Genomic DNA, 57,671 nt, shown 5'->3' with positions numbered 1-57,671 from the left:
CTGCGGGCCTGGACCGAGCCGGGCCCGGGCATCGCCGACGAGCTGCGCGCGGTGGCCGCCGACCTGACCGAGGAGCAGGAGGCCGGCGCGGCCTGGCTGCTGCTCTGGACCAGCTCCGCCCTCGACTGCCCCGAGATCGACCTGTGGCGGCGCTTCACCGGGCTGCACGGCTACGCCAGCGAGGGTTCGGTCGCGAAGGCCAAGTGTCACCAGGACTTCCTGCTCGGCGACTGGGACCGGGCCGAGGACTGCCGGCGCGAGGCGGAGATCGCCGACGAGCTCGGCTACCGCACCAACGCCCTGCTGTTCCGCCAGTACCACGCCGCCTTCCTGGCCGGCCGCGGCGACGAGGCCGGGCTGGAGGCGCTCGACCGGGCCGTGCGGCCCACCGCCACCCGCGCCCGGATGCGCTCCGTGCTCGACCGGATGACCCATCTGCGCGGGCTGGCCGCGCTCGCCCACCAGCGCCACGAGGAGGCGTACACGCACTTCTGCGAGCTCCTCCCGCCGGGCCGTCTGCCCGGCGGCCGGCCCTGGCACCACGCCCTGGTCTTCGACCTGGTCGCCGCCGCCGTGCACACCGGCCGCCGCGACGAGGCGGCGGCCCACCTCGCGGCCGCCCGGGCGGCCCGCTCCGCCGATCTCTCCGGCCGGCACGCCTTCCTGGTCGCGGCCGCCGCCGCGGTGGCCGCCGAGGACGACGACGCCGAGGACGCCTACCGCGCCGCGTTCGAGGTGCCCGGCGCCGAGCGGTGGGCCTTCGACCTCGCCCGGCTGCGGCTCGCCCACGGCTCCTGGCTGCGCCGTCGCCACCGCCCGGGAGCCCGCGAGGCGCTGCGGGTGGCCCACCACGTGTTCCGCCGGCTGCAGGCCGGACCCTGGGCGGCCCAGTGCGAGGCGGAGCTGCGCGCCGCGGGCGACCAGGTGGTCCCGCCGCAGCGCGGTCCGTCCACCGCCCCGTCCGCCCCCGCCCTGCTGACCGGCCAGGAGCTGCGGATCGCCCGGCTCGCCGCGACCGGCCTCACCAACAAGGAGATCGGCCAGCGCCTCCAGCTGTCGCCGCGCACGGTCGCCGCGCACCTCTACAAGATCTTCCCCAAGCTCGGCATCACCTCCCGGGCCGCCCTCGCCCACGCCCTCGCCCAGAGCGCCGCACCGCGCTGACCCGCCCGTCGCCCGGGCCGCCGTCGAGGACGGCAGTCAGATGACCTAACCCGCCGCCTGCCCCTTCGGTCAGGCTGAACGGGCAGGGATTCGAGGAAGGGCGGTCAGATGGGCGTACGGGTGACGACCGCGGTGGTGCCGGACGGCGAGAAGGCGGCCTACCTGGGCGGGGCGGTGTCCCGGACGCTGGTGCCGGTGGAGCTGCGCCCGCTCACCGGGCGGCCGTTCGACGGGCAGCTGGTCTCGCACCGGCTCGGCTACGTGCGGGTCTCCACGCTGGAGGCGGACGCCGCCCGGTTCTCCCGTACGGCGGCGCTGATCGCCCGGGCCCCGCGCGGTGAACCGCAGGTCGGGGTCGGTCTGCAGGTGTCGGGCCGGGCGGTGCTGGAGCAGGACGGGCGCCGGGCGGAGGTGGCGGCCGGCGGGCTCGTGCTGTACGACACCGCCCGCCCGTACGCCTTCGACTACCCCGAGCGCTTCCGCACCCACCTCTTCCACCTGCCCCGCCGGCTGCTGGGCGTGCCGGAGCGCGACCTGCGGCGGGCCTCGGCGACGGCCGTCGGCCCCGCGGACGGCTGCGGGCCGGTCCTGCTGTCCTTCCTCGGCGGTCTCGCCGCCTCGGCGGACTCCTACCCCGCGCAGGTCGGCGACCGGCTGGCCGGCAGCGTCGCCGACCTGCTCAGCGCGCTGGTCGCCCAGCTCACCCTGACCCGCGCGGCGGACGGGCCGGACACCCCGAACGCGCACCTGGTCCGCCGGATCCGGGAGTACATCGAACGGCACCTGGGCGATCCGGCGCTCGCGCCCGAGCCGATCGCGAAGGCCCACCACATCTCGGTGCGGTACCTTCACCGGTTGTTCGAGGGCGAAGGGGTGACGGTGAGCAGGCTGATCCAGCAGCGCCGTCTGGAGGCGTGCGCCCGGGAGCTGACCCGGCGCGGCCCCACGGCGCCGACGGTCTCGGCCGTCGCCCAGCGCTGGGGCTTCGTCAACCCGGCACACTTCAGCCGGGCCTTCCGCGCCGCCTACGGCGTGCCGCCGCGCGAATGGCGGGCGCGGGGGTTAGGAGGAGGGACCGGCCGATGAGCCGGCGCGCACCACCGAACGGAAGCCAGGAGCGAAGAGTGTCCGACCCCACCCCCTTTCCCGACCGCGGACCGGTGCTCGACCGGGCGCTCCGGGAGTTCCTGGCCGCCCGGGCGGCCGACCGCCCGGCGGGGGAGCCGACGGAGCTGCTCGCGCTGCTGGCCGCCGACGGGGAGCCCGACGGCGGGGGCGAGCCGGACCCGGACGACCCCTACGCGACCACCACCGAGTGGCTCGCCCTGCCCTGCGGCCCCACCGGCCGGGTGTCCGTCCAGGTGACCAGACCGGCCGGCGCCGCCGAGCCGTGCCCCGTGGTGCTGTTCCTGCCCGGCCTCGGCTGGTCGCCCGGCGAGGCCGCCGGCTACCGCCGGCTGGTCCGGGAGTTCGCCCTGGGCGCCGACGCCGCCGTGGTGTTCGTCGACTACGCGCGGGCGCCCGCCGCGCGCTACCCGGTGGCGGTCGAGCAGTGCCACGCCGTGGCGCGGTGGATCCAGGCGCACGGCCACGAGGTCGGGCTGGCGGGGGACCGGATGGCCGCCGTCGGCGACTCCGCGGGGGCCAATCTGGTGGCGGCCCTGACCCTGCTGGCCCGCGAGCGCGGGGACGTCCGGCTGGTCCAGCAGGTGCTGGTCTGCCCGGTGACCGACGCGGACTTCGACACCCCGTCCTACCACCGCTTCGCCACCGGGTACTTCCTGCACCGCGACCACATGCGCCGGTACTGGGACGCCTACCTGCCGGACGAGCGGCGGCGCCGGGAGGCCACCGCCGCACCGCTGCGCGCCACCCCGGAGCAGCTCGCCGGGCTGCCCCCGGCGCTGGTGGTCACCGCCGAGGCCGATGTGCTGCGCGACGAGGGCGAGGCCTACGCGGGGCGGCTGCGGGCGGCCGGGGTGCCGGTGGTGGCGACGCGCTACCAGGGCACCGTGCACGGCTTCCTGCTGCTCGACGCGTGCTGCCCGACCGGGACGGCGCGCGCCGCGCTGATCCAGGTCGTCGACACCGTGCACGTCGCCCTGCACCGCCGGGCCTGGTGACGTCGGACGCCCCGGCCCGGGCGCCCGCGTTGGGGCGCCCGCGTCGGGGCGTCCGCGTCGGGGCGTCCGCTCAGGCCGTCGGCGGCGCCCAGGGGGCGTCCGGGGCGGAGAGCCGGCGGGCGGCCAGGGCGGTGACCAGCAGGAGCAGCGTGGCCAGGGCCAGGGCGAGGGCTAGCCGGCCGTGAAGCACCAGGACCGCCCCGGCCAGGCCGCCGAGCAGCATCGCGAGCGCCGACAGGATCCGGCGGCCCGGGCGGGGCCCGGTGCCCCCGGCCGCCGGGGAGTCGGCGGCCAGGCCGGTCAGGGTGAGGGTGAGCACGGTGGTGGTGAGGTCGGGCACGCCGAGCCGGCGGGCCACGGCGTTCTGCAGGCCCATGCCCAGGCCCAGCAGCACGATCAGCGGGTACCGGGCGGCGCCGCCGTCGACGGCCGCGGCGGTGACCGCCGCCGCGGCCGTGAGGACGCTCTGGACGCCGGTGGCCAGGGCCAGCAGCCGCCCGCGGTGGGCCGCCGGGCGGGCCGCCAGCCGTCCGCCGGCGAGCGCGCCGGCCAGGAAGGCCGCCAGCGACACCAGCGAGGCGGTGGCGGACAGGCCCGGGGCGCCCGCGAGGGCGAACCCCAGGAAGACCACGTTGCCGGTCATGTTCGCCACGAACACGTGCCCGAGCGCGAGGTAGCTGACCGCGTCGACCACCCCGGTGGTGACCGTCAGCAGCAGCATCAGCGGCGGCAGCGGTCCGTGCCGGTCGGTGCGCGGCGGGGCCAGCGTCCGCAGGGCGTCAGCCAGCAGCGCGCGCACCGGCCGCCGCTCCCGCCGTGGGATCCTCGCGGTGCAGGACGGCCCGCGTGAGCAGGCCGCTGACCGGCCCGGACGCCACGGCGGCGAGCACCAGCCAGAGCGGCCAGGAGGTCAGTCCGACGGCGTGGTCGACGGACCAGCGGCCCGCGCCGGTGAGCGCGAGCGAGCCGGTGACCACGACCAGCACCAGCGGATACTCGTAGCCGTCGTTCTGCACCCAGAGCCCGTGCGGCACCTTGACGGTGATCGCCACCGTCATCACGCCCATGGCGACCATCGCCGCCAGCGGGGTGAGCGCGCCCAGCGCCAGGAACAGGCCCGAGCCGATCTGCCCGGCGCCCGCGGCGAGCGCGGTGAGCGTCCCGCCCCGGAACCCGTCGTGCCGGAACTCCGCCGTCCCGCCGGCGAGGCCGTTGCCGCCGAGGCGGTGGCTCACCTTCTGCACGCCGTGCCCGGCGATGAGCAGGCCCACCACCACCCGGATGATCAGCAGTCCGGTATCCATTGTGTTCTGTTCCTGTCCCTGGTCGTGGTCGTGGTCATGGTGTCCGTGGCCGGTGCGTGGCCGGCCCGTGGTCGGTCGAAGGCGCCCCGGCCCCGGCCCGCGGTGTGCGGGCCGGGGCCGGCGGGGCGTCAGAGGACGAAGCAGGGGTCGAACGGCAGCTCCCGCTCGACGTCCCGGCCGCGCGAGACGCGCCAGGCGCGGTGCAGCTCGGACTCGGCGACGACCTCGCCGAGCAGCTCCGCCTGGCGGGCGCCGGCGGACTGGTAGCCGCCGAAGCGGGCGACCGGGCTCCACGCGGGGCTGACCGGCGGGAGCTCCTCGTCCAGGCCCTCGTACTCGGCGGCGGCGTGCACGATCCGGCCGCCGACGACGGTCAGCACGGACTCGATGTCCGGGATCTCCGGCTCGGGCACGGTGAGGAAGTCGGCGGACAGCACCGCGAGGTCGCCGTAGTACCCGGGCCGCAGCACGCCCTTGACGTCCTGCTCGCCGGTGAGGGCGGCGCCCGCCGAGGTGTACATCGCGAGCGCGGTCGCCCGGTCCACCCGGTTCTGCGGCGGGCGCATCGCCAGGCCGCCGACCGTGCGGCCGGAGACCAGCCAGTGCAGGGCGACCCACGGGTTGTAGGAGGAGACCCGGGTGGCGTCGGTGCCGGCGGCGACGTTCAGGCCGCGGTCCAGCATCGCGCGGATCGGCGGCGCCTCGGCGGCGGCGCCGGCGCCGTAGCGGCGGGTGAAGGTCTCGCCCTGGAAAGAGAGGCGGTTCTGCACGGAGAGCGCGCCGCCGAGCCGGGCGATCCGGTCCAGGCTCTCCCCGGAGACGGTCTCGGCGTGGTCGAACAGCCAGCGGTTGCCCTGCGGGAAGAGGCCCTCGGCGGCGAGCTTCTCGAAGACGGCGAGGTCGCGGCGGATCGTCTCGTCGTAGGTGGCGTGCAGCCGGAAGCCCCAGCCGTTCTCCATGAGCAGCCGGACGGCCTTCTCGAACTCGCCCTCGTAGGAGCCGAGTTCGGGGCGCGGCTCGGCGAAGTTCTCGAAGTCCGCGGCGGCCCAGGTGAGGTTCTCGCCGGCGCCGTTGAGCCGCAGCCACGCATCGCCGTCCTCGGGGCGGACCATCTCGATCCAGCGCTTGAGGTCGTCCAGCTCCTGCCCGCCGGTCTGCGGGAACAGGTGGTAGGCGATGCGCAGCGAGAGCAGGCCCTCCCGGGCGAGTTCGGTGACCGTCGCGTAGTTCTCCGGGAAGTTCTGGAACCCGCCGGCGGCGTCGATCGCGGAGGTCAGGCCGAAGCGGTTCAGCTCGCGCAGGAAGTGCCGGGTGGAGGACTTGCGGTCCTCGGGCGGCAGGGCGGGGGCCTTGGCGAGGGTGGAGTAGAGGACCAGGGCGCTGGGGGCGGCCAGCAGCATGCCGTTGGGCTCGCCGTTGCGGCCCCGGACGATCTGGCCGCCCCTGGGGTCGGGGGTGGTGGCGTCGTAGCCGACGGCCTTCAGCGCGGCGCGGTTGAGGATCGCCGACTGGTAGAGGTGGAGGACGAACACCGGGGTGTCCGGCGCGGCCTCGTTCAGTTCGGCGGGCGTCGGCAGCCGGCGCTCGGCGAACTGCTCGGCCGACCAGCCGCCGACCACGCGCACCCACTGGCCCCGGGGCGTGCGGGCGGCCTGTTCGCGCAGCATCGCCAGCGCCTGGCGCAGCGAGCGCACGCCGTCCCAGCGCAGCTCCAGCACGTAGCTGAGGCCGCCCCGGATGACGTGCAGGTGCGCGTCGTTGAGGCCGGGCACCACGCGCCGGCCGAGCGCGTCGACGACGGTGGTGGACGGTCCGACGAACGGGGCGACGTCGGCGTCGTCCCCGACGGCGGTGATCACGCCGTCCCGGATCGCGAGGGCGCCGGCCTGCGGACGGCGGGCGTCCCCGGTGTGGATCTTCGCGTTGCGGACGACGACGTCGGCGGCGTTCGCGGCCGCGTCCTCCCCCGTGCGGGGGACGATCCCGCCGACCGGCATGACAGACACCTCGAAAGCCTCCTGTGCTGGGGTGCGGCCGCCGTCCGGAGCGGGCGGCGGCGGGGTGGGCGGCCGAACGGGCCCGGGGGGCCGGGCCCGCTCCTCCCACCGACTCCCCGACGGTAGGCCGGGCGCCCGGGGCCGAGTTGGCCCACAGCGCACCGTCACCGTCCCGCCAGCGCACCTCCGCCGGTGCGTCTCCCGTCGCCGTCTCCCGCCGCCGCACCCCGGCGGCGCCCGCCCGGGAACGGCGAAGCCCCGCCCTCCTCCGCTCTGGGGGAGACGGAGGAGGGCGGGGCCGCGATCGCCGTGCCGCCGGCCGGGACCGGGCGGGGCACGGCCCGGTCAGCCGGGGCGGACCGGGGTGCGGGGGGCGGGGCGGCGCGGTGCGGGGACGACGGTGACGGCCGGGCGCAGCGGACGCAGGGCGAGGACGGCCCGGGCGATGGCGTCGGAGTCGCCCAGGGTCACCGAGTTGACGCCCGGGCGGATGCCGGCCGCGGTGACCCAGTGCACCGCCTCGGTGGGGACGCCGTAGGCGAAGCGGCGCGGGTGCGCCCGCCCGGCGGCGTCCAGCAGGCGGTAGGGGCGCTCGGTGACCGCCAGCCCGCCCGTCTCGTACCCGGGACCGGTGGCGTCCGGGATCCGGTAGGTGCGGGCCTGTCCGTCGTCCAGCAGCCCGCGCAGCAGACGGTCGCCGGTGCGCCGCAGGTCGGGCTCGGGCAGCCGGGCCTCGACCAGGACGGCGGCGCGCAGCGGCGGTGCGTCGATCGCGGGGGAGTGGGCGGTGAAGGCGGGGCGGCCGCCCCGCGGGTCGAGGGTGATCCGCACATCCGGGCCGAGCAGGTCGACCACCCCGGCCTCGATCAGGGCGCGCAGTTCGTCGATCCGGGAGGCCGGCGGGCCGATGGACAGGAAGGCGTTCAGCGGGGTGTACCAGGACTCCAGGTCGTCGCGGTAGGAGGAGCCCTCGATGCCGCCGTGGTCGACGGCGAGCCGGATCTCGTTGCGCAGGTCGCGCAGCACGTCCAGGGCGGCCTTCAGCGGGCCGTTGACGTTCCCGGCCCGGGCGTCGCGCACGTCGCGCTCCAGGCGCTCGACGATCCACTCCCGGTGCTCGGCGCGCGAGGTGAAGCGCCGGCCCGCGTAGGGGTGGGCGAGCGCGTTCCAGTCCCAGCGCTGTGCGGCGCGGACCCCGTAGCGGTCGAGGAGGCCGGTGGCGCGGCCGGGGCCGGGGGCGGCCAGGTACTCCTCGGCGAGCCGCTCGCCGTCCTCCGGGCGGCCGGCGGCGGCGAGCAGGGCGGCGTAGTAGACGGCCTCGACCTCGCGGGCGACCAGCGGCCACAGGTCGCGGGCGAAGCGCACCGGCTCGCCGGCGGCGGCCCGTTCGCGCAGCCGGGCCGCGTACGACTCGGTGAGCAGCCGGGGGTGGTGGCGGCCGTGCGCGCCCTTCTCGTTCTCGCCGCGTGCGTGGTACGGCACGCCGCGCCGGGAGCCGGCCAGGATCAGCGGCTCCTGCCCGGACGGGTGGTAGACCAGCCGGCCGCCGCGCTCGGCGAACCGGCCGCCGCGGCCGCGGGTGAGCAGGGCGAGGTGGTCGAAGAAGTTGAGGCCGAGGCCGCGGACCAGGACCGGGCGGCCGGGCAGCACGGCGGCGAGGTCGAGGTCGGCCGGGTTGGCGGGCGGCAGGTGGACCAGGCCGTGCGTGGCGGCGCTGCGGGCCAGGGTGCGTTCGGCGGCGGTCGGGCCGGTCGCCAGGTGGCCGAGTGCCAGCACCACCGCGTCCAGGTCGGCGATCCGGCGGCCGTTGGCGAGGACCAGCACCTGGGCGGCGCCGGGCAGCGGGTCGGTGTCGGTCAGCCGCACGGCGCGGGTGCGGTGCTCGACGATCCGGCAGTGGGCCGGGGCAGTGGCGCGCACCCGGCGGTGGACGTCGCGCAGGTAGCGGCCGTAGAAGGCGCGGCTCGGGTAGGTGTCGGGGGTGAGCGCGCGGGCCTCGGCCCGCACCTGCTCGTCGTACTCGCCCGGAGCGCCCTGCGGGACGGCCGACTTGGCCCATTCGTAGAGGCTGGGGCCCTCCTCGACCGGGCCGTCGATGGTGACGCTCGGATCGGTGTAGACGGTGACCTGGGAGGCCACGGTGTTCATCAGCAGCAGCCGGGACTGGTTGGTGCGCCAGACCCGGCCGGCGCCGGGCGGGTAGGGGTCGACGAGGTGGACGGTGAGGGCGGCGGCCGACGGGCGGGAGCGCTCGTTGGCCAGCAGCCGTTCGAGGACGGACAGACCGCGCGGGCCGGCGCCGACCACGGCGATCCGGCGGTGGCGGGCGGTGGTCGGGCCGGGGGAGTGGGGAGCCATGGGTGATGTCCTCCCGTGCTTCGGGCCCCGCGGGCCGTTCGGGCCGTCGGGGCCGTTCGTCGGAGTGACGCCCCGCCGGACGAAGGCGGAGTCCGGCGGGGCGTCGGCCGGGGGGCGTTGCGGGTCGTGGACGGTGCGGGTCGTGGACGCTACGGGTGGCGCAGCAGGATCTTGCCCAGGCTCTGCCGGCCCTCCAGCCGGGCGTGCGCGGCGGGGGCGTCGGCGAAGTCGTAGGTGCGGTCGATCCTGGCCCGCAGGGTGCCGTCGAGCAGTCCGGCGAAGAGCGCGCCGGTGCGGGCGGTGAACTCCTCACGGGTGAGCACGTGGTGGGTGAGGCTGGGCCAGGTGAGCTTCAGCGAGCCCTTCTGGACCAGCGTGAACGGGTCGATCGGGTCGGGCTTGCCGCTGGCACGGCCGTAGACGACCAGGGTGCCGCGCGGGCGCAGCGAATCGAGGCTGTCGGCGAAGGTGTCCTTGCCGACCGAGTCGTAGACGGCGTCGGCGCCCGCGCCGTCGGTGATCCGGCGGACCGCCTCGCGGAAGTTCTCCCGGTCGTAGCGGACGACCGCGTCGGCGCCCAACTCGTGGACCAGCGCGGCCTTCTCGTCGGTGGAGACGGTGCCGATGACGTACGCCCCGGCCCGCTTGGCGAACTGGACCAGGAACTGCCCGACCCCGCCGGCGGCGGCGTGCACCACGACCACCTGGCCCTTGGCGACCGGGTGCGAGTCGTGCGCCAGGTAGTGCGCGGTGAGGCCCTGGAGCATCGCGGCAGCGGCCGTGCCGGAGTCCAGGCCGTCCGGCACGGTGGTCGCCAGCCGCACCGGGACGGTGACGAACTCGGCGTAGGCGCCCGGGAGTTCGCCGTAGGCGACGCGGTCGCCGACGGAGAGTTCGGTGACGCCGGGGCCGACCGCGTCGACCGTGCCGACGGCGTCCATGCCCGGGACGAAGGGCAGGGCGACCGGGAAGACGCCCTGGCGGTGGTAGACGTCGACGTAGTTGACGCCGATGACCTCGGTGCGGATGCGGATCTCGCCCGCGGCGGGTTCGGTCACCGGCACGTCGTCGACCTGGAGCTGCTCGGGGCCGCCGGGGGCGTGGACGCGGATCGCCTTCATGGGGTGGTACCTCGGCTGTTCTGGTAGGCGGGTCGGGTGGGAACGGGCGGCGACGGGGTGCCGCCGCCCGGGTCTTGGGCCGGTGCGGGCGCCGGGGCCGGTGTCGCGGCCGGGGCCGGTGTCGCGGCCGGTGGTGCTGCCGTCGCCGCCGCCGGCGCCGGCCGGTTGGCGAGCAGGCCGCCGCCGATCATCAGTGCCCCGCCCAGCAGTTGCAGCGCCGTCGGCGCGAGGCCGAGCGCCAGCAGGGCGACGAGCACCGTGAAGGCCGGTTCCAGCTGGAGCACGCTCGCGGTCTCCCACGGCCGCAGCCGCTCCAGCGCCAGGTGCAGGGTGACGTAGGCGAGGCAGAAGTTGGTGACGGCGAGCAGGAGTTGGAGGCCGAGGGTGCCGGCCGTCGGGTGCCAGCGCAGCGGGCCGGGCGCCAGCAGCAGGACCGGCAGCAGCACCACCGCCGCCGGGACCAGCCGCCACAGCGCCAGGAGCGGCGCCGGCACCGTGGCCATCAGGGCCTTGGCGGGCAGGAAGGCGAGACCGGCCAGCACCGCGCCCGCCAGCACCAGCGCGTCCCCGCTGCCGACCCCGGTGAAGCCCGCACCGGGGTCGCGCAGCACCACCAGCACCCCGCCGGCCAGGGTCACCGCGAGCCCGGCCGACTGCCGTGCGCGCAGCCGGTCGCCGAGCAGCAGCACCGAGGCCAGCACGGCCGTCGGGCCCTGGAGCTGGATGAGGAAGCCGCCGTTGACCGGGCTGGTCCGGCTCAGCCCGCTGATCACCAGGGCGAGCGAGAGACCGGTGCCGACCACCGAGACGAAGCCCAGCCGCAGCCAGTCCCGCCCGCCGAGCCCGGACGGGACCAGCGGCCGGCGCCGCACCGCAAGCCGTCCGGCCAGCAGCACGGCGCCGATCGACAGGTTGAGCTCGGTGGTCAGCAGCGGGTCGATCTCGCGGGTGACCCGGTTGGCCAGCACGGCGCCGGCGCCGAAGAAGGCGGCGGTCAGCAGCGCGAACGCGTACCCCTGCGTGCGCACGGTGGGCTCAGCGCGCCTTCACGCGGACCGCGTGCCCGCGCTCGACCCCGTACCGGGCGGCGAAGTCGCCCTGGTTGAGGGCGAGTCCGAGCTGGTCGCGGCTGGCGATGTAGGCGAGCGGCTCGCCCTCGCCGGTCTCGCCGAAGGTGCGGCGCAGCGGGGTGGTGAGCCGGGTGCCGCCGATCTCGATCTCCAGCTCGGCGTCGAACGCGATGCCCCGGGCGTCCAGGAATTCCCGGGTGATGCTCGTCCAGACGTTCCCGTAGTTCTTGTCGAGAATCGCCACCTCGCCGATTATCCAGTCGCCCTCGACGACCGGCTGGGCGACGTCGAGAAGGACGATGTCGGCCGCCTCGATTTCCTCACCGATTTCGCTGAAAGGTACTCCGTTGGCGATGTGCGCGGCCGCCGAAATCACGATGTCGCGCCCGTAGAACGTCGGGTCGATGACGGGCCGGCGGACCTTGTCGGCGGTGATCCGGCGGACCTCGGCGACGCCCGCCTCCTTGACGATCCGGGTCAGCAGGCCGTTGTTGGGGGCGAAGTAGGTGTGCCCCTGGGGGGTGCGCAGCCCGATCGCGTTGTCCTGGACGCCGGTGTGCGGGAAGGTGACGCAGGCGAAGACCGCGTCCGCCGGGAAGTAGCGGAACGAGTCGCGGATGTACAGGCCGGCCTCGTAGATGTCGAACGGGGTGACGTCGTGCGTGACGTCGACGATGTTGGCGTGGGGGGCGATGCTGAGCACCATGCCCTTGCAGATGCCGACGGCGTCGTCGACGAGTCCGAAGTCGGTGAGCAGCCCGACGATCGGCCGGGCGGCGAGCAGGCCGGGGCCGGTGGACGGGGCGGGGGTGCTGGCGGAAGCGGACATGCTGAACCCTTTCAGGATTACCGAAACGGGGTGGCGTGCATGACGGTCCGGGATTTTTGCGGCGGTGAATCGCCCGGGTAAAGGACGGTTCAAACGGCCGAGATTGAAGTGAGGCTAGCATCCGGTCGGCCGCGAAGAAAGCGTGTGCTGTTGCGGCTGTATGAAGTCAATTTGAAGAAGTGGAACGATACCGCCCGTTTGTCGGAATGTGCCCGGCGGGCGTGCCGTGCCGGGCCGCGGGCGGAAATGGTCCGGGCATGAACCGTCGGGGGCCGGGGCAGCCATGGGGACACCGACTCCCGTCCGCCCCCGGAGGTCCCGGATGCCACCACGCCCCCGGCGCGCCCTGCTCGCCGTGCTGCTGACCGTCCTCGCCGTCCTCGGCAGCGCCCTGGCGCCGGCCGCGGTGGCCGCCGGCCGCGGCCCCGTGCTGCCCCGCCTGCAGTCGCTGTACGTGCCGATGCCCGACGGCGTCCGGCTCGCCGTCGACGTCTGGCTCCCGGCCGGCACCCGGGCCGGCGACCGGCTGCCCACCGTCCTGGAGACCGAGCGCTACTGGCGCTCCCGGGACCACTCCGGCGGCATCGAGAACGACCCCCGCTACGGCAGCGCCACCGCCTGGAACGAGCACGGCTACGCCCTCGTCCTCGCCGACCTGCGCGGCACCGGCGCCTCCTTCGGCACCCTGCGCGGCGAGTTGGCCGCCGACCTGATCGCCGACAGCGGCGCCCTCGCCGACTGGATCGCCGCCCGCCCCTGGTCCAACGGCCGGATCGGCACCACCGGCGTCTCCTACGGCGGCGACACCGCGATGCTCGCGCTCGGCCTGCGCAACCCCCACATCACCGCCGCGATCCCGCTCTCCTACGACTTCGACCCCTACGAGGACCTGGTCCGCCCCGGCGGCCTGCTCATCGAGCCCCGGCTCGCCCCCTACGCCCAGCTGCTGCGCATCCTCGACGCGGCCGGCGGCACCACCTGCGACACCGACGAGGAGACCCGGGCGCTGTGCGCCGAGGCCGGGCTCACCGGCGCCTCGCCGAAGCCCGTCGACGGCCCCGACGGACCGGCCCTGCTCGCCGCCGCCCGCGCCGAACACGACGCCAACGTCAACCTGGTCGACCAGGGCCGCGCCGGCGTCCACCGCGACTGGACGGACGGCGCGCAGAGCTGGACGGCCGGCAGCGTCGGCGACCACGCCGCCGCGATCTCCGCCGGCGGCGTCCCCGTCCTCACCGAGGCCGGCTGGCTCGACGCGGGCACGGCGAACGGCGTGCTCTCCCAGTTCGCGGGCCTCACCAACACGCAGGACGACTGGATCGGCCCGTGGAGCCACGGCCGCCTCCACCTCGCCGACCCGTTCCTCCCCAGCCGCCCGCTCACCGGCGACGAACGCCGCGAACTCGCCGAGCGCTCCTACGCGTTCTTCGACCGTTACGTCAAACACCCCGGCCGCCCGGACGGCACCCGCCGGCTGCACTACTACACGTTCAACGAGGGCACCTGGCGCACCACCACCCGCTGGCCCGTCCCCGGCACCCGGACCCGGCGCCTCCACCTCGGCCCCGGCGGCACCCTCGCCGCCCGGCCTTCGCCCACCCCCGCCACCGACCTCCTGTCCGCCGACCCCGCCACGGTCCCCGGCACCGGGGCGCTCGACCGCTGGAACACCAACCTGACCGGCGACCCGGTCAGCTACCCCGACCGGGCCGCCGCCGACCGCGCCCTGCTCGGCTACACGGGCGAGCCCGTCACCCGGGACACCCGCATCACCGGCCTCGGCCGCGTCACCCTCGACGTCACCGGCCTGTCCGGCACCGCCGACGGCGCCCTCCACGCCTACCTGGAGCACGTCGCCCCGGACGGCCGCTCCACCTACCTCACCGAGGGCCAACTCGCCCTCACCGACCGCGCCGTCGCCTCCACCGGCCCCGACTGGCGCCGTCTGCGCACCCCCCGCAGCTACGCCGCCCCCGTCGCCACCCCCTTCCCCCGGGACACCCCCCAGCGCCTCACCATCGACCTGCTGCCCACCTCCGTCCTGCTGCGCCCCGGCGACCGGATCCGCCTCACCCTCGCCCCCGCCAACCCGTCCTCCTTCGAAACCCGCCCCGCCACCGGTACCCCCGCCTACCTGATCGCCCACGGCGGCATCAGCGCGTCGTACCTCGACCTCCCCGTGGTCGGCTGAGGGGGCGCCCACGGCGGGCGGGCGCCGACTCTCCGGCGAACACCGAAGGAACGACACGCATATGACAGATCGTCCAGCGCCGCGGCCGGCAAGTTGCGGGTGGGCGCCGCGGCGTGATTGGCTGCGGCCCGATGGTCGGCTTCCGCGCAGGCCGGGAGGCCGGGTTCGCGGACGGCCACCCGCTCGCGGTGGAGGGACGGGCGGCGCCCGCCCGCCTGCGAGCGGGCATGACCAGCGAGCCGGGTGGGGCGGGCGGGTCCGCGCCGGCCGCCCCATTCGGTGGACGACCCCCCGGCGGCACGACCGTTCGCCCGTCGCGCACGCGTGCGGCGGGGCCGTGCGGCCGGAAGGGCGGCGCCGCCGGAAGGTCACCGTTGCGACACCGATCGCCGCAATCGGCCGAAGACGGGGACAACACGCCACCGGGCGGCTACGGTCGGTCGGGCAGTCGGACGACCCGGGGGGTGGGACATGGCCATGAGTATGTCCATGACGGTGAACGCCCGTCCGGACGCCGGAATGCCGGAGCAGGAGCCCTTCGCCCAGCGCCCCCAGAAGGCCTCGCCGGTGGCCGGCGGAGGCAACCCGCACACCGAGCAGCGGACGGTCGTGCTCACCGCCGAGGAGGAAGCGGCCGCCCGGCGCACCGCGGCCCCGGCCGGATCGCACCGCCTCCCGCCCGCCCCGACCGCCGAACTGGTCGGCCGCACCGAAGCGTTGGCGGCGGTCGGCGCCGCACTGGACGGCGGCGGAGGACTCGTCACCCAGGCGACGACCCTGCACGGGCTCGGCGGCGTCGGGAAGACGGCCCTGGCCCTGCACTACGCCTACGCGCACCTGGACGACTACGACCTGGTGTGGTGGATCACCGCCGAGTCGCCCGAGCAGCTCGCCGAGGCCTTCGCCGACCTCGCCGTCCACCTGCACCGGGACTGGGCGCTCGCCGAGTCGCCCAACCGGCAGGTCGCCTGGGCGCTGGCCTGGCTCCGGGCGCACGAGCGGTGGCTGCTGGTGTTCGACAACGTCGAGGACCCGGTCCACCTGACGCCCTATCTGGGAAGGCTGCTCGGACGCGGGCACCACCTGGTCACCAGCCGCCGCGCCGACGGCTGGCACGAGGGCATGCGGCCGATCCGCATCGACGTGCTCGACGCCCCGCTCGCCGTCCGGCTGCTGCACCGGGCCGCCGGGCGCGGCGAGGAGACCGACGGGGCGATCGACGCGTCCGAGTGCGACGAGGCCCGGGCCCTCGCCGACGAACTCGGCCACCTGCCGATCGCGCTCGCCCAGGCCGGCGCCCACATCCGGCAGACCGGAACCACCTTCCGCGCCTTCCGGGAGCTGCTGCGCACCGTGGCGCCGTCGACGTCCGGCGCCATGCCGAGCGCCCTCGACACGGTGTCCCGGCTCTGGCGCACCACGCTGCGCACCGTCCAGGAGAGCGCCCCGTTCGCCGTCGAGCTGCTGCGCACGCTGGCCTGGTACGCGCCCGAGGCGCTGCCGCGCGAGGCGCTGCTGCCGTTCGGCTCCCGGCGCCCGGACGAGGTGGACACCGCCCTGAAGGTGCTGGCCGACTACAGCCTCGTCACCCTCGGCCCGCGCACGGTGGCCGTCCACCGCCTGCTGCGCAGCACCCTGCGGGCCGGCGACGAGGACCGGAGGGTGTGGGCGCGGGCGGAACGCAACCTCGCCGGCGCGGTGGCGCGGCTCTGGCCGCAGGCGGACCAGGCGGTCCGCCGGGCCCTGCTGCCGCACGTGCGGGAGCTGACGACGGCCGGCCGCACCTCGCCGGACCCCACCCCGGAGACGGTCGACCTCTACCGGCTGGCCGCGGCCGAACTCGCCGCGCCGGAGCAGCGGGTCTTCGTGATCCCGCTGGTGACGGCGGTGGTGGAGGGACAGCGCCGGCTGCTCGGCCCGGACCACCTCGACACGCTCGCCTCCCGGGGCCGGCTCGCCGAACTCCACGCCCGGGTGGGCGACCCGGTCAGGGCCGTGGAGCTGTGCGAGGCGGTGGTGGCCGACCGCTCCCGGGTGCAGGGGCCGGACCACCCCGCCGTCCTCGCCGACCGCTTCTCGCTGGCCCACGCCCGCCGCAAGGCCGGCGACCACCGGCGCGCGGTCGAGGAGTTCCGGACCGTGGTGGCGGAGCGGACCCGGGTGCTCGGCGCCGCGCACCGGGAGACCCTGGCCGCGCGCGGCGGCCTGGCGTACGCGCTCCAGCTCGCCGGCCACCACCGCGAGGCGGTGGGCGAGTTCGAGGAGCTGCACGAGTGCCTGGTGCGGGAGCTGGGCGCGGACCACGAGGACACCCTGGCCAACCGCAACAGCCTCGCCTACGCCCAGCTCAGCGCGGGCGAGCACCGGCTCGCCCTGGAGCTCTACGCGCAGGCCGTCGCGGACCGGGCCCGGGTGCTGGGCGCCGACCACCCCGACACGCTCACCAGCCGCGGCTGGCTCGCCGACGCCCACGACGAGGCGGGCGACCACCCGGCGGCGGTCGCCGAGTACGCGGCGGTCGTCCGCGACCGCACCCGGGCCCAGGGCGCGGACCACGTGCAGACCCTGGAGGCCCGGGCCGGGCTGGTGACGGCGCGGATCGCGGCGGGGGACCTCACGGGCCTGGTGGCCGACGTGGCGGCGCTGCTGGCCGACTACACCCGGGTGCTCGGCCCGGACCACCCGGAGACCCTCGATGCCCGTTCCGGGCTTGCCTGGGCCTACGAGACGGTCGGCGAGTACGGCCGGGCGGTGGTCCTCTACGAGGCCGTGGTCCGGGACCGCGTGCGGATCCAGGGGCCGGACCACCTGACCACGCTGGAGGCGCGTTCGGAGCTGGCGCACGCCCGGCAGCTCGCCGGCGCGCCCGAGGAGGAGCTGTCCGACCGCGAGCGGCTCGTCGCGGACCGGCTGCGCGTCCAGGGGCCGCACCACCCGGACACCCTGGCGGAGCGGGAGCGTCTGGTCCGCGCCTGCCAGCGGGCGGGACAGGACGACCGGGCGGTCGGGCTCGTCGAGGTGCTGGTCGCCGACCGGGCGAGGGAGCAGGGGGCGGACCACCCCGACACCCTGGAAGCGCGGTGGACGCTGGCCTGGCTCTGCTCCAACGCCGGTCGGCACGGCCGGGCGACTTCCGTGTTCGAGGTCCTGGTGGCCGATCACACGCGGCTCCAGGGCGCCGACCATCCCATGACGCTCAACACGCGGTGGTGGCTGGCGTGGGCGTGCCGGCGCGCCGGGCAGCACCGCCGGGCGGTCGTCCTCTACGAGGTCCTCTGCGCCGACCGGGTGCGGGTCTCGGGCGCGGACCACCCCGAAACCCTGGCCGCGCGTGCCGGGCTGGCCTGGACCTGCGGTGATGCGGCCGAGTACGGGCGGGCCCTCGAACTGCGGGAGTCCCTGCTGGCCGACCGGGAACGTCTGCACGGCCCGGACCACCCGGGAACGCTGGAGGCCCGCAGCTATGTCGCACAGGCGCTCGCCGGCGTCGGTGACCACGGGCGTGCCGTTGAGGCCCTCCGGACACTCGTCGAGCACCGCACCCGGATCCAGGGGCCGGCCCACCCGGATGTCCTCGGCGCGCGCTGGGTCCTGGCGCTCGCTCTTGAGGACGCCGGCCGGCACCGCGACGCCATCGAGCACTTCGAGGCGCTGACCGCCGACCAGACCCGCCTGCGCGGCGCCGACCACCTGGACACGCTGCACGCCCGGTTCGGACTGGCGTGCGCGTGCGCGACGGCGGGCGACAGCCGCATGGTCGGACTCTTCGAGGACCTCGTGGCCGACCGGACCCGGATCCAGGGGGCGGACCATCCGGCGACGCTGGGTGTCCGGGGATGGCTCGCGTGGGCCTGCCACCTGACCGACCGGCCCGGGCGGGCGGCCGAGCTCTACGACCTGCTGGTGGCGGACCACGTGCGGGTGCAGGGCGCGGACCACCCCGCGACGCTGAGCACCCGTTCGGAGCAGGCCGACGTGGCCCTGGCGTGGGGCGATCACCGGCGCGCCCGGGAGCTCTGCGAGCGACTGCTCGCCGACTGCGCCCGGGTGTGGCCGGCGGACCACCCCAGGACGCTCCAGGCGCGCCGTGCCCTGGCGCGGGCCTGTACGGACGCGGGTGACCACTACCGCTCGGCGGTCCTTCTGGAGGAGGTGGCAGCGGGCTGGGAACGGGCGCGGGGAACCGATCACGAGGAGACGCTGACCGCCCGGTGGAGTCTCGCCCTGGCGTACCGGAAGGCCGGCGCGTACGGCCGGGCGCTGGAGCTCCACCGGGCCGTGGTCGCGGACCGGATCTGGGTGACCGGCGCCGACCGGCCCGAGACCCTCCTCGCGAGGTTCGGGCTGGCCTGGGCCCACCAGGACGCCGGAGAGCCCCGTCGCGCGGCGGAGCTCCACGAGGAACTGCTGCGGGACCGGCTCCGGATCCACGGGCCCGACGACCCGCTGTCCCTGGAGGACCGGTCCGCGCTGTTCCGCGCGCTCGTCCTCGCGGGCCGCTTCCGTGAGGCGCTCGCGGGGTACGCGGCCCTGGTGGAGGACCGGATCCGGATCCAGGGCGCCGATCACGACGACACGCTCGACGAGCGCGCGCACCAGGCCTGGGCCCTGGGCCAGACGGGGAGCCACCGGGAGGCGTGGGAAGCCCATGAGGCGCTGCTGCGTGACCGGCTCCGCGTCCAGGGACCCGACCACCTCGACACCCTCGGGAGCCGGTCCGGCGTGGCGTACAACCTCGGACGCCTCGGCAGGGTCCGCGAGGCGCTCGCCGCGAGGGAGGCTCTGGCCGCGGACCGGGCCCGGATCCAGGGGGCCGAGCACCCCGACACGCTGGACGCGCGCTCCTGGGTGGTGGCCCTCCGCCGGGACTGCGGTGAGCACCGCGCGGCGGCCGGGCTCTACGAGGCCCTGGTCGCGGACCGGGTCCGGATCCAGGGCCCGGACCACCCCGACACGCTCGCCGAACGCCGCAACCGGGGCGTCGGCCACCGCAAGGCGGGCCGGTACCGCAGTGCGGTGCGCGAGCGCGAGCTCCTGGTGGACGACACCACCCGGCTGTGCGGACCGGAACACCCGCACACCCTCACCGACCGGGCCAACCTGGGTCACGCCCTGCGGTGGGGCTGGGACCACGCCGCGGCCGCCGAGGTCTACGAGTCCGTCCGGGCCGACCTCGCCCGGCTGCGCGGGCCGGGCCATCCGGCCACGCTGGACGCCCTGGACAACGTCGCGCTCAACCTGCGCCGGGCCGGGCGGTACCCGGAGGCGGAGGCCCGCTACCGGGAGCTGGTCACCGTGGCGGCGGGCGCCCTCGGCCCGGAGCATCCGGTCGTGCTGCAGGCCCGCTCGGACCTCGCGGTCACCCTGCGGGACGCGGGGGAGCACGGCGCGGCGAGGGACGCGCTGACCGCGCTGCTGGCCGACTGGGAGCGGGTGCTGGGCCCCGGCCACCCCGGACTCTTCCCGGTCGGGCGCCGCCTCGCCCTTGCCCTCCGGCTGGCCGGCGACCCCGCCGCGGCCGTGACCGTGCTGGCTCCGCTGGCCGACCGGGCGGCGCGGATGCTGGGCGCGGCGCACCCGGAGGCGGTGGAGACCCGGGCGGCCCACGCCCTGCTGCTGGCCCTCGGCGAGCGGCCGTTCCGCGCGGTGGTGCTGCTGGGGGTGCTCGTCGAGGAGTGCGTGGAGAGCCGCGGCCCGGGGCACCCGCTGACCCTGCGGGTGCGTCAGGACCTCGCGTTCGCCCGGCACCTGGCGGGTGACCACACCGGGGCGGTGCGGACCTACGACACCGTGGTCGCGGACTCCGGGCTGTGGCCCGAGCCGCCCCTCGCGGGCGCCGCCGCGCTGCTCGCGGCGGGACACCGGACGGGCGACCAGCCGACGGTGGCCGTCGGCAGCCGCCGGACCGGCGACGCCCCGCCGCTGCCCACGCTGATGGCCGGCCTCGCCCGGGCGCTGGCGGCGAGCGGTCGCACCGGAGCGGCGCGGGAGCTGCTGCTCGCCACCTGCGCGGGACGCGACGCGCTGATGGGACCGGAGCACCCGCTCGCGGCCGAGAGCCGGGAGGGGCCGGCGGCCCTGACGGCGGGCAGGCCGCACGCCGGACCGGTCGCCGAACTGCCGCCCGCCCCCGCGGCCCCGGAGCCTCCCCCCGGTACGGCGTGCGCCCCGCGCCCCCGGCCGGAGCGGTCCGCGGTGCCCGTCGCGCCCGCCGTCCCGGTGGCGTGGCGGCCCCGGATCACCCTGCTCGACGAGCCCGAGGTGGGCGTCCCGGCCCGGCTGAGCCTGCGGCTGGAGGCGGCCGGTGACCAGGCCGGGGCCGATCCGGCCCGGCTGCCGGAGCTGCACCTGGTGGCCGCGCCGCTCTCCGACGCGGTGATCGAACCGCCCGTCGCCGACTACCTCCCCTCGGGCGGCCCGGCCGCGTTCGCCCTCACCCCGGCCGTGCCGGGGGCGCACCGGGTCCGGTTCACCCTCTTCGACCGGGGGTTCGGAGTCGCGCTGCAGGACTTGGTGGCCGTCGTCGACGTCGCTGCGGCGGCCGACGGCGAGGAACACGGACAGGAGCAGGAGTAGCCACGTGCCCCGGGACCTCGTCGTCGAGATCCGGCAGAACCCCTCCGCCGACTACACGGTGCTGCCGCGCCAGGGCGGGCCCGTCGACCGGCCCGGCCCGCGGCGGGCGGAGCCGCTGGACCTGAAGGTCTCCCTGCGTCGCCACGGCACCGCCGACCTGCTGCACATGGCGGTCAACCGGGCGGGTGTCCGGGAGCCGCTGACCCGCGGTCACCACGCCTACCTGGACGTCTCCGCGGGCCGGCTGCTCCAGCTGGGCGCGCGGATACGGCGGGCCTGGAAGGAGCAGCTGGTCGAGTACCCGGTGCTGGACGAGGACGGGATGCCGCTGGGCTACCCGTTCGCGTCGGCCGTCGACCTGTCCGAGTGGAGCCCGCTGGCCCGGAGCCGGACCGAGGAGCTCCTGGAGGAAGGGCGGTTCGCCTTCGACGAGATGCTCGCCGGGCCGGGGCGCGATCTCGGCGAGCTGCGGGCGTTCCTCACCGGGACGCTCACCGAGGAGGGGCCGCTGCGGGTCAGCTTCGACTCCGACCTCCATCTGCCCTGGCCGATGATGGCCGTGACGGTCGGCCAGGGGGAGCCGTGGCAGGACTTCCTCGGCTACCGGCACCAGATCGAGCAGACCGGGGCCGCCTACCCCCGGGCCCAGGCGTCCTACCCGCCCCGGACCCGCGCGGTGACCAGCCTCAACACCGACAGCGCCCTGGAGTCGGTCGGCCGGGCGCCGGAGGTGCGCAAGCTGCTGGAGGAGCGGACGGAGCTGACCGTCCGCACCGAGTCGACGCGCTTCCTGGAGGCCTTCTCCGGGGCGGTGCTCGACGAGGACCTCATGTACTTCTGGTGCCACGGCCAGTTCGTCGCCAACGGTTCCTTCTACACCCAGCTGAGCGTGCGGCTCTCGGATCCGCGGGACATCGACGCGGACCTGGTCCGCCGGCTGCGCCGGAACCACCAGGACGTGCCCGAAGCCCTGTTCCGGCCGTTCGTGCTGCTGAACGCCTGCTTCGCCGGGCAGTCGGCCGAGGCCGAGCTGGAACACCTCGGCCGGGCGCTCGTGGAACTCGGGGCCAGCGGCGTGCTCGGGCCCCAGATCGAGATCCCGCAGGTGTTCGGGGCGGAGTACGCCTTCGCCTTCCTCGACCTGTACCTCTCGGGACAGGCCACGGCGGGCGAGATCACCTGGTGGCTGGCCCGCCGCTTCGCCGACGTCCACCGCAATCCGCTCGCCCTCACCTATTCCCTGCACTGCGGGATTGACAGCATGCTGGAGCTGACGCCGTGACCCATGCCGTGGTGGACCTCGACGAGGACGGACGGCTGCTCGTGCCGGGCACCCGCACGCCGGTGCCGGAGGCCCGGGTGGCCGAGCACCTGGCCCGCCATCTGAAGGTGCCGGAGCGGGCGACCGACCTGTACGTGTACGTGCACGGCTGGCAGACCGGCGCGCAGGCGGCCGGGCGGGCGGCGGACGCCCTGATCGCGCGGGCCGTCGACCTGGCGCGGACGGCGCCGGCGGCGTACCCGGGGCTGACGGGGCGCGGGTACCGGCCGTGGTGCGTGGTGGTGCGCTGGCCGTCGTCGAGCCTGCCCTCGCCGGCCGGGTACCGGCGGATCCGGGACCGGGCGCACGCGATGAGCGGGCCCGGGCGCGGGCAGGCGGGGTTCGTGATCGGGCACCTGCTCGGCTACCTGGACGCGACCCGCGGGCGGCCGGACGCCCCGGAGGTGCTGGCGAACCGTTCGGGGCAGTACCTGCACCTGGTGGGGCACTCCTTCGGCGGCCGGTTCCTGTGCGAGGCGGTGCAGTGGGCGGCCGAGCGTCCGGCGGCCGGGCCGCGGGTGCTGGGGTGGAGCGGGCGGACGGATCCGGCGCGGCCGTTCACGGTGGACAGTGCGCTGGTGTTCCAGATGGCCGCGCCGCGGGACGCCTTCGACCGGTTGTTCCCGCAGCTGTTCCGGGCACCGGAGCGGCCGGAGGGACGGCCGGCCCGGCCGGGCGCGCCGTTGCGCGGGCCGCTGGTGCTGACGCACTCGCGCTGGGACCGGGCGACCGGCTTCTGGCACCTGCGGGCCGAGGGGCAGCCGGGGATCGGGCACTCGGGGGTGGGGACGGCGCCGGTCCGGCAGTTCTCGACCACGCTGCTCGCCACGCACACGCCGTACCCGAAGCGGGTGCTGGACCACCCGATCGTCAACGTCGACGCGGGCAGGGTGTTCCGGGGGAGCGCGGCGGGGCGCAGACTGGCACCGGCGGGCGCGCACTCCGACTTCCAGCACCCGGAGTCGGCCCACCTCCTGCTGAGCCTGGCGGCCTACTCCCGGTGAGCCGACGCGCCGTCGGGCCGGCCGTCGGCGCTATCGTCCGATTGCCCGATTCGGCCGCGGTCCTCATCTGATGATCACCTGTCCGCCGGCATCGTGACGCCCCCCGTACGGCGCCGTGCCGTCCAATACCGTCCGTACACAGCCGGTGCCCGCGCCGGTGCAGCCCAGCGTACGGAAGGCAGTCCAGACCCATGGCCCGCACAGACGACCAGGCCTCGCACGACCAGCAGTTCCGGGATGCCGCGACCCGGCTCGGGATAGGCCGCCGCCGCTTCCTGACCGTCACCTCGGCGGCCGCCGCGCTGGCGTTCACCACCAACCTGCCGAACGCGCACGCCGCGGACGCCGAGATCGCGCCCCGCACGCTGACCGAGAACCCGTTCACCCTCGGCGTCGCCTCCGGCGACCCGCTCAGTGACGCGGTCGTGCTCTGGACCCGTCTCGCGCCCCGCCCGCTGGAGCCCGGCAACGGCCTGCCGCCGGCCGGCGTGGTCAAGGTCGACTGGGAGATCGCCCGGGACGAGCACTTCCGCAAGGTCGCCCGGCGCGGCACCGCCAAGGCCCACGCCGAGTTCAACTACACGGTGCACGTGGACGTCGACGGCCTCGACGCGGACCGCGTCCACTGGTACCGCTTCAAGGTCGGCTCCTGGATCAGCCCGGTCGGCCGGACCCGCACCTCCCCGGCGCGCGGCCGCCGGATCGAGGAGGTCCGCTTCGGCCTGGTCTCCTGCCAGGCCTACGAGGACGGCTACTTCACCGCCTACAAGCACCTCGCGAACGAGGACCTCGACGCCGTCTTCCACGTCGGCGACTACATCTACGAGTACGGCATCGACGCCGTCGGCGGCGACCGCAAGTACACCGACCGCACCCTGCCGTCGCTGTTCAACCACGAGACCACCACCCTGGAGGACTACCGGCTGCGGTACGCCCTCTACAAGGCCGACCCCGACCTCCAGGCCGCGCACGCCGCGCACCCCTGGTTCGTCACCTGGGACGACCACGAGGTGGAGAACAACTACGCCGCCGGCATCCCGGAGAAGAACCAGTCGGTGGAGGCCTTCGTCGCCCGCCGCGCCGCCGCCACCCGCGCCTACTGGGAGAACATGCCGCTGCGCATGCCCCGGCCGGACGCCACCGACCTCAAGCTCTACCGCCGTCACCACTACGGCAAGCTGGCCCAGTTCGACATCCTCGACACCCGCCAGTACCGCTCCGACCAGGCCAACGGCGACGGCTGGCAGTTCCCCACCCCGGAGTCGGAGGACCCGACCCGCACGCTGATGGGCGCCACCCAGGAGCGCTGGCTGCTGGAGGGCTTCCGCAAGTCCAAGGCGGTGTGGAACGTCGTGCCGCAGCAGGTGGTCTTCTCCCGGCGGAAGAACACCACCGAGGCGAAGTCCCGGCTCTCCATGGACGCCTGGGACGGCTACCCGGCCGCGCGCGAGCGGCTGCTGGCCGGCGTCGAGGACATCGGCGTGGAGAACCTGGTCGTCCTCACCGGTGACGTGCACGTCGCCTACGCGATGGACGTCAAGCGCGACTTCGACGACCCGGACTCGCGGACCGTCGGCGTCGAGATCGTCGGCACCTCGATCGCCAGCGACGGCGACGGCGCGGAGCACCCGGGCAACTGGGCCACCCTGACGGCCGCCAACCCGCACATGAAGTTCTACGACGGGCGGCGCGGCTACACCGCGATCACCCTGAACGAGGAGCACGCGCGGGCCGACTACCGGGTGATCTCGCACATCACCCGCCCGGGCGGCACGGTCAGCACGGCCGCCTCCTTCGTCAGCGAGGCCTACAACCCGGGCATGCAGCGCGTCTGACGCCCGGCCCCTCCCCGGCCACCGGCCCGGGCGTACCGTCTTCCGACGCGGTACGCCCGGGCCGGTCCCGTGTCCGCCCCCGGCGCCCCGTCCCCCGTCCCCCGTCCCCCCAGCGCCCCGCCCTGCTCCGCCCCGCCCTGCCCCGCCTCCCCTCGCCGCGAGGCAGGGTTCGTGGACGATGCGGAGGTGTCGTGAACCTGCGGTGATCGGCCGTTGATCGGCCGTAGAGCAGGGCCGTGGAGCATCTGCGGGCAGGGGAACCCGGCTCGGCGGTCACCACCGCCCGGCGCCGTCCTCGGCGCACCGCCCCGGCGGCCCGAGCCCCTGGTCCCCGGTAGTTGGCCAACCCACGGAAGGCGGACGGAGCATGGACGGCGTTCACACCCTGCAGTCGGCGGCGGGCTTCGGAGAGCTGCTCAGGATCCGGCGCGAGCGCATCGGCCTGACCCAGCAGGTCCTCGCCGATCACGCGACCCTGAGCGTCCGGGCGATCCGCGACATGGAGAGCGGACGGGTGCAGCGCCCCCGGCAGGAGACGGTCCGGCTGCTGGCCGACGCGCTGCGGCTGGAGGGCCGCAGCCGCTCGGTGTTCGAGGCGGCCGCACGCCGCCAGGCGCTCGCCGAGGAGCCGCGCGACGAGCCGGCCGCCCCGCCGGTGGCCCGCGGCGCGATCGTCGGCCGCGAGCCGGAGACGGACGTGCTGACCGAGGCCCTGGCCGTGCACGGCGACCGGCTGGTCACGGTGACCGGCCTCGGCGGGGTCGGCAAGACCCGGCTGGTGCTGGAGGCGGCGCGCCGGCTGCACCTGTCGGCCCACTGGTCGGTGCGCTGGACGGACTGGGCCCGCCAGCCCGGGATGGGCCCCGAACGCCGGGACGAGCTGGTCCGGGCGATCGGCAGCCGCCCCACCCTGCTGGTCCTGGACGGCGCCGACAGCGGTGTGGAGCCCGCCCTGCTGGACGAGCTGTTCCAGCGCTGCCCCGGCCTGCGGGTGCTGATCACCGCCCGGGTCGCGCAGCCGCTGCCCGGCGGCCAGGTGATCCCGCTCGCACCGCTGCCCACCCCGGGGCCGGAGCTCGACCACGATCCGGCGGCGCTCGCCGAGGTGGGCGCCGTCCGGCTGCTGCTGTCGCACCTGCGCCGGCTGCGCCCCGGCTACCGGCTGGAGCCGGAGGAGGCGCCGGCGGTGGCCGCGCTCTGCCGGCTGCTGGACGGCCTGCCGGGCGCGCTGGAGCTGGCCGCGGCCTGGTCGACCGTGCTCTCGCCGCGCCAGCTGGTGGCCCGGCTGGCCGAGGGACCGTTCCAGCTGGCGCCGCCCCCGGCCGGGTTCGGCGGGAGCGGTGGGGTCGGCGAGGCGCTGGACGCGGCGCTCGACCGGCTGACGCTGGGCCAGCGCGACCTGCTGGCCCGGCTGGCCGCCGAACCGGGCGACTGGTCGGGCGAGGACGCCGTCGAGCTGAGCGGGCGGCCGCCGCAGGAGTCGCTGGCCGCCGTGCACGAACTGCTGGCGAGCGGGCTGATCCGCAGCGTCCCCGCCCGCGACGGCGTGCGCTTCACCGTGCTGAACCTCTGCCGCCGGCTGTTCGGCGCCGCCGGGGCGTACCCGGTGCTGGCGGCCGCGAGCTGACCGCGCCCCCGCCGCGGATACTGCCCGTCACTTGCCGGGCGAGCTGCCGGTCCGCCCGCCGGATCCTCCCTAGCGTTCTGTCCGTCACCCACCGCCCCATCACTGACCGACCCATCACTCACCGACACAGAGGGTTTGCGCCGTGGACCAGTTGGAGCAGCAGCGCGCCGAGGCCGAACCGCCCGGGCTGGAGGTCGTCGTGACGACGATGGCGTCGGATTCGCACACCTGGAACCTGGTCTTCCTGCAACTGCTGCTGGAGGAGCTGGGCCACCGGGTCACCAACCTGGGCGCCTGCGTGCCGGACGAACTGCTGGTCTCCGAGTGCCGCCGGACCGCGCCCGACCTCATCGTGCTGAGCAGCGTCAACGGCCACGGCTACCACGACGGCCTGCGGGTGATCCGCGCCCTGCGCGGCTGCCCCGAGCTCTCCGGCACGCCCACGGTGATCGGCGGGAAGCTCACCATCGCCGGGCCCGGCGATCCGGACCGGCAGCGCTCGCTGCTCGCCGCCGGGTTCGACGGCGTCTTCGAGGAGGGCCGCTCGGTCGCCGACTTCCGTGCCTTCGTGGGCTCGCTGCCCACCGCCGCCCTGCCCGTGGCGAGCGTCTCCCGGGGCCCGCGGTGAGCGCCGTCACCGCCGCGCCGGGCGGCTCCCTCCCCGCCGGAGCGGGCTTCGGCGCCTTCGTCGCCCGGGCCCGCGCCGCCGGCGCCCTGGTCGTCCAGCCCCGGATGGGCATGGCCGACCCGCTGCGGATGCGCGAGGGCCTGCTCGCCACCCGGGACGCCGACGCCGTCACGGTGGGCACCATCACCCTGGACAGCTACACCCGCACCGGCGACCTCGCCGCCGCCCGCCGCGCCCTGGCCGACGGGGTGGGGCTGAACGGCTACCCGATCGCGGGCCACCCGGTGGACGTCACCCGGGCGGTGCTGCGCGGCCTCGCCGGCGCGGGCTTCCCGGTGCAGGTCCGGCACGGCTCGGCGCGGCCCGAGCACATCGTCCGCGCGCTGCTCGCGGTCGGCCTGGACGCCACCGAGGGCGGCCCGGTCTCGTACTGCCTGCCGTACAGCCGCACCCCGCTGCGCGAGGCGGTGGAGAGCTGGCGGCGGAGCTGCGAACTGCTGGCCTCGATCCGGGAGTTCGGCGCCGAACCGCACCTGGAGACGTTCGGCGGCTGTCTGATGGGCCAGCTCTGCCCGCCGAGCCTGCTGATCGCGGTGAGCGTGCTGGAGGCGCTGTTCTTCCGCCAGCACGGGCTGCGCAGCATCTCGCTCAGCTACGCCCAGCAGCCCGACCCGCGGCAGGACGAGGAGGCGCTGACCGCGCTCGGCCGGCTCGCCGGGGAGCTGCTGCCGGACGTCGACCACCACCTCGTGCTCTACGCCTACATGGGCGTCTTCCCGCGCACCCCCGGCGGCGCCCGGCTGCTGCTGGAGGACGCCGCCCGGCTGGCGGTGCGCACCGGGGCGGCCCGGCTGATCGTGAAGACGACGGCCGAGGCGCACCGGATCCCGACCGTCGCCGAGAACGTCAGGGCCCTGGAGGCGGCCGCCGCGGCCGCAGGCGCCGAGCAGCCGCGCCCGCCGCGCGCCGTGCCCGAGACCGGCATCGAGGCGGAGGCGCGGGCGCTGATCGGCGCCGTGCTGGAGCTGGACGCCGACATCGGCCGGGCGCTGGTCCGCGCCTTCGCGGCGGGCTACCTGGACGTGCCCTACTGCCTGCACCCCGACAACGCCGGGCGGGCCCGCAGCTCGCTCGGGCCGGACGGGCGGCTGCACTGGTCCGACGTCGGCGCGATGCCGATCGCCGGCCTGTCCGGCGGCCCGCGCCCGCCGATCCTCGGCTCCGCCGACCTGCTCGGCGCGCTCTCCCACGTCCAGTGGAGCTACGACAGCCGCGCCGCCGGCGCCCCGCACCTCGCCACCCGGCACCTCGACAGCCCGCACCGCGAAACCCCGCACCTCGGCACCCCGCACCTCGACACCCCGGACCTCGCCTTCGACCGCACACCCGCCGCACCACGAGAGTTGGGACTCACCACGCCATGACCACCGACGGGCCCACCCCCGCGACCGCCGCCGCGAAGCTCCCGGACCCCGGCCGCCACCTGACCTCCCCGTCCACCCGCGCCGCGCTGCGGATCCAGCACCACCTGCTCTCCGCCGCCCGCGACCACCTGCGCGGCCGGGGCTTCACCGAACTGCTCCCGCCGATCATCGGCCCGGTCACCGACCCCGGTTCGCGCGGCTCCAAGCAGGTCGACGTCGACTTCTACGGCCACCGCTACAAGCTGATGACCAGCGCGATCCTCTACAAGCAGGCCTCGCTGCTGGCCTTCGACAAGATCTTCTGCATCGCGCCGAACGTCCGGCTGGAGCCGCTGGAGACCGCCGGGACCAGCCGCCACCTGGCCGAGTTCCACCAGCTCGACGTCGAGGTGGCCGGGGCGAGCCGGGACGACGCCGTGCAGCTCGTCGAGGAGCTGGTGGTCCACATGGTCGCCGCCGCGGTGCGCGAGCTGCCCAAGGAGTTCGCCGAACTCGGCCGCGACACCGCGGCGTTCGCCGAGCTGCTGAAGGGCTCCTTCGGCCGGATGCGGCACTCCGAGGCGGTCGCCGAACTCCGGGGCCTGGGCCACCCGCAGAGCCAGGACGCCGAACTCGACTGGGCCGGTGAGGCGTTGCTCTCCGGCCGGCGGGACCGGCCGTTCTTCGTCACCGACTACCCCAAGGGCTCGCGCGGCTTCTACGACCGGGAGAACCCCGAGGACCCGGGCCTGCTGCGGAACTTCGACCTGATCGCGGCCGAGGGCTACGGCGAGCTGTGCAGCGGCAGCCAGCGCACCAACGACTACGCCGAGATCGTCACCCGGATGCGCGAGACCGGGGAGAACCCGCAGAAGTACCGCTGGTACCTGGACCTGGTCCGCGAGGGCGTGCCCGGCAGCGCCGGCTTCGGCATCGGCGTCGAGCGGCTGACCCGCTACGTCGCCGGGCTGGACGCGGTCTGGCAGGCCAGCGCGTTCCCGAAGGTGGCGGGGGTGGTCTCGCCGTGAGCGACCTCAGCGCACCCGGGTTCCCGGAGGAGGAGGTCCGGCAACGGGCCAGGGCCGGGACGGCGGCGGCCTTCCCGCCGCCCGGCAGCTACGGGCAGGTGCTGTTCGGCGCCGAGCGCCCGGCCGGCGGATCCGGCCCGGCGGACGCCCCGGACGCCCTGGACACGCTGCGGATCGTGCCGCCGGTCTTCGTGCCGCAGCGGCTGGCCAAGCTGATCGACCTGGGCCGCGAGCCGGACTACCGGGACGTCGAACTATCCACCACCATCGGCGGGTTCGAGTCGTCCCTGCCGGTCTACGTGTCCGCGACCGGCTCCACCCGGGCGGCCGGCGGGGACCTCGGCCTGGCACTGAGCCGGCAGGCGGGCGCGCTCGGCCTGCCGATGGTGATCGGTGAGAACGTCGTCCCGGTGAACGGCTACGGCCGGCTCGGCGAGGCCGCCGACCGCGCCCTGCTCGGCCGGCTGCGCGCCTACGCCGAGCACCTGCCGGACGGGCTGGGCGGGGTGGCCGTCCAGCAGTCCACCGAGGACGCCGACGCCGAGGTGTGGAACCTGCTGTACAGCGACCCCGCGGCCCTACCGCTGCTCGAATCCGGGCGCCTGGCCTTCGAGTTGAAGGTCGGGCAGGGGGCGAAGCCGGGGCTCGGCGGAATGACCGTCCTGGAGCCGGACGCCGCCGCCCGGCTCGGCGACCGCTACGGCCTGGACCCGGTCTTCGGCGAGGACGGCCGGGTGCTGCGGGCCGGCACCCCGGGCACCTTCACCGCGGAGATCCTGCGCCAGCAGATCCGGCTGATGCGCAACAACTTCCCCCGGGCCCGGGTCTGGGTGAAGCTGCACCCGGGCCGGGACGTCGCCGAGGCCGCCCGGGTGGCCGCCGAGGCGGGCGCCGACGCCGTCACGGTGGACGGCGCGGAGGGCGGCACCGGCTGGGCGCCGGGGGTCTTCCCGGCGCAGGTCGGGCTGCCGCTGGCGGAGTGCCTGCGCCGGCTGGCGGTCGCCGGGCCGCCGCCCTGCCTGCTGGTCTCGGGCCGGATGTGGGAGGGCGGCCGGGCGGTCAAGAGCCTGGCGCTGGGCGCCCGTGCGGTGGGCCTGGGCCGGGCGGCCCTGCTGGCCGCGGCGGAGGACCCGCAGGCGGGACTGACCCGTTTCACCGACTGCCTCGCACTCGAACTGCGGCTGCTGATCAGCGCGCTCGGGAAGTACGCCCCGGCCGCCCTGGACCGGGCCGACGTGTGGTCCCCGGATTTCTCCCGGGATTTCCCCCGGGAATTCTGAGCCGCTTTCCGCGACAACCGAAGACCGTTTTCCCCCGAGCCCGCCGAGGCGCCCCGTGCGCCCCGGCGGGCCGGTCGCGTTTCCTCAAGTCGCCTTACTCAAGCGGCAGTTGAAACTGCCGATGGTCTTCCGGGAGTTCTGCCGATCGGCCCCGGAAAGCCGCCCTAGGGTCGAGACCACTGCCCGCAGCGTCGTCAATTCATCGGGGTTGGATGATGGAATCTCGCGGTTTCCCCTTCATGTCCGTCGCGCACCGGTATCCGGACCGGCCGGCCGTACGGCTCGGCGCCCGGACCCTGCGCTACCGGGAGCTGGACGAGCTGAGCGGCGCCCTCGCCGCCCGGATCGCCCCCGGGCGGACGGTGGCCGTCACCGGCCGCGACCGGCTGGACCACCTGGTCGGCCTGCTCGCCGCCCTCCGGGCCGGGGCCACCTACCTGCCGCTGGACCGGGAGGCCCCCGAGGAGCGCAACCGCTGGATCCGCGAGGACGCCGGCGCCGGTCTCGCCCTCACCGACGGCGAGCTCGTCCGCCTCGCGCCCGCCGACGGGCCCGAGGCCGCGCCCGCCCCCGGCTACCTCATCTACACCTCCGGCACCACCGGCCGCCCCAAGGGCGTGCACGTGCCGCTGGACGCGCTGACCGGGCACCTGACGGCCGCCGTCGACCGCTTCGGCCTCACCGCCGACGACGTCGTGCTGCACCTCGCCCGCCCCACCGTGGACGTCGCCGTCGAGCAGGTGCTCACCACCCTGTCCGCCGGGGCCTGCCTGCTCGTGCCCGAGCAGCACCTGCTCGGCCCGGACGCTCTGCTGGACCTGCTGGACACCGAGGGCGTCACCGTGGCCAACCTCCCGGCCGGCTACTTCCAGGAGGTGGTGACGGCCCTGCGCTCCCGCGCCCGGGCCCCGCGCACCCTGCGCCTGATGATCTCCGGCAGCGACCGGCTCTACCCGGACACCGCGGCCGTCTGGTGGACCGCCACCGGAGTGCCGCTGCTCAACGCCTACGGGCCCACCGAGACCGTGGTCACCGCCACCGTCCACGAGCTGTCCGGCGCCCCGCGCACGGAGCCGGTCCCGATCGGCACCCCGCTGGGCGAGCGCCGCGCCTACGTCCTGGACGACCGGCTGCGCCCGGTCACCGGGCCCGGCGAGAGCGGCGAGCTCTACCTCGGCGGGCCGCTGCTCGCCTCCGGCTACCACGGCCGCCCCGGCCTGACGGCGGGCCGGTTCGTGGCGGACCCGTTCGCGCCCGAGCCGGGCGCCCGGATGTACCGCACCGGCGACGTCGTGCGCCGTGAGGGCCCGGACGCCCCGCTGGAGTTCGTCGGCCGCGCCGACCACCAGCTGAAGATCCGCGGCTTCCGGGTCGAGCCCGGCGAGATCGAGCAGCTGCTCGCCGCCCGCCCCGGCGTCACCGGCGCCGTGGTCGTCGCCCACGAGGGCCGGCTCGCCGGCTACGTCACCGGCGACGCCCCCGACCCCGCCGCGCTCCGCGCCCACCTGGCCGAGCGGCTGCCCGAGCACATGGTCCCGGCCACCGTCACGGTGCTGGACGCCTTCCCGCTGACCGCCGGCGGCAAGACCGACCGCGCCGCGCTGCCCGAGCCGCAGGCCGCCCCGGCCGCGCCGGACGCCTCCCCGGCCGGCCGCCCGCTGCGCACCCCCGCCGAGCAGCTGATCGCCGCCGTCTGGGCGGACGTGCTGGGTGTGCCCGAGGTCGGCGCCGACGACAACTTCTTCCACCTGGGCGGGGATTCGCTCACCGCCGTGCGGGTGGTCGGCCGGGTCTTCGACGTCTTCGGGATGATCTCCCCGTACACCATCTTCGACGCCCCGACCCTCGCCGAGTTCGCCGCCGCCGTCACCGCCGCCGCCGACGGCGAGCGCCCGCCGCTGACCCGCACCGGCGCCGCCCGGGCGCCGCTGTCCCCGAACCAGCGCGGGCTCTGGTTCCTCGACCAGTGGAACCCGGGCGCGCCCACCTACGTCGTGCCCTGGGTGTTCCGCTTCGCCGGCCCGGTCGACGCGCAGCTGCTGCGGCTGGCCCTGGAGGGCGTGGTGGCGCGGCACGAGGCGCTGCGCACCACCTTCGAGCTGGCCGAGGACGGCCCCCGTCAGCTGGTCCACCCCGCCGTGGACGTGCCGTTCGCGGTGACCGACACGGAGGCCGGGCGGGTCGACGCACTGGTCGCCGAGGCCGCGCTGGTCCCCTTCGACCTGGAGAGCGGCCCGCTGCTGCGCGCCCACCTCTACCGCACCGGGGACACCGCCACCCTGCTGCTGCTCTGCCACCACATCGTCTGGGACGAGGGCTCGCTTCCCGTCCTGGAGGGCGAACTCGCCGCCCTGTACGAGGCGCTGGCCGCCGGCCGCCCGGCCGCCCTGCCCGAGCCCGCCGTCCAGTACGCCGACTACAGCGCCTGGCAGTACCGGGACCCGGCCCACGCCGAGCGCCAACTCGCCCACTGGCGCGAGCACCTGGCCGACGCGCCGACCGAGCCCGCGCTGCCCACCGATCACCCCCGGCCCGAGGTCCAGCGCTTCCGCGGCGACTTCCACCGCTTCGCGATGCCGCGCCCGGTCGCCGAGGCGGTCCGCGCGCTGGCCCGCAGCGAGGACGCCACCCCGTTCATGGTCCTGCTGGCCGGTCTGGCGCTCACCCTGCACCGCCGCACCGGACAGCGCGACCTGGTGCTCGGCTCCCCGGTGAGCCTCCGCGGCAGGGCCGAACTCGACGCCCTGGTCGGCTACTTCGTCAACCTGCTGCCGCTGCGGGTGCGGGTCGGCGAGACCATGGACTTCCGTGAACTGGTCCGGCACGTCCGCGAGGTGGCGATCGCCGGCTACCGCCACCAGGAGGCGCCGTTCGACGACATCGCGGCGAGCGTCCTGGAGGACCGCCCGGAGGACCGCGCCGAGAACCGCAACCCGCTCTGCCAGGTGCTGCTGGAACTCCACCCGCTGGACACCCGCCCGCTGACCGTCGGCGGCGTCGAGGTGACCCGCGAGCTGTACTCCAACCCGGTCTCCCGCTTCGACCTGTCGATCTCCGTCGACGACCGGGGCACCGACTTCACCGGCCGCTTCGAGTACGACTCCGACCTGTTCGACGCCGCCACCATGGCCGAGCTCTGCGAGGCCTGGCTCGGCACCCTCGCCGCCGCCGTCGGGACGCCGGTGCACGCCCTGGTCGGGGCCCGGGCCGCCGACGCCCCCGCGGCGACCGCCCTGGTCAGCGGCGAACAGCGCCTCTCCTACGGCGAGCTGGACACCCGGGCGAACCGGCTCGCGCACCACCTGGCCGCCGGCGGGACCGGCCGCGGCGACACCGTCGCCGTGCTGGTCGACCGCGGGCCGGACCTGGTGGTCGCCCTGCTCGCCGTGCTCAGGACCGGCGCCGCCTACACCCTGCTCGACCCGGACTTCCCGGCCGACCGGCTGGCCGGCGCGTTCGCCGACTGCGCGGCCTCGCTGCTGGTCACCCACCACCACGCGAGCCCGCCGTTCCCGGTCGGGCGCCACCTCGACCTGGACGCGCAGGCCGCCGCGATCGCCGCCCGCCCCGCCCACGACCCGGGCGTGCCCGTCACCGGAGACGACCTCGCCTGCGTGATGTTCACCTCCGGCTCCACCGGCCGCCCCAAGGGCGCCGCGGTGCCGCACCGCGCGCTCACCACCACCTACCTCGGCCAGGACTACGCCCGCTTCGGCCCCGACGAGGTCTGGCTGCAGTGCTCCCCGGTCTCCTGGGACGCCTTCGCCCTGGAGCTGTACGGCGCGCTGGCCTTCGGCGGCGTCTGCGTGCTGCAGCCCGGCCAGCGGCCCGACCCGCAGGCCATCGCCGAGCTGACCCGGCGCCACGGCGTCACCCAGCTCCAGCTCTCCGCCAGCCTGTTCAACTTCCTGCTGGAGGAGTTCCCGGAGACCTACGACGACCTCAAGGTGGCCTTCACGGCCGGTGAGCGGGCCTCCGTCACCCATGTCGCGAAGGCGCTCGGCCAGTACCCGGACCTGGTCGTCGCCAACGGCTACGGCCCGGTGGAGAGCCTCGGCCTGACCACCTGCCACCGCGCCACCGCCGAGGACGCCGCCGGGGCCGCCATCCCGATCGGGCACCCGCTGCACGGCAAGGGGATCCACGTCCTGGACGAACGGCTGGAGCCCGTCCCCGACGGCACCACCGGCGAGCTCTACGCGGCCGGCGGCGGCCTCGCCCACGGCTACGTCGGCCGGCCCGCGCTGACCGCCGAGCGCTTCGTCGCCTCGCCGTTCGGCGCCCCCGGCGAGCGGCTCTACCGCACCGGCGACCTCGGCCACCGGCGCCCGGACGGGCTGCTGGAGATCACCGGCCGGATCGACGACCAGGTCAAGGTCCGCGGCTTCCGGGTCGAGCCCGGCGAGATCGAGGACGCGCTGACCCGCCACCCCGCCGTCCGGGAGGCCGCCGTCACCGTCCACGAGCCCGCCCCCGGCGACCACCGGCTCGCCGCCTACGTCACCCTCGACGCGGGTGCGGACCCCGCAGCCCCCGAGGCGCTGCTCGACCACCTGGCCGGGCTGCTGCCCGAGCACATGGTGCCCGCGACCGTCGACGTGCTGGACGCGCTGCCGCTCAACCCCAACGGCAAGGTCGACCGCAAGGCGCTGCCGGCCCCCGCCGGGCGCCGCGCCGCCGCCCCGGCGGACCCGCTCACCCCGCACCAGCGGCTGGTCGCCGACGCCGTGCGCGCCGTCCTGGACCTGCCGGACGACCTCGGGCCGGACACCAACTTCTTCCGCATCGGCGGCAATTCGCTGGCGGCCGTCCGGGTCGCCATGAAGCTCTCCCAGCAGACCGGCACCAAGGTCGCGCCGCACGTGGTGTTCCGCGGCCGCACCGTGGGCGCCATCGCCGAACGGCTGGCCTCGTGATGGCCGGCCACCCCGCCCCCCGTCGCACCGAAGGGAACGAGGCCGTGCGCCCGTCCGACGACGCCCGGGCCGCCGCCCGGGCCCGCACCGCACCCGTGTCCGGCCTCCAGCGCGGCCTCTGGTTCCTCGACCACCTGGACCCGAGGAGCATCACCTACACCACCCCCTGGACCTACGAGGTCACCGGCCCGCTCGACCTCGGCCTGCTGGCCCGCGCCCTGGACGCCGTCACCGCCCGCCAGGAGGCCCTGCGCACCACCTTCGCCCTGCATCCCGACGGCCCCCGCCAGCACGTCCACGACACCCTCGCCGTGCCGCTGGCCGTCACCGACCTGCGGGCCCTTCCCGAGGCCGAACGCGCCGACCGGTCCGAGGAGTTGATCGCCGAACGGGCCGCCGAGCCGTTCGACCTCGCCACCGGCCCGCTGCTGCGCGCCGAGGCGTTCCGGCTCGCCGACGAGCGCACCACCCTGCTGTTCGTCGTCCACCACATCATCTGGGACGGCTGGTCCGCCGAACTCTTCGAGCGCGAACTCGCCGAGCACTACCGGGCGTTCGCCGCACAGCGGACCCCGGACCTGCCGGTCCTCGCCACCGGGTACGCCGACTGGGCCGAGGAGGAGCGGCTCACCTCCTACGAGGAGCACCTCGCCTACTGGAAGGACCGCCTCGACGGCGCGCCCGCCCTGCTCGACCTGCCCGCCGACCGCCCGCGCCCCGCCGAGCGGAGCGAACGCGGCGCCACCGAGCACTTCGGCCTCGCCCCCGGCACCGCCGCCCGGGTCCGGGCCCTCGCCGAACAGGAGGGCGCCACCCCCTTCACCGTGCAGCTCGCCGCCTTCGCCCTGCTGCTGAACCGCTGGACCGGCGCCGACGACCTGCTCGTCGGCACCCCGGTCACCACCCGCAACCGGCCCGAACTCGCCGATCTGCTCGGCTACTTCGTCAACCTCCTGCCGCTGCGGATCAAGCTCGCCCCGGGCGCGACCTTCCGCGGGCTGGTCGCCGACCTCCAGGACGGCGCCTTCGACGCCTTCGGCTACCTCGACGTGCCGTTCGACCAGCTGGTCGACCACCTCGGCACCGCCCGCACCCCGCAGCACCCGCCGCTGGTCCAGGTGGTGTTCGGCGCCCACGGCGAGGACGACACCCCGCTCGCCCTCGGCGCGGCCACCGGCCGGCGCACCGTCCGCTCCAACGGCACCAGCAAGTTCGACCTCACCTGGTCCGTCTTCGAGCCCGCCGGCGAGGGGCCGGACGCCCTGCGCGGCGAGGCCGAGTACAGCACCGACCTCTTCGACGCCGCCACCGTCCGCCGTCTCGCCGCCGACTACGCGACCCTGCTGGACGCCGCCCTCGCCGACCCGGACGCCACCGTGCTCCGGCTCACCGCCGCCCCCGCGGCCGGGCAGCGTCCCCGCCCCGCCCGGCTCGACGAGGGCCACTGCCTGCACCACCTCTTCGAGCGGGCCGCCGACGCGCACGGCGGCCGGCCGGCCGTCGACGACGGGCGGGAGCGCCTCGACTACGCCGAACTCGACCGCCGTGCCAACCGGTTGGCCCACACCCTGCGCGCCCACGGGGTGCGCCCCGGCGACCGGGTCGGCCTGCTGCTGGAACGCACCGTCGCCGTCCCGGTCGCCGTCCTCGCCGTCCTCAAGACCGGCGCCGCCTATGTGCCGGTCGACCTCGCCGCCCCCGCCGACCGGGCCGCCCTGGTCTTCGGCGACACCGCCGTCACCGCCGTCCTCACCGACCGCCCCGACCGCGCCCCCGACGGCCCCTGGCAGACCCTCGACCTCACCGCCCGGGCCGCCGAGATCGCCGCCCGCCCCGACACCCGCCCGCCCGCCGCCGGCAACCCCGGCGACCTCGCCTACCTGATCTTCACCTCGGGCTCCACCGGCCGCCCCAAGGGCGTCGCCGTCGCCCACGAGCACGTCACCCGGCTGCTCGACTCCGGCCGCGAGCACTTCGGCTTCGGCCCCGACACCACCTGGACGCTCTTCCACAGCTACGCCTTCGACTGGACCGTCTGGGAACTGTGGGGCGCGCTGCTGCACGGCGCCCGCCTGCTCGTCGTGCCGTACCTGACCAGCCGCTCGCCCGAGGAGTTCGCCGCGCTCCTCGACGAGCAGGACGTCACCCACCTGTGCCTCACCCCCTCCGCGCTGCGCCAGCTCGAACCGGCCCTGCGCCGCCGCCCCCGGGCGCTGCCCGCGCTGCGCTGGATCATGCTCGGCGGCGAGGCCCTGGACCCGGGCGTCGTCCAGCGCTGGCACGAGCTCGACCCGCTGCCGCCCGCCCGGCTCTGCAACCTCTACGGCATCACCGAGACCACCGTCCACGTCACCGTCCACGACGTCGCCGAGGGCGGCGCCGGCTTCGAACGCAGCCTCATCGGCGAGCCCATGGCCCACCTCACCGCGGCCGTCCTGGACGACTGGCTGCGCCCCTGCCCGCCCGGCGTCCCCGGCGAGCTCTACATCGGCGGCGGCAGCCTCGCCCACGGCTACTGGGGCCGCCCCGGCCTCACCGCCGGCCGCTTCGTCGCCGACCCCGCCGGACCGCCCGGCGCCCGCCTCTACCGCACCGGCGACGTCGCCAGGCGGCTGCCGGACGGCGGCCTGGAGTACGTCGGGCGCGCCGACTTCCAGGTCAAGCTGCGCGGCTTCCGGATCGAGCTCGGCGAGATCGAGAACGCCGTCGCCGCCCACCCGGACGTCGACGCCTGCGTGGTCACCGTGCACGAGGACCGGCTCGCCGCCTACGTCACCGGCCGCGCCCCCGAGGACCTGCGCGGCTTCCTCGGCCGCTCGCTGCCCGCCTACATGGTCCCGGCGAGCGTCACCGTGCTGGACGCCCTGCCGCTCACCGTCAACGGCAAGGTCGACCGCGCCGCACTGCCCGCCCCCGGGCGCGCCGCCCCCGAACGGACCGGGCGGCACGCCGAGCCGCGCACCCCCGAGGAGGAACTGTTCGCCGCCGTGTGGACCGAGGTGCTCGGGGTGCCCGGGATCGGCGTCCACGACGACTTCTTCCACCTCGGCGGCGACTCCATCCGCGCCGTCCAGCTGGCCGGCGCCCTGCACGACCGGGGCTGGCAGCTCTCCCTGCGGGACGTCTTCAACGCGCCCACCGTCGCGGCCCTGCTGCCGCTGGCCCGGCCCGTCGAGGCCGACCCCGACGCCGGCCGGCCGTTCGCGCTGATCGACGAGGACGACCGGGCCGAGCTGCCGCCCGGGATCGTCGACGCCTACCCGATGGTCTCCATGCAGCTCTCGATGGTCTTCCACATGGAGGTCGCCGGCGGCACCGACAGCTACCACAACGTCAACTCCTACCGCTTCGGCGGCGAGCTCGACGAGACCGCGCTGCGCCGCTCCGTCAACGAGGCGATGGCCCGGCACGCCGTGCTGCGCACCGGCCTCGACCTCTCCGGCTACGGCGAACCGCTCCAGCTGGTGCACGGCACGCTGCCCGCCCCGGTCGAGTTCGCCGACCTGCGCGGGCGCAGCGAGCAGGAGCAGGACGCCGCGATCCGGGCCGTCTTCGAGCACCACCGCGACCGGCCGTTCGACCTCACCGCGCCCCCGCTGTTCCGGATCACCGTCCAGCGCCTGGCCGCCGACGCCTTCCAGCTCACCATCTCCGAACACCACGCGATCCTCGACGGCTGGAGCTTCACCTCCCTGCTCACCGAGATCCTCGAACGGCACGCCGCACTCGCCGCCGACCCGGTCTCCGCGCCCGCCCCGCCGCCGCGCACCGCCTTCCGCGACTTCGTGGCCGTCGAACGGGCCGCCGCCGCGGACCGGGACTCGCTCGCCTACTGGCACCGGCGGCTCGACGGCGCCACCGGCCAGCTCTGGCCGGGCAGCGAGGACGTCCACGAGCTGCCGCGCACCGTCGAACGGGTGCTGCCGGACGCGCCCGGGCAGCTGCGGGCCGTCGCCGACGCGCTCGGCGTCCCGGTCAAGTCCGTCGCGCTCGCCGCCCACCTGCACGCCCTCGCCCGCATCACCGGGCGCCGCCGGGTCACCACCGGACTGGCGATGAACGGCCGGCTCGAACGGCTCGGCGGCACCGAGGTCTACGGGCTCTTCCTCAACACCGTCCCGCTGGTCGCCGAACCCGGGGAGGACCTGGCGGCGCTGGTGCGGCACGTGCACCGCGAGGAGCTGGACATGATGCCGCACCGCCGGGTGCCGTTCGCCCGGCTGGCCCGGATGATGGCCGACACCGCGCTCGACAGCCAGTTCGGCTACCTGCGCTTCCACGCCCTCGGCCGGCTCAGCTCGGCCCGCATCGAGGACGGCCGGATCGGCACCGAACCCACCTACCGGCACGAGCCGAACAGCTTCACCTTCGGCGCCTCGCTGATCCAGGACCCGGTCACCCAGCGGGTGCTGCTCGCCGTGGACCACCAGCGGGCGCTGGTCGACGACGCCACGGCGGAGGAGTTCATGGACGCCTACGCGGCGGCCCTGGCCCGCCTGGCCTCCGACGTCTGACCCCGACTCCGGGCAGCACCGCCCACCCCACCCCACCCGTCAGCTCAGCCCAGTGAGGAGCACCCCCGCCATGACCACCTTCGCGGAGCCGGTCACCGTCGCCCCGTCCACCCCCGCCGTCGCCACCGACCTGCTGTCCCGGCTGCGCACCGCCGTCGCCGCCCATCCCGGCCGGCCCGCCGTGCACGCCGCCGACGGCAGCCTCGACTTCGCCGCCCTGGAGCGCCGCACCGCCGCCCTGGCCGCCGCCCTGCGCGCCTCCGGCGTCCGGCGCGGCGACCGGGTCGGCGTCCACCTCGCCCGCACCCTCGACCTGCCGGTCGCGCTGCTCGCCGTCTGGCGGGCCGGCGCCGCCTACGTCCCGCTGGACCCCGCCTACCCGGCCGAGCGGATCGCCTTCATGGCCGCCGACGCCCGGCTGACCGCGGTGGTCAGCGCGCAGGCGGCGCCGCCCGTCCCGGCCGGTGTCGCGGTGCTGCGCCCGGACGCCGCCGCGCCCGCCGCTCCCGGCCCGGCCGACCCCGACGCCCCGCACCCGCTGGACCCCGCCTACGTCATCTACACCTCCGGCTCCACCGGCCGCCCCAAGGGCGTCGAGGTGCCGCACGGCGCCGTCGCCGACCTCGTCGCCGGTCTGGAGGGCATCGGCGCCTACCGCCCCGGGCCGTCCGTCGTCGCCTGGAACGCCAGCGTCTCCTTCGACGCCTCCGTCCAGCAGTGGGCCCGGATCTGCCGCGGCGACACCCTCGTGGTCGTCGACGACGCCCGGCGCGCCGACCCGGCCGCCCTGGCCGCCCTGCTCGACGAGCACGCCGTCACCGACCTCGACCTGACCCCGTCCCACTGGCAGCTGCTGCGCGAGCCGCTGCTCGGCGGCGGCGCACGCGTCCCGCGCCTGTTCATGGGCGGCGAGCCCGTCCCCGGGCGCACCTGGCGCGAGCTGGCCGACGGCGGCGTCGAGGCGTTCAACCTCTACGGGCCCACCGAGTGCACCGTCGACGCGATCGCCGCCCGGATCACCGGCCCCGGCCCGCACCTCGGCGCGCCGCTGCCCGGCGTCCGCGCCCACCTGCTGGACGAGCGGCTGGTGCCGGTCACCGAGCCCGGCGCGGTCGGCGAGCTGTACCTCGGCGGACCCGGCCTGGCCCACGGCTACGCCGGGCAGCCGGGCCTGACCGCCGGCCGGTTCGTCGCCGACCCGTTCGCCCAGGAGCCGGGCGCCCGGATGTACCGCACCGGCGACCAGGCCCGCCGCTCCGCCGACGGCCTGCTGGAGTACGTCGGGCGGGTGGACCGCCAGGTCAAGCTGCGCGGCTTCCGCGTCGAACTCGGCGAGGTCGAGCACGCTGTCGCGGCCCTGGACGGCGTCGGCGCCGCCGCCGTCACCGTGCACGAGCCCGCACCCGGGGACACCCGCCTCGCCGCCTACGTCACCGGCGCCTCCGCCGACCCCGCCGCCCTGGTCGCCGCCCTGCGCCGCACCCTGCCCGCCCACCTGGTGCCGGCCACCGTGACTGTCCTGGACGCCCTGCCGCTCACCCCGAACGGCAAGGTCGACCACCGCGCCCTGCCCGCCCCGGCCGCCCCGGCGGCGCCGGAGGCCGCCGGCGGGGGAGTGGCGGAGCAGGTCGCCGAGGTGTGGCGCACCGTGCTCGGCGTCCCCGAGGTGCTGCCCACCGACGACTTCCTCACCCTCGGCGGCCACTCCCTCGCCGCCCTGCGGGTGGTCCACCTGCTGCGCCGCAAGCTCAACGTCGAGCTCCAGCTGCGCCACCTGCTGGACGCCGCCGACCTCGCCGCCTTCACCGAGGCCGTCCAGCGCGCCGCCACCACCGCCCCGGCCACCGCCCGCCCCACCCTCGCGCCCCGCCGCCCGGCCGTCCGATGAGCACCACCCCCCACCCACACCCCGGCACCCGGCAGCCGGTGCCGCCTGCGGCGGACCTCGCTGCGGTGGCGGTGGCCCCTGTGGCTGCTGGTGGCTCGCAGTCTGGGGCTGGGCGGCTGGTGTCGCCTGCAGTGGACCTCGCTGTGGTGGCGGTGGCCCCTGTGACTGCTGGTGGCTCGCAGTTCGGGGCTGGGCAGCCGGTGTCGCCCGATGCGGACCAGGCCGCGCTTTCGGACGGTCCTGTGGTTGCTGGTGGCTTGCACTTCGGGGCCGGGCAGCCAGTGTCGCCCGATGCGGACCCCGCTGCGCTGGCGGACGGTTCTGTGACTGTTGGCGGTCCGCAGTTCGGGGCCGGGCAGCCGGTGTCGCCCGTGGCGGTCCAGGCCGCGCTGGCGGACGGTTCTGTGGTTGTTGGTGGCTCGCCGTCCGGCGCTCGGCCGCCGGTGACCTTGGGGGCTGGCCGGGCCGCGGTGGCTGAGTGTGGTTCTTCCGCGCGGCTGATGGCCGGCCCGGTCGGGGGAGAGGCCGCTTCCGTGGCGGTCGTCGGTGCGCAGATGGTCGCGGACCTCTCGGCGACCGGGACCTCGGTTCCGGCCGATCCCGCTGAGCCCGGGGCCCTTGCCTCCGCCCGCCCAGCGATCACCCTCAGCTCTCGGCCGGTTCGCTTGATTGCGGATGGCCCTGTGACTGCCCGGCAGCCGGTGACGCCCGAGACGGCCGAACACGGTGCGCGCTCGTGGCCGGTTGGTCCGGTGGCGGATCGCCCTGTGACTGCTGGTGGCCAGCTGTTCGGGGCCCGGCAGCCGGTGCCGCCCGGCGTGGCTGAGTGTGGTTCTTCCGCGCGGCTGATGGCCGGCCCGGTCGGGGGAGAGGCCGCTTCCGTGGCGGTCGTCGGTGCGCAGGTGGTCGCGGACCTCTCGGCGGCCGGGACCTCGGTTCCCGCCGATGCCGCTGAGCCCGGGGCCCTTGCCTCCACCGGTCCGGCGATCACTCCCCGCTCCCGGCCGATCATCGACGCCACGGCACCGGGTGATGCGGCAAAGCACCCGACAGCCATGGCTGGGGCAGCCGATGGCCCACGACTCGGGGCTCGGCGGCCGGTCAGGCCGGCCACCGGACAAGTCGGCGTGGGCGAGCACGGCTCCGTCGCACGGCCCGAACGCCTGGCGGCCGCCGACACGGTACCGGGACCGGTCGTCCCGGTGGCATCCGACGGCGCGCAGCCCGGCGCCCGGCAGCCGGTTGCTTCAGCCGCTGTCCCGGGTGCTGGAGCCGAGGTCCGGTCGACGGTAACTCCTCGGCCCCGTCCGGTGGGTGGCGGCGTGCAGCCGGTGGCTTCGGCAGCCGTCCCGGTCGATGGGGCCGACGTTCGGTCGCTCGCTGCCGCGTCTGCTCGGCCGCCGATCACTCCTCGGCCGCGTCCAGTGGGTGGTGGTGGACAACCTGGCTCGGGGCAGCCGGTTGCTTCGGCCGCCGTCCCGGGCGATGGGGCCGACGTTCGGTCGCTCGCTGCCGCGTCCGCTCGGCCGCCGATCACTCCTCGGCCCCGTCCAGTGGTCGGTGCCGTGCAGCCCGGTGCGGCCCGGTCCCTCGCCTCCGCCGCCCGGCCGCGCCCGGCCCCGGCCGTTCCGGCCACCCGGCCCCGCACCGAGGGGGACTGGTTCCTCCTCCCCGCGCCCCGGCCCGCCGCCCCCGTCAGGCTGTTCTGCTTCCCGCACGCCGGTGGGGACGCCACCGCCTTCACCCCGCTGGCGCGGCACCTCGCCCCCGCCGCCGAGGTGTGGGCGCTGCGCCCGCCGGCACGTGGCGGCCGCAGCCGGGACCCGATGCCCGCCGGCTTCGCCGACCTGGTCGAGGCGGTCGCCGGGGCCCTCGCCCCGCACCTCGGCCCCGGCCACCGGGCCGCCTTCTACGGGCAGAGCTTCGGCGCCCTGCTCGCCTACGAGGTGGCCCGGGCGCTGCCCGCCGACCGCCGGCCCGAGCTGGTGGTGGTGGCCGGGGCGCCCTGCCCCGCCGAGTGGACCGAACGCGAGTCCAAGGACCTCGACGCCGCCGAACTCCTGCGCCTGACCGGCCTGGAGGAACTGGTCCGGGCCGATCCGGAGCTGGTCGAGCTGGCCCTCGGCGGCATCCGCACCGACCTCGCGGTCAGCGCCACCTACCGGTACCGGCCGCATGCCCCGATCGGCTCCGCGCTGTACGCGCTGGCCGGCGCCGACGACCCGATGCTCGCCACCACCGACCTCACCGGCTGGGCCGCCCACACCCGGGGCGCCTTCGGCCACCGCGTCCTGCCCGGCGGGCACCTGCTCGCCACCGTCGACCGGCCCGGCCCGGTCGACCTCCTGAGCACCCTCCTGAGCACCCTCCCCACCACCAAGGAGCAGCCGTCATGGTGACCACCACCTCCGTCGACCTCACCGACCCCGCGCTGTGGGCCCGCCCCGACACCCCGGAGCTGGTCGCCGAACTGCGCGCCCAGGCGCCCGTCCACCGCACCGACACCGTCGACGACGGGCCGATCTGGTCGGTGATGACCTACCGGGAGTCGGCCGACGTGCTGCGCAACGCGGCCGTGTTCAGCTCGGAGTCCGGCTCGCTGCTGGGTGCCGGTGTCGGCAACGTCCCGGTCGGCTCGGGCCGGATGATGGCCCTCACCGACCCGCCCCGGCACCGTGAACTGCGGGCCCCCGCCAATCCGTTCTTCTCCAAGGGCGGAGTGCGCGGCGCCTCCCGCTCGATCGCCGACCGGGCCGCCGAGCTCTTCGACCGGGCCGTCGAGCAGGGCGAGGCGGACCTCGTCGACGTGGTCTCCGCGCTGCCGCTGGCCGTCATGTGCGACCTGCTGGACGTCCCGGAGAAGGACCGCGACATGGTGGTCCGGGTCTGCGACGTGGCGTTCCTCGGCGCCACCCCGGAGGAACGCCGGGCCGGGCACCAGCAGTTGATCCCCTACCTGCTGCACCAGGTGATGCTGCGCCGCAGCGACCCGCGCGACGACCTCATCTCGATGATGGCCACCTACAAGGTGAACGGCCGGCTGCTGCCGGTCGAGGACGTCGTGCTCAACCTGGACAACATCGTGGTCGGCGGCGTCCAGACGGTCCGCCACACCGCCGCGATGGGGCTGCACACCCTGGTCAACCGTCCCGACCTGTGGCGGCAGTTGCAGCGCGGCGAGGTGTCGATGGACTCGGCGGTGGACGAGCTGCTGCGCTGGACCTCCGTCGGGCTGCACACGCTGCGCACCGCCACCCGGGACATCGAGCTGGCCGGGCGGCAGATCCGCCGGGGCGACCGGGTCGCGGTGTGGGTGTGGTCGGCGAACCGGGACCCGGAGGCCTTCGAGGCGCCCGAGGAGATCCGCCTCGACCGCTCGCCCAACAAGCACCTGGCGCTCGGGCTGGGCGCCCACTACTGCATCGGCGCGCCGCTGGCGAAGACCGAGCTGAGCGCGCTGTTCACGGCGGCGCTGGAGAAGGCGTCGTCGATCGAGCCGGCCGGCCCGGCGGAGTTCAACCGCTCGATCATCAACTTCGGCCTGGACCGCTTCCCGGTCCGGCTCACCCCGCGCTGAGGAGCAGGAGCACCCCGCCCGACCCCCGCCCGACCGACCCCCCCGCCCGCCGACCCCCGCCCGACCCCCGGTACACCCCTGCGACGAGGCCCGCGCAGGAGGACGGCAGTCCCGGAACTGCCGCTCTCCTGCCGGGCCTCGTGCCGCTTCCGGACCCGGCGCGCCCCTACCTTCGAATCACCGCACCACGACCACCACCTCACCGAGGAGACCACCGTGAGCAACCCGTTCGAGGACGACAACGCCGGCTACCTCGTCCTGGTCAACGACGAGAACCAGCACTCGCTCTGGCCGGTCTGGATCGACGTGCCGGCCGGCTGGACCACCGTCCACGGCGAGGCCCCCCGCCAGGAGTGCCTGGAGTGGATCGAGGCCAACTGGACCGACATCCGCCCGGCCTCGCTGGTCGCCGGCCTCGACCGCCGGTGAGCGCCGCCATGGTCACCTGGGAACTGAACCCCGGCCGCCCGGCCCTCGCCCACGTGCCGGCCGGCGCCGACCTCGCCGAGGGCTGCGCCTGGCTGCGCGCGCACGAGGCCGAGCTGACCGCCGCGCTGCACCGACACGGCACGATCTTCCTGCGCGGCCTGCCGGTCGCCGCCACCGAGGACGTCGCCGCCGTGCGCGACGTCCTGATCCCCGAGCCCACCCCGTACCGGGAGAAGGCCACCCCGCGCAGCGACTTCGGCAACGGCGTCTTCTCCTCGACCGACCTGCCGCCCGCGCAGCCGATCCGGATGCACAACGAGAACAGCTACACGCTGACCTTCCCCGGCCGGCTGCTGTTCGCCTGCCTGATCGCCCCGGAGGAGGGCGGCGCCACCCCGACGGCGGACGTCCGCAAGGTCCTCGCCGCCCTGCCGGCGCACCTCGCCGAGCGCGGCCGGACCTCCGGCTGGACCCTGAACCGCAGCTACTCCGACTACGTCTCGCTGGGCTGGCGGACCGCCTTCGCCACCGAGGACCGCGCCGAGGTCGAGCGCTACTGCCGGGAGAACGGCATCTCCTGGGAGTGGACGGCGGACGGCAACCTGCGCACCAGCCAGCTGCGCCCGGCCACCATCCACCACCCGCACACCGGCGAGGAGGCCTGGTTCAACCACCTGGCGTTCTGGAGCGAGTGGTCGCTCGACCCGGACATCCGGGAGGCCATGGTCGAGGAGTTCGGCCCGGACGGCCTGCCGTTCAACACCGGCTTCGGCGACGGCGAGCCGCTCACCCGCGAGGACGTCGAGGCGCTGAACGCCGCCTACGAGGCCGCCACCGTCCGGGAGACCTGGCAGGCGGGCGACGTGATGCTGGTCGACAACGTGCTCTGCGCGCACGGCCGCGACCCGTACCGCGGCGACCGGAAGATCGCCGTCGCGATGGGCCGCCCGGTCGACGTCCTCGACTGCCGCCCCTCGGTCCTGCCGACCACCGCCGTCGCCGCGTGACGGCGCCCCCCACCCGCCCGTGACGTGAGCAGAGGAAGCACCGTGATCCCGGTTTCGTACGCACAACAGCGTCTGTGGCTGATCGACCAGATCGAAGGGCCGACCGCGCTCTACAACCTGCCGTTCGCGGTCCGCCTGCGCGGCCCGCTCGACACCGCCGCGCTGCGTGCCGCGACGGCGGACGTGGTCGCCCGGCACGAGGCCCTGCGCACGGTGTTCCCGGTGGACGGGGAGGGCGTGCCGGTGCAGCACATCCTGCCGTCGGCGGAGGCGTCGATCGCCTTCGCGACGGTGGAGTGCGCACCGGCCGGCTACCCGGCCCTGCGGGACGCGGAAGCCGCCCACGCCTTCGACCTGAGCAACGAACTCCCCATCCGGGTCACGGTCTTCTCGCTCACCCCGACCGAAGGAAGCACCCCCGAAGACATCCCCGAAGGCACCCCCGGACGCACCCCCGAACACGTGCTGCTGGTGGTGCTCCACCACATCGCCGGTGACGGCTGGTCGCTCGGTCCGCTGCTGCGCGACCTCGCCGCCGCCTACTCCGCCCGGCTCTCGGACGGCGAGCCGCAGTGGGAGCCGCTGCCGGTGCAGTACGCCGACTACGCCCTGTGGCAGCGCGAGCTGCTCGGCGAGGAGTCCGACCCGTACAGCCTGATGAGTCGTCAACTTTCTTACTGGCGCGAGAGGCTGGCCGGTCTTCCGGAGGAGCTGGAGCTGCCGGCGGACCGCCCCCGCCCGCCCGCGCCGACCGGCGCCGCCGACGCCGTGCCGTTCACCCTCGCGCCCGCCCTGCACGCCGCGCTGGCCGACCTCGCCCGCGGCCACCGCGCCACCCTGTTCGCCGTGCTCCAGGCGGGCCTGGCCGCGCTGTTCACCCGGCTCGGCGCCGGGACCGACATCCCGCTCGGCACCGGTGTGGCCGGCCGCTCCGACGAGGCGCTGAGCGACCTGGTCGGCTTCTTCGTCAACACCCTCGTGCTGCGCACCGACACCTCCGGCGACCCGTCCTTCGCCGAACTGCTGGACCGGGTCCGGGAGGCGCAGCTGGACGCCTTCGCGCACCAGGACGTGCCGTTCGAGCGGCTGGTCGAGGAGGTCAACCCGGCCCGCGCGCTCGGCCGCCACCCGCTGTTCCAGACCCTGCTGGTGCTCCAGAACCACGAGGAGGGCGAACTCGGCCTGCCCGGGCTGGAGTCGGCGCCCGAGCCGCTCGGCCTGCGGGTCGCCAAGTTCGACCTCAACATCGGCATCACCGAGCGGCACGGCCCGGACGGCGCCCCGGCCGGCCTGGAGGGCTCCGCCGAGTACGCCGCCGACCTGTGGGACCGCGCCACCGTCACCGCCCTGTTCGAGCGCTTCGGCCGGCTGCTCGCCGCCGCGGTGGCCGACCCGGAGGCACCGATCGGCAGCCTGGACATCCTCGCCCCCGAGGAGCGCACCCGCCTCGCCGAGGACTGGAACGCCACCGCCGCGCCCGTGCGCACCGGCTCGCTGCCCGCCCTGTTCGAGGCCCGGGCGGCCCGCACCCCGGACGCCGTCGCCCTCGCCCACGACGGCGGCACCGTCAGCTACGCCGAGCTCAACACCCGCGCCAACCGGCTCGCCCACCACCTGCTCGCCGCGGGCGTCGGCCCGGAGTCGCCGGTCGCCCTGCTGATGGAACGCTCGGTGGACCTCGTGGTCGCCACCCTCGCCGTGCTCAAGGCGGGCGGCTGCTACGTGCCGATGCACGCGAGCCTGCCGCCCGAGCGGATGACCGCGCTGCTCGCCGACACCGCCGCGCCGGTCCTGCTCACCGACCGCGCCGAGCCCGGCTTCGCGCACACCGCCACGGTGGTGCGCCCCGGCGACGAGGCGCACCGGCCCGGCCACGACCCCGCGCTGCCCGTCCACCCGGACCGGCTGGCCTACGTGATGTTCACCTCCGGCTCCACCGGCACCCCCAAGGGCGTCGCCGTCCGCCACCGCGACGTCGTCGACCTCGCCGACGACCGCCGCTGGCGCGACGGGCGGCACGAGCGGATTCTGCTGCACTCCCCGCACGCCTTCGACGCCGCCACCTACGAGCTGTGGGCGCCGCTGCTGCACGGCGGCACCGTCGTCGTCGCCCCGCCCGGCACCCTGGACGCCGCCGCCCTGCACGCCCTCGCCGTCCGGCACGGCGTCACCGCGGTCTTCCTCACCAAGGCCCTGTTCGACCTGGTCGCCGAGCAGGCCCCGGAGACCTTCCGCGCCCTGCGCACCGTCTGCACCGGCGGCGAGGCCGCGTCCGGCACCCTGATGCGCCGCGTCCTGGACCACTGCCCGGACCTGCTGCTCGCCCACGTCTACGGGCCCACCGAGGCCACCACCTTCGCCACCCACCACCACCTGCGGCCCGCCGACCTGGACGGCGCCCGGGCGCCGATCGGCCTGCCGCTGGACAACATGCGCGCCCACGTCCTGGACGCCCGGCTGCGCCCGGTGCCGCCCGGGGTGCCCGGCGAGCTGTACGTCGCGGGGGCGGGCCTGGCCCGCGGCTACTGGCGCCGGGCGGCGCTGACCGCCGAACGCTTCGTCGCCGACCCCTACGACCGGGGCGGCCGGATGTACCGCACCGGCGACCTGGTGCGCCGCCGCTCCGACGGCGCCATCGAGTTCCTCGGCCGGATCGACGGCCAGGTCAAGCTGCGCGGCTTCCGGATCGAGCTCGGCGAGATCGAGGCCGCGCTCTCCCGCCACCCCGCCGTCCGCCAGGTCATCGTCGTCCCCCGCGAGGACCGCCCCGGCGACACCCGGCTGGTCGGCTACTGCGCCGCCGACGGAGGCGCCGCCGACGGCGCCGGAACGAACGGCGCCGGGACGAACGGCGCCGGGGCGGACGGCACCGGGACGAACGGCACCGGGGCGGACAGCACCGGGACCGACGCCGACCTCGCCGCCGAGCTCAAGCGGTTCGCCGCCGAGTCGCTGCCCGGCTACATGGTGCCCTCCGCCGTGGTGGTGCTGCCCGCCCTGCCGCTGAACGCCAACGGCAAGGTCGACCGGCGCGCCCTGCCCGCCCCCGACCTCACCGCCGACACCGCCGGCCGCGCCCCGCGCGACGAGCGCGAACAGGCCCTGTGCACGCTGTTCGGCGAGATCCTCGGCCTCGACGGCATCACCGTCGACGACGACTTCTTCGCCCTCGGCGGCCACTCCCTGCTCGCCACCCGCCTGGTCGGGCGGGTGCGCACCGAGCTCGGCCTCGAACTCGCCATCGGCGACCTCTTCCAGGCCCCGACCGTCGCCGCCCTCGCCGCCCGGATCGCCGGCGCCCCGGCCCGCCCCGCCCTGCGCCCGGAGCCGCGCCCCGAGCACCTGCCGCTCTCCTTCGCCCAGCGCCGCCTCTGGTTCCTCGGCAAGGCCGAGGGCCCCGCCGCCACCTACAACGTCACCCTCGCCCTGCGGCTGACCGGCCCGCTGGACACCGCCGCCCTGGAGGCCGCTCTCGGTGACGTCGCCGCCCGCCACGAGAGCCTGCGCACCGTCTTCACCGAGCTCGACGGCGTGCCCCACCAGCGGGTGCTGGCCGCACCGCCCGCGCCGCTGCTCACCGTCACCGACCGCCCCGCGCAGGACCTCGTCCACCACACCTTCGACCTGGCGACGGACGTGCCGCTGCACGCCTACCTGCGCCCCGAGGGCCCCGAGGAGCACGTCCTCACCCTGGTGATGCACCACATCGCCAGCGACGGCTGGTCACTGCGCCCGCTCTTCCGCGACCTCGCCGAGGCCTACACCGCCCGCCGCGCCGGCGCCGGACCGTCCTGGCGGCCGCTGCCCGTCCAGTACGCCGACTACACCCTCTGGCAGCACCGGCTGCTCGGCGCGGACGGCGACCCGCGCTCGCTGCTCGGCGGCCAGCTCGCCCACTGGCGCGAGGCCCTGGCCGGACTGCCCGACGAGCTGCCGCTGCCGCTGGACCGCCCGCGCCCGCCCGTGCCCACCCACCGCGGCGACGTCGTCGAGCTGGACCTCGACGCCGCCCTGCACACCCGGCTCGCCGCGCTGGCCGCCGAGCACGGCGTCACCCTGTTCATGGTGCTCCAGGCCGCCTGGGCCGCCCTGCTGCACCGCTTCGGCGCCGGCGACGACCTGCCGATCGGCACCCCGCTGGCCGGGCGCCTGGACACCGCCCTGGACGACCTGGTCGGCTTCTTCGCCAACACCCTGGTGCTGCGCACCGACCTGAGCGGCACGCCCACCTTCGCCGAGCTGCTGGCCCGCGTCCGGGAGGCCGACCTGGCCGCCTACGCCCACCAGGATGTGCCGTTCGAGCGCCTGGTCGAGGAGCTGAACCCGGCCCGCACCCTCGCCCGGCACCCGCTGTTCCAGGTGATGATCGCCTTCGACAACACCGCCGGCGCCGGCCCCGCCTTCCCCGGCACCCGCGCCGCCCACGAGCCGCTGGGCCTGCCCACCACGGCCTTCGACCTCACCCTCAGCCTCGCCGAGCGCCACCACCCGGACGGCGCCCCGGCGGGCCTGTCCGGCGGCCTGGAGTTCGCCGTCGACCTGTTCGACCGCGCCACCGCCGAGCGGCTCGCCGCCGCGCTGGTCCACCTGCTCGCCCAGGCCGCCGAGCAGCCGCACCGCCCGCTCGCCGACCTGGACGTGCTCGGCGCGCAGGGGCACGCGCAGCTCGCGCGCTGGCACGACACCGCCCGCCCCGGCGGCGAGGTGCTCCTGCCGGCCGCCTTCGCCGCCCAGGCCGCCGCCACCCCGGACGCCACCGCCCTGGTCTTCGGCGGGCTGCGGCTGAGCTACGCCGAGCTGAACGCCCGCGCCAACCGGCTCGCCCACGGCCTGATCGCCGCCGGCATCGGCCCCGAATCGCTGGTCGCCCTCGCCCTGCCCCGCTCGGCCGAGTCGATCGTCGCCCAACTGGCCGTGCTCAAGGCCGGCGCCGCCTACCTGCCGCTGGACTCCGACTACCCGCGCGACCGGCTCGCCCACATGCTGGCCGACGCCCGCCCGGCCGCCGCGCTGAGCACCGCCGCCTGGCCGCTGCCCGAGGTGCTGGACGGCCTGACCGTGCTGCCCGCCGACGCCGGGGCCTGGGCCGGGCGGCCCGCCGACGAGCCGCCCGTGCGGATCGGCCCCGAGCACGCCGCCTACGTCATCTACACCTCCGGCTCCACCGGCCGCCCCAAGGGGGTCGTGGTCCGCCACGGCGGCGTCGCCAACCTGTACGCCTTCCACCGCGACACGACCCTCGCGCTCGCCCGGCAGGCCCACCCGGGGCGGCGGTTCACCTTCGCCTCGACCGCCTCGACCTCCTTCGACACCTTCCTCGAAGGGATGCTCTGGCTGACCGCCGGCCAGGAACTGCACCTGCTCGACGACACCCTGCGCCGTGACGCCGCCGCCATCGTCCGCCACCTCGACCGCACCGGCGCCGACGTCCTCGACGTCACCCCCGGCCAGGCCGAACGGCTGGTCGAGGAGGGCCTGCTCACCACCTGCCCGCCCGCCGTGCTGATGATCGGCGGCGAGGCCTGCGGCCAGCAGCTGTGGACCACCCTGTCCGCCGCCCCCGACACCCTCGTGTTCAACATCTACGGGCCGACCGAGTGCACCGTCGACGCCCTGCACCACCGCCTCGACGCCACCGTCACCCGCCCGGTGATCGGGCGTCCGCTGTCCAACCTGCGCGCCCACCTGCTCGACGCGCGGCTGCGCCCGGTGCCCGTCGGCGTGCCCGGCGAGCTCTACCTGAGCGGCGCGGGGCTGGCCCGCGGCTACCTCGGCCGCCCGGCGCTGACCGCCGAGCGCTTCGTCGCCGACCCGTACGACGAGGGCGCCCGGATGTACCGCACCGGCGACCTCGCCCGGCGCCGCGCCGACGGCTCGGTGGAGTTCCTCGGCCGCACCGACCACCAGGTCAAGGTGCGCGGCTTCCGGATCGAACTCGGCGAGATCGAGGCCGTCCTGGCCGGCCACCCGCAGGTGCGGCAGGCCGCCGTGCTGCCGGACCGGGACGGCACCGCCGGCACCCGGCTGGTCGCCTACCTCGCCACCGGCGCCGACCCGGCGGAGCTGCGCGCCCACGCCGCCGCCGCGCTGCCCGACTACATGGTCCCGGCGGCCTTCGTCACCCTGGAGGCGCTGCCGCTCAACGTCAACGGCAAGCTCGACCGGGCCGCCCTGCCCGCCCCCGACTTCACCGCGAGCGCGGGGGGCCGGGCCGCCCGCACGGCCCGCGAGGAGATCCTCTGCGGCCTGTTCGCCGAGGTCCTCGGCCTGGAGGGCGCCGTCTCGATCGACGACGACTTCTTCGCCCTCGGCGGCCACTCGCTGCTCGCCACCAAGCTGCTCAGCCGGGTCCGCTCGGTGCTCGGCGCCGAACTCGGCATCCGGGACGTCTTCGAGGCCCCGACCGTCGCGGGCCTGGCCGAGCGCCTGGACGGCGCCGAGGTCCGGCCCGCGCTCACCGCCGCGGCGCGCCCCGAGCGGCTGCCGCTCTCCTTCGCCCAGCAGCGGCTCTGGCTGATCGACCGGATGGAGGGCCCCGGCGCCCTCTACAACATGCCGCTCGCGCTGCGGCTCACCGGCGAACTCGACCGCGCCGCGCTCACCGCCGCGCTCGGCGACCTGGCGGCCCGGCACGAGAGCCTGCGCACCGTCATCGCCGAGCACGACGGCGAGCCCTACCAGCGGATCCTCGCCGACGCCGCCGTTGCGGTCGAACTCCTCGACTGCGCGCCGGAGTCCGTCGATGCCGAGGTGGACCGCGCCGCCCGCCGCCCGTTCGACCTGGCCGCCGAGCCGCCCGTGCGGGCCACCCTGCTCCGGGTCGCCGAGGACGAGCACGTGCTGGTGGTCGCCCTGCACCACATCGTCGGCGACGGCTGGTCGATGGGTCCGCTGCTGCGCGACCTCGCCGAGGCCTACACCCTGCGCCTCGGCGGCGAGCGGCCGCTCTTCGAACCGCTCGCCGTCCAGTACGCCGACTACGCGCTCTGGCAGCGCGAGCTGCTCGGCGACGAGGCCGACCCGCAGAGCCTGCTCGCCCGCCAACTCGCCTACTGGCGCGAGACCCTGGCCGACCTTCCGGAGGAGATCGCGCTGCCCGCGGACCGTCCGCGCGGCGCCCGCGCCGACCACCGCGGCGAGCGCGTCGCCCTGCCGATCGACGCCGGGCTGCACCGCGCACTCGTCGCGCTCTCCCGCGAGCACCGGGTCACCCTCTTCATGACCCTGCAGGCCGCGCTCGCCGCCCTGCTCACCCGCCTCGGCGCGGGCACCGACGTGCCGATCGGCTCGGTGGTCGCCGGCCGCTCCGACGAGGCGCTGGACGACCTGGTCGGCTTCTTCGTCAACACCCTCGTCCTGCGCACCGACACCTCCGGCGACCCGAGCTTCGCCGAACTCCTGGGCCGCGCCCGGGAGACCGGCCTCGGCGCCTACGCCCACCAGGACGTGCCGTTCGAGCGGCTGGTCGAGGAGCTCAACCCGGCCCGCTCGCTGGCCCGCCACCCGCTGTTCCAGGTCGCGCTGGTCCTCCAGTCCGCCGGTGAAGGCGTGCTGGAGCTGCCCGGCCTGGCCGTCGAGGCGCTGCCCTCGGACACCGGCGTCGCCAAGTTCGACCTCAACGTCACGCTGGAGGAGTTCTTCGGCCCCGACGGTTCGCCCGCCGGCCTGGACTGCGCGCTCGACTACGCGACCGACCTGTTCGACCGGCGGACCGCGGAGTCGATCGCCGCCCGCTTCGGGCGCCTGCTCGCGGCCGTGGTGGCCGACCCCGACCGCCCGATCGGCCGCGCCGACCTGCTGGACGCGGGCGAGCGCGCCGCACTCCTCGCCCCCGCAGCCCCGTTGCCCGCCGACGTGCCGCTGCTGCCGGCCGCCTTCGCCGCGCAGGCGGCCCGCACCCCGGACGCGACCGCCCTGGTCTTCGGGGACGTCCGGTTGAGCTACGCCGAACTCGACGCCCGCGCCGACCGCCTGGCGCACGGCCTGGTGGCGGCCGGCATCGGCCCGGAGTGCGTGGTCGCGCTCGCCCTGCCGCGCTCGGCGGACACCGTGGTCGCCCAGCTGGCCGTGCTCAAGGCCGGGGCCGCCTTCCTGCCGCTGGACGCCGAGTACCCGCGCGAGCGCACCGCCCACATGCTCGCCGACTCCGCGCCCGCCCTGGTCCTCACCGGCGAGGGCTGGCCGCTGCCCGAGGTGCTGGAGGGCCTGACCGTGCTGCCCGCCGACGCCGCGGCCTGGGCCGACCGGCCCGCCGGGGCCCCGCCGGTGCGTCTGGACCCGGCGCACGCCGCCTACGTCATCTACACCTCCGGCTCCACCGGCCTCCCGAAGGGCGTGGTCGTCGGCCACGGTTCGATCGCCGCGCTGCTGGCCCACCACCGCGCCGAGACCTTCGCCGGGCCCGAGCGCGCCCACGGCCGGCTGAGCGTCGCCCTGACCGCCTCGCTCTGCTTCGACGCCTCCTGGGACGGCCTGCTCTGGATGATCGCCGGCCATGAGCTGCACCTCGTCGGCGACGACCTGCGCCGCGACGCCGCCGCCCTCGTCCGGTACGTCCACGGCGAGTCCGTCGGCGTCGTCAACGTCACCCCGAGCTACGCCGAACAGCTGCTCGCCGAAGGCCTGCTGGACGGCGAGGCGGCCCCGAAGGCGCTGCTCCTCGGCGGCGAGGCGGTCGGCCGGGCGCTGTGGACCCGGCTGCGCGAGGCCCCGCACACCGAGACCCGCAACCTCTACGGCCCCACCGAGGCCACCGTCGACACCCTCACCCACCCGTTCGCGGCCACCGACCGCCCGTCCCTGGGCCGGACCGTGCTCGGCACCCGGGCCTACGTGCTGGACGAGCACCTGGCCCCCGTCCCGCCCGGGGTCCCCGGTGAGCTCTACCTGTCGGGCCGCAGCCTGGCCCGCGGCTACCTCGGCCGCCCCGCGCTGACCGCCGAGCGCTTCGTCGCCGACCCGTTCACCCCCGGCGCCCGGATGTACCGCACCGGCGACCTGGTCCGCCGCACCCACGACGGCGGCCTCGACTACCTCGGCCGCACCGACCACCAGGTCAAGCTGCGCGGCTTCCGGATCGAACTCGGCGAGATCGAGCAGGTGCTGGCCCGCCACGCGAGCGTCCAGCAGGCCGTGGTCACCCTGCACGAGGGCGCCGGCGGGGACCGCAGGCTGGTCGCCCACTGCGCCACCGCCGCCCCGCCGAGCTCCGAACTCGCCCTGGAGCTGCGCCGGTTCGCCGCCGAGGCGCTGCCCGGCCACATGGTCCCGGCCGCCGTCGTCCCGCTCGCCGCGCTACCGCTGACCGGCAGCGGCAAGATCGACCGCCGCGCCCTGCCCGCCCCGGACTTCGGCCTCTTCGGCGGCGGCCGCGCGGCCCGCACCGCCCACGAGGAACTGCTCTGCGGACTGTTCGCCGACGTCCTCGGCCTCGACCGGGTCTCCGTCGACGACGACTTCTTCGCGCTCGGCGGCCACTCGCTGCTCGCGATGAAGCTGGCCGGCCGGGTCCGCTCGGTGCTCGGCACCGAACTCGGCATCCGGGACGTCTTCGAGGCCCCGACCGTCGCCGGCCTCGCCCAGCGCCTGGACGGCGGCGCCGGCCGCGGGCCCGCCCTCGTCGCGGGACCGCGCCCCGAGCGGCTGCCGCTCTCCTTCGCCCAGCGCCGGCTCTGGCTGATCGACCGGATGGAGGGCCCCAGCGCCCTCTACAACCTGCCGCTCGCCCTGCGCGTCGCCGGTCCGCTCGACCCCGCCGTCCTCGCGGCGGCCCTCGACGACCTGGTCGCCCGCCACGAGAGCCTGCGCACGGTGATCGCCGAGCAGGACGGCGAGCCCTACCAGCGGATCCTCCCGGCCGGCGAGGCCCGGGTCCCGCTCGACCTCCGCACCACGGCCCCGGCCGACCCGGCGCAGGCGGTCACCGCCTGCGCGGAGATCCCCTTCGACCTCGCCGCCGACCTGCCGATCCGCGCCCACCTCCTCCCGGCGGGCGACGGCACCGACGACCGGCTGCTGGTCCTGGTGCTGCACCACATCGCCGGTGACGGCTGGTCGATGGACCCGCTGCTGCGCGACCTCGCCACCGCCTGCGCCGCCCGCCGCGACGGCACCGCGCCCGACTGGCGCCCGCTGCCCGTCCAGTACGCCGACTACGCGCTCTGGCAGCGCGAGCTGCTCGGCGACGAGGCCGACCCGCAGAGCCCGGCCGCGCGCCAACTCGCCTACTGGCGCGAGACCCTGGCCGGCCTGCCGGAGGAGCTCGCGCTGCCCGTCGACCGCCCCCGGCGCGCCGACAGCGGCCACCGCGGCGAGCGCGTCGTGCTGCCGCTCGGCGCCGAACTCCACCGCGACCTCGTCCGGTTGGCACGCGAGCACCGGGTGACGATGTTCATGACCCTGCACGCGGCGCTCGCCGCCCTGCTCACCCGTCTCGGGGCGGGCACCGACGTGCCGATCGGCTCGGTGGCTGTCTCTTATAC

Annotated in this window: 28 protein-coding genes (1 of these 28 running past the window's edge); 21 read left to right on the top strand and 7 right to left on the bottom strand. The window is 76.0% G+C overall.

Going from position 1 to position 57,671, the window contains the following annotated elements:
• The 3 genes from ACFVVL_RS18545 to ACFVVL_RS18535 all read left to right on the top strand — a co-directional run.
• On the top strand, nt 1-1,164 hold the 3' portion of the coding sequence (locus tag ACFVVL_RS18545; RefSeq protein ID WP_387676420.1) for an AAA family ATPase. The gene continues 1,584 nt to the left of window position 1, outside the view; 1,164 of the gene's 2,748 nt are visible here — the last part of the coding sequence; its start codon lies beyond the left edge, outside the window; it ends in the stop codon at nt 1,162-1,164.
• A 108-nt stretch (nt 1,165-1,272) separates the two neighbouring features.
• Nucleotides 1,273-2,250, top strand: a complete 978-nt coding sequence (locus ACFVVL_RS18540; RefSeq protein ID WP_380287530.1) for a helix-turn-helix domain-containing protein — start codon at nt 1,273-1,275, stop codon at nt 2,248-2,250.
• A 38-nt stretch (nt 2,251-2,288) separates the two neighbouring features.
• Nucleotides 2,289-3,287, top strand: a complete 999-nt coding sequence (locus tag ACFVVL_RS18535; RefSeq protein ID WP_387676417.1) for an alpha/beta hydrolase — start codon at nt 2,289-2,291, stop codon at nt 3,285-3,287.
• A gap of 70 nt (nt 3,288-3,357) precedes the next feature.
• On the opposite strand, the gene ACFVVL_RS18530 is transcribed toward ACFVVL_RS18535, so the two are convergent.
• The 7 genes from ACFVVL_RS18530 to ACFVVL_RS18500 all read right to left on the bottom strand — a co-directional run bounded on the left by ACFVVL_RS18530 (nt 3,358) and on the right by ACFVVL_RS18500 (nt 11,966).
• The gene (locus tag ACFVVL_RS18530; protein WP_387676414.1) at nt 3,358-4,086 is read right to left on the bottom strand and encodes a YoaK family protein; all 729 of its coding nucleotides are present in this window, start codon (nt 4,084-4,086) and stop codon (nt 3,358-3,360) included.
• On the bottom strand, nt 4,067-4,591 hold the full coding sequence (locus ACFVVL_RS18525; RefSeq protein ID WP_387676412.1) for a DoxX family protein: 525 nt from the start codon (nt 4,589-4,591) through the stop codon (nt 4,067-4,069). Before ACFVVL_RS18525 ends, ACFVVL_RS18530 begins: the two co-directional genes overlap by 20 nt.
• Before the next feature lie 128 nt (nt 4,592-4,719).
• A complete protein-coding gene (locus tag ACFVVL_RS18520) occupies nt 4,720-6,597 on the bottom strand; it encodes an amidohydrolase (RefSeq protein WP_387676409.1) in 1,878 nt (625 codons plus the stop codon).
• 336 nt (nt 6,598-6,933) lie between these two features.
• The gene (locus ACFVVL_RS18515) at nt 6,934-8,946 is read right to left on the bottom strand and encodes an FAD/NAD(P)-binding protein (RefSeq protein ID WP_387676406.1); all 2,013 of its coding nucleotides are present in this window, start codon (nt 8,944-8,946) and stop codon (nt 6,934-6,936) included.
• A 149-nt stretch (nt 8,947-9,095) separates the two neighbouring features.
• Nucleotides 9,096-10,067 carry a quinone oxidoreductase family protein gene (locus tag ACFVVL_RS18510; protein ID WP_387676403.1) on the bottom strand — a complete coding sequence of 324 codons (972 nt, stop codon included), beginning with the start codon at nt 10,065-10,067 and terminating at the stop codon, nt 9,096-9,098.
• Entirely contained in the window at nt 10,064-11,095 is a 1,032-nt protein-coding gene (locus ACFVVL_RS18505; protein ID WP_387676400.1) for a DMT family transporter, read from the bottom strand. The genes ACFVVL_RS18510 and ACFVVL_RS18505 overlap by 4 nt, the downstream gene beginning before the upstream one ends.
• A gap of 7 nt (nt 11,096-11,102) precedes the next feature.
• On the bottom strand, nt 11,103-11,966 hold the full coding sequence (locus ACFVVL_RS18500) for an S-adenosyl-l-methionine hydroxide adenosyltransferase family protein (protein ID WP_387676397.1): 864 nt from the start codon (nt 11,964-11,966) through the stop codon (nt 11,103-11,105).
• A gap of 322 nt (nt 11,967-12,288) precedes the next feature.
• On the opposite strand from ACFVVL_RS18500, the gene ACFVVL_RS18495 reads away from it, so the two are divergent.
• The 18 genes from ACFVVL_RS18495 to ACFVVL_RS18410 form a co-directional block, all read left to right on the top strand.
• A complete protein-coding gene (locus ACFVVL_RS18495; RefSeq protein WP_387676394.1) occupies nt 12,289-14,157 on the top strand; it encodes a CocE/NonD family hydrolase in 1,869 nt (622 codons plus the stop codon).
• Between the two features lie 477 nt (nt 14,158-14,634).
• Nucleotides 14,635-20,733 carry a tetratricopeptide repeat protein gene (locus ACFVVL_RS18490; RefSeq protein WP_387676391.1) on the top strand — a complete coding sequence of 2,033 codons (6,099 nt, stop codon included), beginning with the start codon at nt 14,635-14,637 and terminating at the stop codon, nt 20,731-20,733.
• 4 nt (nt 20,734-20,737) lie between these two features.
• Entirely contained in the window at nt 20,738-22,015 is a 1,278-nt protein-coding gene (locus ACFVVL_RS18485) for a hypothetical protein (protein ID WP_380287540.1), read from the top strand.
• Complete coding sequence (locus ACFVVL_RS18480; RefSeq protein WP_387676388.1) at nt 22,012-23,058, top strand: hypothetical protein; 1,047 nt, start codon at nt 22,012-22,014, stop codon at nt 23,056-23,058. The genes ACFVVL_RS18485 and ACFVVL_RS18480 overlap by 4 nt, the downstream gene beginning before the upstream one ends.
• 191 nt (nt 23,059-23,249) lie before the next feature.
• Nucleotides 23,250-24,893 carry an alkaline phosphatase D family protein gene (locus ACFVVL_RS18475; RefSeq protein WP_387676385.1) on the top strand — a complete coding sequence of 548 codons (1,644 nt, stop codon included), beginning with the start codon at nt 23,250-23,252 and terminating at the stop codon, nt 24,891-24,893.
• A 367-nt stretch (nt 24,894-25,260) separates the two neighbouring features.
• Nucleotides 25,261-26,520, top strand: a complete 1,260-nt coding sequence (locus ACFVVL_RS18470) for a helix-turn-helix domain-containing protein (RefSeq protein WP_380287543.1) — start codon at nt 25,261-25,263, stop codon at nt 26,518-26,520.
• 142 nt (nt 26,521-26,662) lie between these two features.
• Nucleotides 26,663-27,148: a cobalamin B12-binding domain-containing protein gene (locus tag ACFVVL_RS18465; RefSeq protein ID WP_380287544.1), complete on the top strand. Its 486-nt coding sequence runs from the start codon at nt 26,663-26,665 to the stop codon at nt 27,146-27,148.
• The gene (locus ACFVVL_RS18460; protein WP_387676380.1) at nt 27,145-28,572 is read left to right on the top strand and encodes a methylaspartate mutase; all 1,428 of its coding nucleotides are present in this window, start codon (nt 27,145-27,147) and stop codon (nt 28,570-28,572) included. The genes ACFVVL_RS18465 and ACFVVL_RS18460 overlap by 4 nt, the downstream gene beginning before the upstream one ends.
• Nucleotides 28,569-29,579 (top strand): asparagine synthetase A, encoded by a 1,011-nt coding sequence (locus tag ACFVVL_RS18455; protein WP_387676377.1) that lies wholly within the window; start codon nt 28,569-28,571, stop codon nt 29,577-29,579. Before ACFVVL_RS18460 ends, ACFVVL_RS18455 begins: the two co-directional genes overlap by 4 nt.
• Nucleotides 29,576-30,859 carry a glutamate synthase-related protein gene (locus ACFVVL_RS18450; protein ID WP_387676374.1) on the top strand — a complete coding sequence of 428 codons (1,284 nt, stop codon included), beginning with the start codon at nt 29,576-29,578 and terminating at the stop codon, nt 30,857-30,859. Before ACFVVL_RS18455 ends, ACFVVL_RS18450 begins: the two co-directional genes overlap by 4 nt.
• Nucleotides 30,860-31,098: 239 nt before the next feature.
• Nucleotides 31,099-35,775, top strand: coding sequence for an amino acid adenylation domain-containing protein (locus ACFVVL_RS18445; protein WP_387676371.1), 4,677 nt, complete (start codon nt 31,099-31,101; stop codon nt 35,773-35,775).
• Between the two features lie 44 nt (nt 35,776-35,819).
• Complete coding sequence (locus ACFVVL_RS18440; protein ID WP_387676368.1) at nt 35,820-40,289, top strand: amino acid adenylation domain-containing protein; 4,470 nt, start codon at nt 35,820-35,822, stop codon at nt 40,287-40,289.
• 70 nt (nt 40,290-40,359) lie between these two features.
• Nucleotides 40,360-42,177 carry a non-ribosomal peptide synthetase gene (locus ACFVVL_RS18435; RefSeq protein WP_387676365.1) on the top strand — a complete coding sequence of 606 codons (1,818 nt, stop codon included), beginning with the start codon at nt 40,360-40,362 and terminating at the stop codon, nt 42,175-42,177.
• Between the two features lie 1,565 nt (nt 42,178-43,742).
• Nucleotides 43,743-44,576, top strand: coding sequence for a thioesterase II family protein (locus tag ACFVVL_RS18430; RefSeq protein ID WP_387676362.1), 834 nt, complete (start codon nt 43,743-43,745; stop codon nt 44,574-44,576).
• Complete coding sequence (locus ACFVVL_RS18425; RefSeq protein ID WP_380287552.1) at nt 44,570-45,754, top strand: cytochrome P450; 1,185 nt, start codon at nt 44,570-44,572, stop codon at nt 45,752-45,754. Before ACFVVL_RS18430 ends, ACFVVL_RS18425 begins: the two co-directional genes overlap by 7 nt.
• A 216-nt stretch (nt 45,755-45,970) precedes the next feature.
• A complete protein-coding gene (locus ACFVVL_RS18420) occupies nt 45,971-46,183 on the top strand; it encodes an MbtH family protein (protein WP_030311462.1) in 213 nt (70 codons plus the stop codon).
• A gap of 8 nt (nt 46,184-46,191) precedes the next feature.
• Nucleotides 46,192-47,190, top strand: coding sequence for a TauD/TfdA family dioxygenase (locus tag ACFVVL_RS18415; protein WP_380287553.1), 999 nt, complete (start codon nt 46,192-46,194; stop codon nt 47,188-47,190).
• 42 nt (nt 47,191-47,232) lie between these two features.
• A partial coding sequence (locus ACFVVL_RS18410) for an amino acid adenylation domain-containing protein (protein WP_387676357.1) occupies nt 47,233-57,671 on the top strand: 10,439 nt, incomplete at its 3' end.

Origin of the sequence: Kitasatospora sp. NPDC058115 (assembly GCF_042884635.1) — a bacterium.
Lineage (GTDB): Bacteria > Actinomycetota > Actinomycetes > Streptomycetales > Streptomycetaceae > Kitasatospora.
This window is presented reverse-complemented; position numbering and strand designations above follow the sequence as displayed.

Coding starts and splice junctions, on each gene's coding strand:
- ACFVVL_RS18525 (WP_387676412.1), bottom strand. CDS start 4,591: ATGGATACCGGACTGCTGATCATCCGGGTGGTGGTGGGCCTGCTCATC.
- ACFVVL_RS18495 (WP_387676394.1), top strand. CDS start 12,289: ATGCCACCACGCCCCCGGCGCGCCCTGCTCGCCGTGCTGCTGACCGTC.
- ACFVVL_RS18515 (WP_387676406.1), bottom strand. CDS start 8,946: ATGGCTCCCCACTCCCCCGGCCCGACCACCGCCCGCCACCGCCGGATC.
- ACFVVL_RS18445 (WP_387676371.1), top strand. CDS start 31,099: ATGTCCGTCGCGCACCGGTATCCGGACCGGCCGGCCGTACGGCTCGGC.
- ACFVVL_RS18455 (WP_387676377.1), top strand. CDS start 28,569: ATGACCACCGACGGGCCCACCCCCGCGACCGCCGCCGCGAAGCTCCCG.
- ACFVVL_RS18425 (WP_380287552.1), top strand. CDS start 44,570: ATGGTGACCACCACCTCCGTCGACCTCACCGACCCCGCGCTGTGGGCC.
- ACFVVL_RS18435 (WP_387676365.1), top strand. CDS start 40,360: ATGACCACCTTCGCGGAGCCGGTCACCGTCGCCCCGTCCACCCCCGCC.
- ACFVVL_RS18510 (WP_387676403.1), bottom strand. CDS start 10,067: ATGAAGGCGATCCGCGTCCACGCCCCCGGCGGCCCCGAGCAGCTCCAG.
- ACFVVL_RS18470 (WP_380287543.1), top strand. CDS start 25,261: ATGGACGGCGTTCACACCCTGCAGTCGGCGGCGGGCTTCGGAGAGCTG.
- ACFVVL_RS18415 (WP_380287553.1), top strand. CDS start 46,192: ATGGTCACCTGGGAACTGAACCCCGGCCGCCCGGCCCTCGCCCACGTG.
- ACFVVL_RS18490 (WP_387676391.1), top strand. CDS start 14,635: ATGAGTATGTCCATGACGGTGAACGCCCGTCCGGACGCCGGAATGCCG.
- ACFVVL_RS18475 (WP_387676385.1), top strand. CDS start 23,250: ATGGCCCGCACAGACGACCAGGCCTCGCACGACCAGCAGTTCCGGGAT.
- ACFVVL_RS18500 (WP_387676397.1), bottom strand. CDS start 11,966: ATGTCCGCTTCCGCCAGCACCCCCGCCCCGTCCACCGGCCCCGGCCTG.
- ACFVVL_RS18540 (WP_380287530.1), top strand. CDS start 1,273: ATGGGCGTACGGGTGACGACCGCGGTGGTGCCGGACGGCGAGAAGGCG.